A 57,671-nucleotide genomic window follows, 5' to 3' on the forward strand; every position below is an offset into this window, starting at 1 on the left:
ATTAGACCTCTTGCATAATTAATTGAGGGTATTTCTATAAACCCCTAATCATAATGTATATAGCGATTGGTCAAAATCGCTGAAACAACCAAAACTCGTATTTTTGCAAGAGGTCTATTTGAAAATATTTTCCCTGCTCAGCTTGGCTGACTTGAAAAACCTTACCAGCTTGAAGATAGGAAAAAGCTTTAACTTGATTAAAAATATCTGAGCTAATTTGAAACTTGTTTTTGTCCAGAGAGATAAATCTTAATGTTTTTAGCGTATCCAGAGCCTCTTTTTTATTATTCAAAGCTTGATACGCCTCAGTCTTTGAAGCAATCAAAAAGATTTGTTTCAGTTCTTTGTCGGCAATTAATTGTGACAAATTGACTTTTCTTTTAGCTTCATCTGACGCATCAAAATCACCTTCCTTTCTTAATTCCCTTGCCAATAAAGATAGGATACTACTCGATATAATATTGCTCGCCTCAAGAGTTTGATTTGTTCTTCCAAGAATACCCAATTCGCCCTTAACATATTTAAAAAGACTCTCAGCATTTTCTTTTTCTTCTATCGCCACCTGCGCATCTTTCTGAAGCTTGAGAGATTCTTGAAATTTCCTAGAAGCCCATACTGCTGAGATTACAGATCCTAACAAAGTTATAGTAAGAGCAATGCTTCCGATACGAATTCTACGTTGTGCTTTGCAATTCGCTTCAGCCTGGATACGTTTTGCTACTTCTGCTGCTTCTCGTGCCTGTCTCTCTCTTTTGATTTGAGCTTCTTGTTCTTTCCTGGAAATTTTTTCTTCTCTTTCTTGTGCTCGACTTGCTCCTAAAAAATCTCGATCTTCCCCACTTAAATTATTCCCTGATGCCCAAGCTTCAGCATCCTTTAGCGCTTGTCCTCGTAATAACCGAGAAGCATCTTTTTTCCCTGATCGCAGCCAGATTCGATAATTCTCTGCATAGGGACGCAGTTTCCCCAACTCCTCATCAATCCAAAATTCACCAAAAACTTTGGCATAAATGGGATTATAAACTTGCAGAACATTTGCCCGCTTAACCACCAAACCAGATAACTGTAACTCCCTTTCTTCAGAACTATTATTCAGAGGAATTTGCCCTGATGTTAAAACTTTGCGGTACAGCTCCAGTAAATATCCTGCTCTTTGTTCATTACTTAAAACTCGATTTTGAATCGTTCTCAAATGTTCTTGTTCATCCTGAGTTTCCCAATGATTGATAATTTTTCGCTGCACTAAATCAGGAATATCGGGTTGAGAATTATTTTCTTGAGCAACTAAATTACAAAGCCGTTGAGTTAAAAAGGGCTGTCCTCCCGTCCAATATAAAATATCCGACATTATCGATTCAGGCGAAACCACCTTGCCCTGTAAACCAGCAATTAAAGGTTCTACTTCTGTTAAACAAAAACCTTGAAGTGCTATTCCAGTGCCAATATTAAAAGGAGTTAGCTGCTTATTTTCAATTAAATCCGCAGGAGTTGCCACTCCCAATAAACAGAATGTCACCTGATTAAAAATCGGATTCAGACTGCGCTCGTTATAACAAGATCGAATCGAGGCAAAAAACTCGTCAGTATTGAACCCTAAACTCTTAACGAAATCTATTTCATCAATAAAAATAACCAACTTTTGCTGCGGCAACAAAGAAGGCAACAGCAATTCTTCCAATAATTGATGCAACTTCTCCATCGGCGCAAGTTCCTGCTGCTCTTGCCAATGCGATCGCCATTGTTTCTTCACTGAAGCATCAAAACTTTTAGTCAAACGATTCGCAAAAGATTTATACCATTGCTCCTTCTCTCCTTGACCAATGCCCGACAAATCGATCGCCGCACAAACAAAATCTTCTTTTTCTAATCTTTGCTTAACTCGAACCCAAAGGCTAGACTTGCCCATTTGCCGCGAGTTTAAAACATAACAAAACTCCCCCGCTTTCAGCTTTTGATATAGCTCATCATCAGCTTTCCTCTTAACATAAGAAGGTGCATCGGGAGGTAAATTGCCGCCGACTCGATAGTAAGAAGTTTTGGTCTGTTCAGGAATCATGCAATGGTTAGTAATCTTTCACGAAAATAATCACGATAAATTTGACATCTAGGTTGAACTTGGTTCCCAACTTTTGTTATTAATCCCATACTATCCAATTTATACAAATAGCTGGGAGCAAGCTCTATTGGCTCAGCAGATTCGACAATAGTTTCTAACTGTCTCGCTAGAGTAGGCTCTTGTTCTAGAGTTGACCAATGATGTTGTAAATGATCAGCATAAATTCCCGAATCAGTATCTGCTTTTTCCACAAGCTCGCTAAAGGTCAGCTTTGCGTTCATCTTTAAGCTTTTAATCCCATGATGAACTAAATAAGGATGTTCGCCAACAAGTTCTTTCAATTGTTGAGCTTCATTGATTGACCAATCCAAATTATATCTAAGAGCTAACTCCAAAACTTGTTCCTCTTCAAAATCGGGCAATTCAATTTTTGTCCCGACATTAAATGGAGATTGATTGATATTCAACCTCGGTAAATCTTCAGTCGAATAAATAACGATTAATCTAAGCTTCTCCCAGTTACTTGCTCTATTTTCATACCAAGAACGCAGCAACCCAAAAAAATCATCAGCAATTATCTTAAATTCGGGCGCAAAAAGACGATCTATATTATCGATTCCCAAGATTAAAGGAGTATCTAAACTTTCGAGAATATATTCCTCAAAATAATCAGTACAACCTGTGTTTGCCGTAAAATCGTCAAAATAATCTTCTAAACAACTTTCTAATTTAAGTTTTCTAGTTATTCTTTTACAAAGCCAGCGTAAAAACTGTGAAGAATCACTAAGAATTGAAGCTTCTAACAGTTGTAAATCAATCCGAACCTTCGCATAGTTTTTCTTTGAGCCTTCCTCGAAGATTTTCCCAAGCAGTAAGCTTTTGCCCATTTTCTCAGAAGCTTTGATTCTCAATAAAGCTCCAGCTTGCTCGATTTCCCAGAAACAATTTTTTTCAACAGGAGGACGATTAATATAGTAGCCCTGACCTTGTTCTCGATAATTACTTTTAATTCGGGGAGATGAAGACTTCAATTGGACTAGTATCGGAGTCAAATTTCCCCTAATTCCTGCCGTTGCTATGGCACTACAACCCAATTTATGGGCAAATATATAATCCCTGCCAGCTCCGAGAGCATCATAAAAGCCCACTGAAAATTCTATCGCTGCTTGATCTGCGATCGCCTTGCTCATCCCGACTACATAGGGAATATGTTCTGCGATCGCTTTTGCTTGCATTTCTGAATAACAAGCGTTCAGAACTACACATTCTAGTTGATTACTAAATAACTCAAATAAATTTGCCAAAGCTTCTGCCTCAACCAACTTTTCCTTTCCTGTTTCATCCTCAAATACTAAGCCCTCTGGTTCTGCAATATCATCGCTCAATGGACTAAGCTTTCGAGCACTATCAAGTCCTAGCTCTCGTTTCTGAGAACCCACACCATGACCTGAGAAATGGAGAATCTGTGGCTCATAATCTAAGATGGCCCGGTGAAGATCTCTATAGCGAACAGCTTCGGCCGATTCAATAACAAATTGTTCACGTCTTTTCGCCCGTCGTAACCCTTCTTTTATTTCGCGAATCTCTTCTCCCAAGCGTAATGGAGTTGTCCCTTTGGGATTGGCTGAAAGAATCAGAATTCTCTTTGGAGGTAAATCGCTCATCTATGCTGATAGAACTCAATTAGATATCCTGCACTCTAATAATAAGCCTTAATGCTGATCGCTTTCAATATTATGTTGTCAAAAAATGATTCAATCGGTGCTGATATCTTTTGTGTCTTTAACAATAATCCCGTGGAGGGAAATCTTGATCATGTAGCTATTACTGTTCCATTCCATTTATAGTTACTATTACGTTTATTCAATTGTAAAGTTTTATGACAAAACCCCTAATCATTGGAGTCAGTGGTGCATCTGGCTTGATTTATGCCGTGCGGACCCTGAAATATTTACTAGAAGCCGAATATACCATTGAACTAGTAGCGTCTCGCGCAGCGGCAATGGTTTGGCAAGCCGAAGACAACATTAATATGCCAGCCGAGCCTGATTTACAGGAAGACTTTTGGCGTGAACAAGCAGGAGTAGGCAACGCCGGGAAATTGACTTGTCACCGTTGGGGGAATGTGGGCGCAAATATTGCTAGTGGTTCATTTCGGACTTTAGGAATGTTAATTATCCCCTGTAGCATGAGCACCGTTGCCAAGATTGCTGCGGGGTTAAGTTCGGATCTGCTAGAAAGAGCCGCCGATGTCCAAATTAAAGAAAGTCGTCGCCTGGTTGTTGTCCCGAGAGAAACGCCTTTTAGTTTGATTCACTTACGTAATCTGACTGCTCTGGCCGAAACTGGAGTGAAAGTTGTCCCGGCAATTCCCGCTTGGTACCATCATCCGAAAACAGTAGAAGATTTAGTAGATTTTGTGGTGGCTCGTGCTTTAGATCAATTAGATATTGACTGTATTCCCTTAGAACGTTGGGAAGGATTTTAGGATTTTAGATTTTGGGTTTTAAGTGAATATACTAAGGGAAAATAAATTCAGCTCAAAAAGCAATTTATTACTAAAAAAAAGTTAACAGAATATTATTTCGGAATAGTTTTTATTTAAGGCCAATTTGTTTTTGTACCTTAATACCTAAAGGTTCTAAGCCCAATGTATCGTAATACTTTATGCTTGCAGCACAAAACATCGTTAAGATCAGTAAAGCGGAAAAAATTGCTGCACGTTCAAACATAATTTTATGTCCTGAGTTCAATTGGCTTTTTCTCTACTATTAATTATATTTTAAATTTCTTAGGGATCAAGCTCAGGAAAATCTTATTATTCTCCAGATATTGGTTCTTTAAAATCAGTTTCTAGTCTTTATGTTCGGGGTATTTTTACCTTCTGCCTTCTGCCCTCTGCCCTCTGCCTTCTGCCCTCTGCCCTCTGCCCTCTGCCCGTAAGGGACTTTTGACTTCCGCACAGTAACTAGTGGAGTTGAGGACAAAAGATGTTAGGTTAAAAATCGAGCCAAAACAAAGGAGTAATAGTATAGTCGTGGAGTCGAGATATAACGCAACAGAGATCGAACAAAAATGGCAGCAAGCCTGGGCAGATTCCCATCTAGATCAAACCCCCTCATCTCAAGATAAACCCAAGTTTTATGCCCTCTCAATGTTCCCCTATCCCTCGGGAAACCTTCATATGGGTCATGTTCGTAACTATGTTATTACCGATGTGATTGCTCGTCTCAAAAGAATGCAAGGCTATCGGGTATTACATCCTATGGGTTGGGATGCCTTTGGCTTGCCTGCGGAGAATGCGGCGATCGAGCGAAATATCCCTCCGGCCAACTGGACTCAGCAAAATATTGCCCAGATGCGATCGCAACTCAAGGAATTAGGCTTATCTCTCGATTGGTCAAAAGAAGTCGCCACCTGTTTTCCCGATTATTACCGTTGGACACAATGGTTGTTCTTACAGTTTTTTGAGGCGGGGCTCGCTTACCAAAAAGAGGCTTCTGTCAATTGGGACCCCATTGATCAAACAGTATTAGCGAACGAACAAGTAGATAGTGAAGGCTTTTCCTGGCGTAGTGGGGCGAAAGTCGAACGCAAATTACTCAGGCAATGGTTCCTCAAAATTACTGACTATGCCGAACAATTATTACAAGATCTAGATCAGCTTGACGGTTGGCCAGAGCGAGTCAAAACGATGCAGGCCAACTGGATTGGGAAATCGGTCGGAGCCTATTTAGAATTTCCCATTGTAGGCATGGACGAAAAGATTGCTGTGTTTACTACGCGTCCTGACACGGTTTATGGGGTAACCTATGTAGTCCTTGCCCCAGAACATCCCCTAACAACTCAAGTTACAACTCCAGAACAACAAGCAGCCGTAGAAGCATTTGTCACAGAAGTCGCTAGCGAAAGCGAAATCGATCGCACCGCAGAGGATAAACCCAAAAGAGGTATCTCTACTGGCGGCAAAGCGATTAATCCTTTTAATGGCGAAGAAATTCCCATTCTGATTGCTGATTATGTTCTCTATGAATATGGAACTGGTGCGGTTATGGGGGTTCCTGCCCATGATGTTCGCGATTTCAAGTTTGCAGGGGAAAATAATTTACCAATTAAAACGGTGATTATTCCTGAGAATAGTGATTCAGAAAATATTGAAGAATTAACTGAAGCCTATACTGCTGTTGGTGTGATGGTCAATTCCGATGAATTTGATGGCATCACCTCCACAATTGGCAAAAGCAAAATTATTGAATATGCCCAGGAAAAAGGCTATGGCAAAGCACGAATTCAATATCGTTTAAGAGATTGGCTAATTTCTCGCCAAAGATATTGGGGTTGTCCGATTCCGATTATTCATTGTCCTAGTTGCGGTTCTGTTCCTGTCCCCGATCAGGATTTACCCGTGAAACTTCCTGAACAGGTTGAATTTAGTGGCAAGGGTGCTTCTCCTCTAGCGAAATTAGAAGATTGGGTAAATGTTGCTTGTCCTAGTTGTGGGGAACCTGCAAAACGAGAAACAGATACGATGGATACTTTTATCGATTCATCCTGGTATTTCTTGCGCTACACCGATGCGAATAATCCTGAACAAGTCTTTGCGCCAGACAAAGTCAATGACTGGATGGCGGTAGACCAATATGTGGGGGGAATTGAACATGCGATTTTGCATTTGCTTTATTCTCGCTTTTTTACTAAGGTTTTGCGCGATCGCGGATTACTCAACTTCGATGAACCATTTAAGCGTCTGTTAACCCAGGGTATGGTGCAGGGTTTAACCTATCAAAACCCCACGACGAAAAAATATATTCCTGTCAGCGAAATCGATCCCAAAGATCCTAAAGACCCTGAGACAGGAGAAAAATTGGATGTTTTCATGGTCAAAATGTCTAAATCGAAATATAACGGAGTTGACCCCAAACAAGTCTTGGAAAAATATGGTGCCGATACAGCACGGATGTTTATTCTCTTTAAAGCTCCACCAGAAAAAGACTTGGAATGGGATGATGCTGATGTGGAAGGGCAATTCCGTTTTCTGAATCGAGTTTGGACACAAGTCACAGATTTTGCGGCTACTAAATCGATCAAAGCTCAATCAGAAAAACTTACCAAAGAAGAAAAAGACCTGCGTCGGGCAATTCATACGGCCATCAAGGAAATTTCCGAAGATTTGACAGGGGATTATCAATTTAATACCGCAGTTTCGGAATTAATGAAGCTTTCTAATGCGCTCAAAGAAAGTAAGTCTGTTGATTCTCCTGTATATCAAGAAGGAGTCTCAACTTTAGTTCTTTTACTAGCTCCATTTGCTCCCCATATTGCCGAAGAGTTATGGCAACAATTGGGTCATGACAGTTCTGTGCATAGTTATAGTTTTCCGCAAGTCGATCCGGGCGCTTTGGTGGTTGATGAAATCACTCTGGTAATTCAGATCATGGGTAAAACTCGCGGCAAAATCCAAGTTCCGGCTAGTGCAGATAAGGCTACTTTGGAAAAACTGGCTCAAGAATCAGAAGTCGCGCAGCGTTACTTAGAGGGTAAGCAAATTAGAAAAGTGATTGTTGTTCCCAATAAGTTGGTTAATTTCGTGATTTCAAAATAATGTCTTTCACGAAAACGAGGAAGCATAAAACTTCCTCGTCCGTATTTTTTACTCGAATTAGAAATATAGAATATAACTGCGGCGCTTATGGTGTTGGCGATCGCGATTATGAGAGTTACTTTTATAGCGATCGCGATGATGACTACGATCATTACGACGGTTGGTTTGATGTGTTCTCGAACTGCGATCGCGGTCGGAAGTTCTTTTTCCAGCTTCTGCTGGTGTAACGACACCTAGTAGTCCCATGATCAACATCGCTGTTGCAATACTAGTTTTACTGGTGAGTTTTTTCCCGTTTTTCATTGTTTGTAATTCCTAAGCTATTCTCTAGACTTCTATGTCTTAGGAAATAAGGAAATGCAGTTCCGTGAAAAATACTTGATATATTGAGTTAAACCACGTCCGATTAGAAAAACTAAGGTTTTCTAATTGTTTTTAGATAATAGGATGTTAGATTGTAGCGGACAAAATCTATAAATAATATGGTTACTCAAGATTTTTTAGCTTTTGCCAATTTAGGCACCAAAGATTTGGTGGGATTGATTCATCCTGCGATCGCAATCATTTTCGTATTTCCCATCATCGGCATTGTTACCAACTTTGCTTGGCAAACTCGTCAACGAAGACTAGAAATCAAAGACAGCAAAAAAAGTAAAATCCCTCCTGTTGTTGGTAGAGAACATGTGCAGTTGGGGCGATGGTTAACCGGCAGTGTAGTAGGAGTCAACTTGATTGGACTAGCTTATTCCATTGTCTATAAAAATTTTATTATTAATTTGAAAAGAGACAGTTTAGATCCAGTTCAGGCCATATTAATTTGTCTAATATTTATTGCGACGATCGCGTCTTTCGTGATGCTATTTCGAGCTAAACCTAAACTATGGCGTGGCATCTTCGCCACCTTATCGGGAATGGGTTTGATTATTCTGGGTGCTCAAGAAGGAGTCTGGCGATTAAGTGATCAATGGTACTGGTCTCATTACTATTATGGAATGGCGGTTTCTCTATTAATGATTTTTTCTCTAGCTATCATCGAAGATATCTATAAAGACCGCACTAATCGCTGGCGCAAAGTCCATATTGCCTTGAATTGCTTTGCACTGCTGCTTTTCATTGGTCAAGGCATCACTGGTGCAAGAGACTTATTAGAGATTTCTCCCCTTGGGAAATAAGAACAACTATTTATCAGAATCAAGCATCTAAAGCGGCTCCGCAAAAGTAATTGTGTCTTAAACCCTTTTACCCTGTTCCCCGTTTCCTGTTCCCTATTCCCTAAAGCGAGATCTTTATGTATCTCACTAATTTTATAAGGGCTAGATGCTCTAGTAATCAATCTCTGATTTCATTCTTTGCAATGTCATGTTCATCTGGTCAAACATTTGCTGAGGAGTAACCCCAAATTGACCTAGTTGGGTTTTAAGCTGCTCTACGGTCATTTGCGCCATGAAGTCCTCTGATAGCTCAAAACGCTTCATGAAAATTTTATAGCGATCCATCAAGCCTTCCATTTTTTCAATAAACAGAACTTTGCCCTCGCGATCAAACTTGCCATATTCACTTCCCAGTTGCATTAAAGATTGATAATCTTCAAATAACTGCTTGGCCTCTTGCTGTACTACTTCAGAATCAAAAAATCCCATGTCTATCCAACCCAACGAAATAAAAAATTAGTAAAGTAATAATCTTTTTTATATTGATTTATCGTATCCCATCGTAATCCATGAGGGAGTCTCGGTACAATGCGGTTTCCCGAATTGCTCCCATCGTTTTTGGTGGTGCTCACAGATCGAATTAGTTATTTTTGCCAGATCTAATAAATAAATTAAGAATTAATAGATCCGTTTTTTCCATCGGCTACCCTTGAACTTTGCAATGGCTGAAAACCTTATTATGTGGATAAAACAACTTGGTAGTCCTGAAAATGATTTGTCTCAGGGAATAGCAATAGATAGCAATGGTAATGTTTTTATCTCGGGTTCTACTCGAGGAACTCTTGGTAACACCAATTTCGGAAATAGTGATACTTGGGTAGCCAAATATGATCATCAAGGTAATTTGCTCTGGACTCAGCAATTTGGAACCTCTAACCTTGATGATTTTGAGGGATTGGCCACAGATATTAATGGCCACGTCTATATAGCAGGTTCTAGTCTCGGAACCATTGAAGGAACCTTCCAGATCGATAGTGATGCTTGGGTAAATAAGTACGATGGTCAAGGTAATTTGCTCTGGAGCCAACAACTTGGTTTTTCCGGATTTGACAGTGCGACGGGAGTAGCTACAGACCTTGGGGGAAATGTTTATATCTCCGGCTTTACCAATGGCATATCTGATGAGGCAAATGGCGGGGGTAGTGTTGCCTGGGTAACCAAATACGATGTTCAAGGTAATTTGCTCTGGAATCAGCAACTTGATGCTTCTGGCTCGGAAATTTCTGCGGGGGTGACAACCGATATTCATGGGAATTTCTATATTTCTGGTGACACAACTAGATCGAATTCAGAAAATACTAATGCCTGGGTCGCCAAATATGATGCAGAAGGGAATCTTCTCTGGAATCAGCAACTAGACTCTGCCGAAGCGGAATTTGATTATTCTCAAGCCGTCACAACAGATCTTAGTGGTAATGTTTATATCGCCGGCGGGACTAATGGCTCTATTGACCGAGGCAATGCCGGTCTTAATGATGCCTGGGTCGCCAAATATGACGGAGAGGGTAATTTACTCTGGACTGAACAACTAGGAACTGTCGGTAATGATGCTGCTGAGGGCATAACGACAGATAGTGAAGGTAATGTTTATATCTCTGGTTTTACTAATGAAACTCTTGGCGAGGCGAATGCCGGAGGGAGTGATGCTTGGGTCGCTAAATACGATAGCAATGGCAATTTACTTTGGACTGAACAATTTGGTTCGCCTGAAGATGACGATTCCCAGGGAGTGGCGATCGATAGCAATGGGAGTCTTTATCTCTCTGGTTCTACAGAAGGCAACTTGGATGGTGTAAATTTCGGTGGCGAGGATGCCTGGGTCGCGCAAATAAGTCAACCTATTATTCCTGATAATGGCGGTAATGGCGGAAATAACGGAAATGGTGGCGGCAGTGCCCCTCTTTTGACTACACCAATTAATCGTTTCCAAAATAATTCTCTCCCTGGAACCTATTTATTTGCGGGTGAAGATGAAAGTCAAGGTATTCGAGCCAATTTCCCCAATTTTGTTGAGGAAGGACAAGCATTTCGAGTAGGCGTTGAACCGGGCGATAATTTAATTCGCCTCAATAGGTTTCAAAATAGCAACGTACCTGGCACTTATCTTTATGCTGGGGAAGAAGAAAGCCAAAGTATTCGGGCAAATTTCTCCAATTTTATCGAAGAAGGTATTGCTTTCTATGTTTATGCAGGGACAGCAGATATTGGAACCGATTTCTACCGCTTTCAAAACCAAAATGTACCTGGAACTTATATTTTTGTTGGTGGCAACGAAAGACAAAATATCCTCGCTAATTTCCCCCATTTCCACGAAGAAGGTATTGCTTTTGAAGTTGGAACCTAAGATGAGGTATTAGGCATTAGGTATTAGGTATTAGGTGTTAGGGAAATCTTCTCAACCTAAAACCTACCACCTATCCTGACTAGATCATAGATCACCAAGTTGTGTCTATGTTTTCAATCTTTGCTGTAGGATAAATGTCGCGATCGCCAAGTCTACTCGCGTCGTTACTTTCAAATTAGTTTCTTCTCCCTCGACAATTTTCACTGGCAGTTGGCATTTTTCAAACAAAGCAGCATCATCGGTTACTGCCCAACCTGACTCTTTGCCGCGATGATGACAATCTTTTAGTAATTTGACGTCAAAACCTTGAGGAGTTTGTGCCGCCCAGAGATTACTACGATCTGGGGTAGATTCAATAATATTTTCGTTATTCACAACCTTAATCGTATCTTTGACGGGAACAGCAGCAATCAAGCCTGGGCAAGCCTGAAGAGCTTTTGTACAACGATCAAACAATTCTGGAGTAGCTAAACATCTGGCTCCATCATGAATTAAGACTCTAGCTGCTGAGGTGGGCAGCGCTTGTAAACCATTGTAAACAGAATCTTGCCGAGTCTCACCTCCTTCAATAAACTTAACGGGTTTCGTTAAAGCCAAGTTTTCCACGATATTTTTGAACTCAGGAAAATCTATTATTTGCCCCATAATTCCTATCCATTCAATGGTTAGAGACTTTTCGGCAGCCAATAAAGTCCAGGCAAGCAAAGGGCGACCTAATAGTTTCAATAACAATTTATTGCGATCGCTACCCATTCTTTTGCCCATTCCCGCTGCAGGAATTAATAAATGCATTTGCCTGATTTCCCAAAAAATAAATCCGTTTTCTCTATCATCCATTAAAATTGTGCACAGATGAAACTAGAGATAAGGTGTATATCTTCCCCATAAGATGCGAATATTAGCCCTAATTCCCGGCGGAATTGACGCTCAAATCAATTTTTTCCCTACTCTGGAAACTCTTCAGAGTACCTATCCCAATGCGAAAATCGATGTTTTAGTCGAACCCAGAGCCAAAAAGGCTTATCGGGTTTGCAAATACGTTAATGATGTCTTGTTATTTGACTATCAAGATCGCAATTCTATGGCAGACTATCTTAATCTCTTAGGGATTATACGAGACCGCGAATATGAAGCCGCCCTGAGTTTTGGAACTCCTTGGACAGTATCTTCTTTGCTGTGGCTCAATGGAATTCCGATCCGAATTGGCGATCGCAGCAGAAATCCTTGGCTATTTTCCAAAACAATTCCTTTGCAAAAAGACCAATATGCAGCGGAAATGTATCATAGTTCTCTTGCAGGATTAGATATTCAAGCTAATTGTCCCCAAGTCAAAATTAACGTGCCTCAAGAGGATATTGCCTGGGTAGAATCACGACAAAAAGGTTTGGGGATTCGTGATGGCTACATTCTCTTACATAGTACCGATGAGAGTTACCCGGCAAAGAACTGGAAATCAATCATTACAGATATTCAGGCCAAACAGTCAGAAATCCCGATTGTGTTGCTTCAAGATCAGCAGAACGGCGAATGGGTAACCCAGATGCTAGAATCCCATCCTCAGCTCAAGGTTTCAGCACCTTCTGATGTTGGTAAGTCAGCAGCTATTATTGCGGGAGCGAATCTATTTCTATCTACGGATTCAGTATCGATTTCCTTAGCAGTTGCGGTGGGAACCTATACTATTGCCCTGTTCAATTCAACTAGTGATAGCAAAAAAATGTTACCACCTGTGAGTGAAAAATACGTCAATATTCCTTCCTCTACGGGCAAAATTGCTGACATTGCCCCGAATACAGTTCTAGAAAAACTCTGGAGTTAATTGGCTTCGTCCTTAAGGGAACTAATGGGTGGACGCGGAGCCTCACGGCTGTTCCCCGTTCCCTATTCCCTATTCCCTATTCCCTATTCCCTATTCCCCGTTCCCTATCCTTGATTAGGAACATTTAAATGAGTAATCAGTTACAAGCTTTAATTTTTGATGTTGATGGTACGTTGGCTGAAACTGAACGGGATGGTCACCGTGTGGCTTTTAATCGTGCCTTTGCTGAAATTGGTGTGGACTGGCATTGGTCGGTCGATTTGTACGGTGAGTTACTGGCGATCGCGGGAGGCAAGGAAAGACTAAAGTTTTACTTAGAAAAATATCAACCAGATTGGCAAACTGAGGATATTGCAGAATTTATTATTCAGACCCATCAGCTAAAGAATCAATATTATCGATCGCTATTAAAACAAGGTTCGATTCCTTTGCGTCCAGGAGTCAAAAGACTGATCTTAGAAGCAAGAGATCAGAAAATTCGTTTGGCGATCGCAACAACTAGTACTTTATCCAATGCCACAGCATTACTGGAAACAACACTTGACCCTGCTTGGTTTGAAGTGATTGCCGCAGGAGATATTGTCGCCCATAAAAAACCAGCCCCAGATATTTATCTTTATGTTTTAGAACAGATGAATATTGAGCCAGAATACTGCTTGGTATTTGAAGATACGGCTCATGGTTTACAAGCTGCCACTCAAGCTAATCTGAAAACCATTGTCACAGTTAACGAATACACAAAAAATCAGGACTTTAAAGATGCGATTTTAGTTATCAACCATCTCGAAGACCCCGAATATCCTTTAAATATCAGCTACCTTCAACAGCTAAAACCTGAAACCTAAAACCTAAAACCCAAAACCTAAAGTCTCAACAAAATATTCGTCCCATGAGTATCTGTCCCACAAGAAGTATAAAGGTCATACTTAAATGCTAATTCCAAACTTTCTTTTGTCTGATTGGGGCTAGCTTTCCAGGGGTTGGTTTTGTTATAGGAATAATAAGCTTCGATGCCATCAATACCTAAATAGGCAACTAACGGAATTAATTCTCCAGCAGGACGGCGATAACGAAAAGGGTGAGCCAAAACTGCCAAGCCACCGGCTTTCTGAATACTATTTATCACTATTTCCGCATTAGCCGCATTCCCTATCGGAGCTACCGATTGAAGATAAGGTTGGATCGCAGAATGTTCTGGATCGAAAGCATAGGCCAAAATATGAACTGTGACACCTTGCAGATTGGAAGTGATCTCTGTACCTACCCAAAGAGAAAATAAATCTTTCTCAGGACTTTGCTCTTGAATCTCGTTAAGATACGCTTGAGCTTGTCGATAACCATTAATTGAATGGTGGTCTGTAATGGCTAAACCTTTAAGCCCAATTGCCAAAGCTTGATCTACTACCTCTAATGGAGTCAATCTCCCATCAGAGCAGATAGTGTGCATATGGAAATTATATACATTAGGACAACTATTACTATGGACAGTTTGCCAGACTTTTTGTAGTTTTAGCTTTTTTTGGTCTATTGATTCCGTGGTGAGGGTTGCTACAACCATAAGGCTTTGGATTTACAAGTTACTACTTAATTACTACAAACAGGGTAACAAAACCGCATGTTAAATCGCTGTGATTGAAAGACTCTTCTTATAACAGATTGTAAATTTTATTAATGATACTAAGTTTAGCACACAGCTTATGATACATTTACTCCCTGCAATATTACCTGTAGGGTTAATTATTTTAATTGGATTAATAGCCGGTCGGAGTTTATCACTACAACATCAGACTCTTTCTCAATTAATTCTTTATGTTTTATCTCCTGCCTTGGTCATTGATAGTTTATACCGTAATAATTTACCTATAGCTAGTTCTTTGGCATTACTACAAGGATTTGCAATTACTTCGGGTCTGCTTTATTTAGCAATAAGATTAATTAGTAAAATTACCGGATTTTCCCGTGCTTCAACAACAGCTTTGGTGGCCACTTCTCTGTTTCCGAATAATGGGAATATGGGTTTATCGGTTGTTAGTTTTGCTTTGGGAACAGAAGGCTTGGCTAGAGCCGTAATTTATATGTTGGGTGCGAGCATTCTGATGTTTTGCTTTGGGCCTGCTATTCTCAAGGGACAAGGTTTTGTTTCTGGCTTGAAGTTAATTATTAAACTGCCTTTAATTTGGGCGATCGCCTTGGGAATCGCTCTTCGGGTATTTGTCGGAGATATGCCATTTCAGCTGGATGAAGCGATTCAAAAAGTAGGGGCAGCGGCTATTCCGATCGCCTTGATTTTATTGGGAATGCAACTGGCAAAAACTCGATTTTCTTTAGGCATTAGGGAATTACTAGCTGCTAGTATTCGTTTATTGCTCGCCCCGACTATTGCTTATTCCGTGGGAAACATATTGCATCTTACAGGTTTAGATCTCCAGGTATTAGTTTTGCAAAGTGCCATGCCCACGGCGGTAAGTTCTTTAGTTTTGGTACATGAATTTGGTGGGGACCAAGATTTTACAGCCCGAGTTATTGTTACTTCTACTCTACTGAGTTTTATCTCGATTCCCTTTGTACTGTGGCTACTAACTATTTTTAGCTAGGGTATGTCGTAAATTAGAAAAGTGGAATCTGAATATAGCTCTTCTCAAATTAGTGATATACATCAAATTAGTGATATACATAATGCTCTGCTTTCGGGAACAGGGAACAGGGAATAGGGAATAGGGGACAGAGAATAATAAGCTGTACCTTTTGAAATTGCTCTTTCATGTTCTAGTAAAAATACGGATACAATATATTTTTAATTTTTAAGAAGATGTAAATCATAGTAAATATCGATAGATTTAAAATTGATTGAAAAAAATTCTTGTCTTAAATTAATAAGAAATACCGGGTTATTCATCCATTCTTCACCAAAATAATAATTCGACTTGGCAAAATGTAATTAATTGATTTTTCTTAGTGAATTCCGATATTTTATATGAAAAGCCAAGCCCCTAACTTTCAATTAATGTTGCTTTTTGTTCTGAAACAATTAAGCAATAAAAATATTTTTACCCTTATAGTAATTGCAATTGGTTTAATATTTTCTAATCAACCTCAAAAAACTGTATTGGCACAAACAGCACCCACAACTGTAGATGTAGAGTTAGTTTTATCTGTTGATGTTTCAGGAAGTATTAGTAACAACGAATTTAACTTGCAACACCAAGGTTATGTTGATGCATTTAAAGATCCTGGATTAATCTCCGCAATTGAAAGTTTGCCGAATGGATTAGCTGTTACCCTACAATATTGGTCCAATTCTGCTCATAGCGAAATCGGTTGGTATTTAGTGAAAGATGCAGCTAGTGCTCAAACCTTCTCTAATGCGATCGCTGCTGCGGGAAGACCGAGTTATGGGAATACCCATCTTGCAGATGCGATTAATTCTGCCACTAATTTACTATTGACTAATAACTATGAAGGTCAGGCTTTAGTTATTGATGTTTCTGGAGATGGTCTAGATAATACAGCTTCTGTTAATAGTACAGATATTGCTTCGATCAATACTTATTTTTCTAACTATGGTTTAGATTTACCTAACTATCTTGACGGCAAAACTAGATGTGCTAATGGTTCTTACAATGCTAGAGTCTCAGGATTCCGTGGTTTGGCTAGAGTTCCCATCGGACATGTCATATGTCCCTCAGTTCAAGCTGCTAGAGATGCTGCTGTAGCCCAAGGAATCACCATTAATGGCCTAGCAATTTTATCTCCTAATCAAGTTGTTGACTCTGGTCAAACCCTCAATAATTTCCATAATTTACCTTTTATTGTTGGTCGGGACCGCTTTGCGAAGAATAGAGAAGATGAAATAGACCAATATTTTGAAAACAATGTCATTGGCGGTGACAATGCTTTTGTCGAGGTAGCATATGGATTTGCTGATTTTGGCAGAGCTGCTATTGATAAGATTACACGAGAAATTGACGAGGCGGAGATTTCACAAATTCCAGCTGTTTTTGCTGATTAATTATCCATCCAGATAATTAATTAATTATTTATTTTCTTTATTAATTTATACTCGCCCAAGCTACAGGTATATTTCCATGAACAAATTAATTTTTTCTCTTGCAATCACATTAACCTTGCCTCTTTCTCAAGTCGTTGTCGCACAAGAAATTGAAATTACAGATACTTTTAGCGATGCAGAAATTGCAGAATTAAAATCAGAGGTTTGCAATAGCTCTGAGGTTAATAGCATCCTATCATCCAATGAACCCTATAAATCAGCACTCGATGATGCTTTAAGTGCTAAATCTAATGGAGACTTCACTGTGATTGGTAGTTCTAGCGGAGATGATGATGACGATGATGACGATGACGATGATGATGATGGTGGGTCGGTAAAAGTTATTGATTTTAATAAAGTTGATAAGACTATAATTCCAGATCCTGCCAATCCTTCTGCACAACAAGAACTAACAACTAATATTTGTCCTTAAAGTTGTTAACTTTAAATTGAATGCTTTAAAAAGAAGGCATAGATGATTTATTTGGTCGGAAAAGATGAGAATGTTCAGGATGATACAATCTAGAACGGGCTTCTGTAACCTCTTTGAGAGCAGGACTAATTAAATATAAAGTGGTTCTAATTAAGTTATTTTCTCTCGTAACCTGTGCCATTTCCGCTAAGGAAACCAACCAGATTTTCTCATCAGGCCATCCCACACGATAACAAACTGCCACCGGAGTATCACTCGGATAATGTTCTAAAAGTTTTTCCTGGGATTTCTCGACATGACGAGCCGCTAAATACAGACATAAACTAGACTTGTGAGCCGCCAAAGCAGCTAAATCTTCGGCTTCAGGAACATTAGAAGCTTTACCTGAGATGCGAGTTAAGATGATCGTCTGGACAAGTTCTGGGACAGTTAATTCTGTTTGTAACTTGGCAGCCGCCGCCTGAAAAGCACTTATCCCAGGGATTAATTCAAAAGGAATATCCGCTTCGGCGAGTAATCGCATTTGTTCTGCGATCGCACTGTACAAGGTAAGATCTCCCGAATGCAACCGCACGACCGACAAACCTTGTTGAACCCTAACAATCATGAGGGGCACAATTTCTTCTAAGGTCTTGTTTCCTGTTGCAACGAGTTCGGCATCAGCACGGGTATTTTGCAAAATCTGTTTCGGCACTAAGGAGTCGGCATACAAGATCACATCTGCTTGAGCAATAATCTTGTAGGCTTTCACCGTCAGTAATTCAGGATCTCCAGGACCAGCACCAATAATATAAACTTTAGAATTAATTTTATTTTTCACTTTTGACTTTTGACTTTTGACTTTTGACTTTTGACTCTCCCTGTATCGGGAAGAGGGCGTCTGAGGACATAGAGCCAGACCAAGCTCAGGATACCAATCGCGATCGCCGTTAAACTAACTACTTGAGCAATCCGCAAAAAGCCTAACATTAGGCTATCTGTTCGCAGTCCTTCAATCCAGAAGCGACCAGCACTATAGCTTATCAGATAAACAAAAGCTAAAGTTCCTGTTTTTAAACGATCTTGGTTTTTCAATCCCCAGAAAAATAGCCAGATAATGACCGCGAAAACACCCAAATTCCAAATAGATTCGTATAAGAAAGTGGGATGAAAATATTCGTAATTCAAATACCCAGACGGACGATTACTCAAGGGAATATATAGTTTCCAGGGTAGATCTGTTGGTCTACCAAAGGCTTCGGAATTAAAGAAATTGCCCCATCTGCCGATCGCCTGACCCAAAATCAAAGAAGGTGCGACAAGATCTAGTAATTGCCATAAAGATATCTTATTGAGGCGAGAAAAAATCAAAGTTGCGATCGTGCCACCAATTATGGCACCGTGAATTGCAATTCCCCCTTTCCAAATAGCAATAATATCTTCCGGTCGTTGGGCATATTGTTGCCATTCAAAGAGAACATAATATATTCTGGCACCGGGAATCGCGCCGAGAACTAACCAAATAGTTAAATCTCCTAGTAAATCCGGATTGACTCCGCGACGTTGAGCAAGGTATTGAGATAAAGTAACGCCAATCAAAATCGCCGAAGCAATTAACAAACCATACCAACGGACAATGAATGGGCCAATTTCAAAGATAATCGGGCCGGGCGATTGAAAAGCCAAGAACATAACAATTATGAATTCTGAATTATTAACATTTAGAGAACCTCTCGCTTCAAATAGGGTTGTAAAACTTCTGGGACTTCCACTGTACCATTGGGCAATTGATAATTCTCTAAAACCGCAGCCATGGTTCTGCCAATCGCTAGTCCCGAACCGTTGAGAGTATGAAGATATTGCGTCCCTTTTTTCCCAGCTTCTTTAAACCGAATATTGGCTCTTCTAGCTTGAAAATCGAAGAAATTAGAACAACTAGAAATTTCCCTGTAAGCCCCAGCAGCAGGTAGCCAGACTTCTAAGTCGTAACATTTCGCGGCGCCAAAACCTAAATCCCCTGTGCAAAGTTCGATGACTCGATAAGGTAATTTTAAAGCCTGTAAAATTGCTTCGGCATTTTGGACCAAAGATTGATGTTCCGCTTCAGATGTCTCGGGATGGACAAGTTTGACCAACTCCACTTTATTAAACTGGTGAAGTCGAATTAGTCCTCTGGTATCTTTGCCAGCACTGCCCGCTTCGCGACGGAAACAAGGAGTGTAAGCACAATGATAAATCGGTAACTCAGAATCGGTGACAACTTCACTCCGATAAAGATTAGTTAGGGGAACTTCTGCTGTAGGAGTCAACCATAGATCATCATCTCCACATTTAAAACTGTCTTCGGCGAATTTTGGTAATTGCCCTGTGCCGGTTAAAGAGTCAGTATTAACTAAGACAGGGGGCATCACTTCTATATAACCAGCCTCGATCTGACTATCTAGCATAAAGTTGATTAAAGCTCTTTCTAAAGCCGCACCTGCGCCGATTAAATTCACAAAGCGACTCTGGGCAACTTTTACAGCCCGTTTGAATTCTAAAATACCCAACTGTTCACCGATTTCCCAATGGGGCAATATTTTTTCTGATGGGGTTTTATATTCATCTCCCCAGCGACGAATCTCGACATTTTCGCTTTCGTCCTTGCCGATAGGAGTAGACTCATGGGGTAAATTAGGAAGTTGTAATAAGAGTTCGTTGATTTTAGCTTTGAGCTCTTTTTCCTGGGGTTCTAGCTCTGCGACCTGAGCTTTGATTTGATTGCCTGATTCTCTAAGAGCTAAGATCTCTTCGCCTTTGGGATCGCTACCATTTCTGATTTTCTGGCCGATTTCTTTGCCAATTTCATTACCCCGCGCACTGAGGTGACTGCGTTGGGTTTCAAGTTGTCTTTGTTGGCGGTCTAGCTCAACAATTGGTTGAATGTCATATCCGTTTTGGCTACGAAAATTCAATGATTTTTGAACCTGAGTTGGATTGTCCCTAATGAGTTTGAGATTTAGCACCTTTTAATCTTGTTACTTCCTAATTTCCCTTTGTTAGGATATCCTGTTTTCGGCATGAAATGACATTTCTAAATTGCTCTATTCTAATAACAAATTTCCAAAATTGATATAGATGCCAAAAAAGATTAGAGAATTAAAATCAATTGTTTTTATTGACCATAAAGTCACTACAAATTAGCAATTTCATGCTTTGCCTGCGATCGCGCATCGTAATGTTTTTAGGGGCGATCGCAGACGGGACTATGAAGTCCTCGGAACCATACAGACAACTCGAAACCCGATATTGTTGTCGTCGTCCTCGGGAACATTGAAGTTGCGGGCAGCTGAGCGGCAATTAATAGGAAAGTAGCTCCAAGAACCACCGCGCAATACTTTAGTGCTACTTTTATCCGATAACCAAGCATGACCATCTTGAGGCGCATTTTTGTAACTACTATGCCAGTCATCTTCACACCATTCCCAAACATTTCCATATATATCGTATAGGCCAAAAGTATTGGCGGGGAATTTTCCTACTGCGGTGGTTTTTCCTCTATATTCACCCTTTGGCCCATCAGCATAATTTCCTGGATGGACTTGACCTTGATATTCCCAATCCGTTCCTCGATAATTTGCCAAATCCGTAGTAATTGTTTCCCCAAAATGAAATGGGGTATTCGTTCCCGCGCGACAAGCATATTCCCATTCCGCCTCACTTGGCAATCTATATTCCTTTCCTGTCTGATTTGATAACTTTTGGCAAAAATCTACTGCATCATGCCAAGACACACATTCTACAGGAAGCTGAGCACCCTTGAAATTAGATGGATTACTCCCCATGACTTGCCGATATTGTGCCTGAGTGATTGGATATTTCCCCATACAGAAAGATGGAACTATCACTTGATGTTGGGGTTTTTCGGTCTCTCTACCTTCTCCTTCTGGAGAACCCATCATGAATTTTCCACCAGGAATATAAATCATATCTAGATCGATGTTATTTTCCAGATTTTCGGTAAAGTACCTAGCTCTACTAGAAGCGTGATTCAAAACTACTTTGGAACCAAATCCCAAAAATCCAGATCGCTGTACTTCTGCTTTCGCAACTCCAAATTCAAACTCAAACATCTACAAGTTTTACTCCTTAAACTATTTCTCAGCTTCCGCAATCTTTGCCAAAATCAGTATCTGTCGGTTCTCATTCCCCTAGTCTTACTAAGAAGAATTGCAATCGAGATAATTTTAAGCTTTTGCACCGTTTATTATCAACTTTTTGACGATTACTATTTTAAAAATTCTAATTTTGATATTCTCACGATTAAATGATACTGCTTCCCAAGTTTACATCACCACAATGCTATTCCTCAGCAAGTTTCTTTCTGACAATACTGCATATATTCCCCACTTTGTTGAATCAATTTAGCAACCAATCCCGTCCATCCCGTTTGATGACTAGCACCAATTCCCGCTCCATTATCCCCATGAAAATACTCATAGAAAAGGATGAGGTTTTGCCAGTGGAGATCGCTTTGGAACTGTTCCGTTGCACCATAAACTGCTCTTTTTCCCTGACTATCTTTGAGGAAAATACGAGTTAGTCGATAGGAAATCTCCTGAGATACTTCCCATAAATTCATCCAGTTTCCCGAACCTGTGGGACATTCAACTTTAAAATCATCCCCCAGATAGTGATGGAACTTTTGCAGAGATTCGATCAGTAAATAATTTACTGGCATCCAAACAGGACCACGCCAATTGGAATTTCCCCCAAATAAACCACTACTAGATTCTGCTGGTTCATAATCTACACGATGTTGAGTGCCATCTACATCAAAAGTATAGGGATTATCTTTGTGGTAGCGAGATAAAGCACGAATGCCATAGGGGCCAAAAAATTCATTTTCGTCGAGCAACTTTGTTAGAATACGGCGTAATTTATCAACCGCGACATATTCTCCGACAGTTACATAACATAAAGCCAGCATTCTTCTTGCCCCGACGCCTTTACTTTCCATGCAGGCTACATTATGTTTAAGCTTCGGACGATTATTAATAAACCATTCTAGTCTTCTTTTAAAATTAGGCAATTTATCAAGAACTTCTGGCTCCAGAGTGGTCACCGCAAATAAAGGAATTAAGCCTACCATTGAGCGGACTTTTAACTTAATCTTCTGTTCACCAGGAAGATGCAAAACATCATAGAAGAAGCCATCTTCATCATCCCAAAGTTCAGTCTTATCTCCACCGATATTATTCATGGCATCGGCAATATAAAGAAAATGCTCAAAAAACTTAGTTGCCATATCTTCATAGACAGGATTTTCTAGAGCTAATTCTAAGGCAATAGTTAGCATATTTAGACAGTACATTGCCATCCAACTTGTACCATCTGCTTGTTTAATATATCCTCCTGTTGGCAAAGCAGAACTGCGATCAAATACTCCTATATTATCGAGGCCCAAAAATCCACCTTCAAAAATATTATTGCCATCAGTATCTTTACGATTTACCCACCAAGTAAAGTTAAGCAATAGCTTCTGAAATACTCTTTCTAAAAAAACGCGATCTCCCTGACCTTTATACTTTCTTTCTATCTGATAAACTCGCCAAGTCGCCCAGGCGTGAACTGGGGGATTCACATCACTAAAATTCCATTCATAGGCAGGAATTTGCCCATTGGGATGCATATACCATTCCCGCGTCATGATATCCAATTGATTTTTGGCAAAGTCAGGATCGACAATGGCTAAAGGAACACAATGAAATGCCAAATCCCAAGCCGCAAACCAAGGATATTCCCATTTGTCGGGCATGGAGATAATATCTTGATTATCGAGATGAATCCATTCTTTATTGCGACCTTTTTGTCGAGATTCTGGAGGCAATGGTTGATTATAATCGCCCTGCAACCATTCTTCTACTACGTAATGATAATATTGCTTGCTCCAGAGTAATCCCGCAAAAGCTTGTCTTTGAATATTTTGTAAGTCTGCGGTCAAACCTGAAGTTGTAATCTGCCGATAGAATTCTGAGGTTTCTTTGATTCTACTCGTAAATATTTGCTCAAAATCAGAACCTAGAGGTTGTTTTAAATTGGCATTTTTACAGAGCCTCAGTTTAACTACTATGCTCGATTGGGCTTCAATATTTAATATATAATGTGGCGAAAATTTGGTGCCTGTTTGCTCAGGATTTACCGCGTCTTGTTCCTGATTTATAACATAGTTGTTGATACCATCCTTGACATATTTATTGCCGTTATCATACCCAAAAATTGCTTGATAGTTAGTTTCGTTATCAGTGAACAATAATTCAGGATTTTCTTGACAATAAAAATAATAATCACCCAATTCTGAATGATGAGCTTTAATTAAAGTATTAGCATCATTGTTGCTTACTAAGTTTAGTTGGGGCTTCGATGCATCTTTAACCCAGGACCAAGTATTGCGAAACCATAGGGTAGGGAGTAAATGCAATATTTGACTTTCTTGGCTACGATTGTAAATCGTAATTTTGATTAAAATATCATCGATTGTATTTTTGGCATATTCGACAAAAACATCGTAATACTTATCCTGATCAAAAACATGAGTATCTAATAATTCAAATTCTGGATCTTGTCGAGTTTTATTGCTATTTTCACTCTCCAATAAACTGTAGGGATATTCAGTTTGGGGATATTTGTATAGTCCTTTCATATAGGAATGAGTGGGACTACTATCGAGGTAAAAATAATATTCTTTGACATCTTCACCATGATTGCCCTGATTGCCCGTTAGCCCGAAAAATCTTTCTTTTAAAATCGGATCTTGGCCATTCCATAAGGCGATCGCGAAACATAAATTTTGTTGGCGATCGCTAATCCCCAGAATTCCATCTTCGCCCCAACGATAGGCCCGCGATCGCGCTTGGTCATGACTGAAATATTCCCAAGCTTCCCCATAATCACTATAATCTTCCCTGACAGTTCCCCACTGGCGATCGCTTAAGTACGGCCCCCAATCTTGCCAACTATCTTGTTGTAATCGTTCAGCTTCTTTGGTCATTGACAATTAATTAGTTCCTCATATTGAGCCAACTGAAAACCTCAGATACAGTTAAATCTAATTCAATTGAATTTAAAACAGGTAAAGTATTGCTTCCTTGTAATAATAAGGGTTGTTGCCCTGCAAGAAAAACTAAAATACTACTATCGTTAGGGTCAATAAACCACCCCAATTGACTTCCAGAAGATAAGCAGTGAAGAATATTACCGATGACTTTGTTGGGCTTTTGTTCTGGAGAAAGGATTTCGATTGTCCAGTCGGGATGTAGGTAAAAATTGTCCTCTATTTCTCCGTTCTTATTAAAAGCAATATTCTGCCAGAGAAATACAGAGATATCGGGAATTAGCGATCTCCCACCAAAAGTACATCTTAATTCAGGAAAAGCATAGGCAATTTTTTGTGTTTCAGTAACTTCATTAATTACAGTACAAAGTTTGCCTTGTAAACGACTATGTCTTCCTTTTGGCATTGGTTTCTGAATGATTTCGCCGTTTATGTATTCTGTGGCTGGTTTGGTTTCAGGTAGCCGAAGAAATTCTTGTAAAGATATTGGTTGGGAAAGGGTACTCGTCATCTTCCATCTCAAATTTGCCAGAAGCCCTATTATATTAAAGATTTTACCGGAGTAATTGCTGAATTACCCCAGATTTTCCACATCTATCAAAGAAGTAAGCAAAAATCACTACACGGCATCAGCGACTAATCTCTTACTAGTGAGCAACTCGATCGCTTTTTGATATTGCAAATCTACTTTAGTCCCCACTTGACTAAAGGCGATCGGTTCTTGTTCTACTACAAAATCGGGTTCAATCCCTAACTTATTAATATCTGTATGATTCGGAGTCTCATATTTGGCAACGGTAACAGCAATTCCTGAATCATCAGGTAATTCAAATAAAGATTGAATCAATCCTTTGCCATAGGTAGTTTCTCCTACTAGAACTGCTCTTCCATTATCTTGCAGAGCCCCTGATAAAATTTCACTGGCACTAGCTGTCCCCTGATTCACCAAAATAACTAGGGGTGCATCGGTCAGTGAGCGCGTGTTTGCTTCAAAACTACCTAAAGTTCCCTGCCGATTGACTGTGTAAACTATAGTGCCGTCATCGAGCCATAATCTAGCTGTTTCAATTCCTGCTTGTAATAACCCACCAGGATTATTTCTTAAATCGAGAATATAGGCTGGAGCATTCAAATCCATGATGGCATGGGCTACTTCTTGAGTGGCTTGGGCACTGAATTCACTGAGACGGATATAACCGATCGCCTTTTCGTTGCGCTCGTCCAAATTGGCATAAACAGGATTGAGAGTTATGCGATCGCGAACAATTGCCAGAGTCTGAATACTATCAGCATCGCGATCGTGGTTTTCTACAGTTAAAAATACTGTAGTGCCAACAGGCCCCCTCATCTTTTCTGCGGCAGCATCGAGAGTGAGAGTACTCGTCGCAACACCATCAATTTCTAAAATATAATCTCTAGGGTGAATTCCTGCTGATTCTGCTGGAGAACCGACGATAGGTGTAATCACTTCAACCAAGTTGTTTTGAGGATCAAGGCTGATTTGTAAACCAACACCAAATAATTCTCCTGAAGTATTCACCTGTAGACTCTTATAGGCTTTTGGTCTCAGTAGTCTGGTAAAAGGATCGTCTAGCAGAGCTAACATTTCCTCAATGACATCATAGGTTTCCTGGCGATCGCGCATCGGCTTTTTAATAAATTCTTCCCGAGTAAACCACCAATTCTCCCCATTGAACGACTCGTCTACATAGGAGCGATTTACAATTCGCCAAGATTGTAGGAATAATTTCTGTTCTTTGGTAAATGCTTCTGCACGGGGAGCAAAGAACCAGAGAGAGGAAATTAAACACACAAAGACCAATAAAGAGACCCAAAAAGCTTTTTTAATCATAAGTACAAAACAATAAAATTAAGAGACCTTACCTTATCTTATTAGTTTATTTTAAAAAAAACTTAATCAACTGTTACAAAAATCTGCCAAAAAACTCATCTAAGATTCCCCAGACCCAATTACTTGGTCGTTGAGTATGAGAGAATATTCTGCAATAGATTCTGCGATCGATGCGCAGAGAGTCACCGTCTTAGAACAATGGTGCTTCCTCTGACTTCGCCATCATTGTAGCTTAAAGCTATGTTACATTTTTTAAAGGTCTAAATATTCATAGCTAGCCTTTAGTCAATTAATTCAGTTAATTTAGTTCATGTTTTCGAAACAAGTAACAGATTCCAAAGTTTATCAATGGTTTGATGAACGTCTAGAAGTTGGAGCAATTTCTGACGATATTTCTAGTAAATATGTACCACCCCATGTCAATATATTTTATTGTCTTGGTGGTATCACTCTAGTTTGCTTCCTAATTCAGTTTGCCACTGGATTTTGCATGACTTTCTACTACAAGCCTACTGTGGCCGATGCTTTTGCTTCAGTAGAATACATCATGAATGAAGTTAACTTTGGTTGGCTCATTCGTTCCGTTCATCGTTGGTCTGCCAGCATGATGGTTCTCATGATGATCCTACATGTTTTCCGCGTTTACTTAACTGGTGGATTTAAGAAACCTCGTGAGTTGACTTGGATTGCTGGAGTAGTAATGGCTGTGATCACAGTTAGCTTCGGTGTCACTGGATATTCTCTTCCTTGGGACCAAGTTGGTTACTGGGCGGTTAAGATTGTATCTGGAGTTCCCGCAGCAATTCCCGTTGTAGGCGACCAAATGGTTGAACTATTGCGTGGTGGTGTTAGCGTTGGTCAGTCCACTCTAACTCGCTTCTACAGTCTACATACTTTTGTCTTACCCTGGTTAATGGCAGTATTTATGTTGGCTCATTTCTTGATGATTCGGAAACAAGGTATTTCTGGTCCTTTGTAAAGTGATCTTTTAGTTATTGCCTGTTTAATAACTTCATCATTTACCATGGGTTTTAGAATCCCCAGTCCAAATCTCAATCTACAAATCAGTGTAATTCAACCCAGAGATCGCATCTGCTGATTCTGAGTCGATTAAGGAGAAACCAATGTCCACTTTAAAAAAACCCGATCTTAGTGATCCCGCATTACGCGCCAAGCTAGCTCAAGGGATGGGTCATAACTATTATGGCGAACCTGCTTGGCCAAACGACCTATTATATATTTTCCCTGTTGTGATTTTGGGAACTATCGGTTTGGTAGTCGGTTTAGCAGTCTTAGATCCTGCTCTAATCGGTGAGCCGGCTGATCCTTTTGCAACACCTTTGGAAATTTTGCCTGAATGGTATTTATATCCTGTCTTCCAAATCTTGCGCATTCTGCCTAACAAGCTACTCGGAATTGCTTGTCAAGGTGCAGTTCCCTTAGGTTTGATGCTAATTCCTTTCATTGAAAGTGTTAATAAGTTTCAAAACCCTTTCCGTCGTCCTATAGCAACCACTGTATTTATTTTTGGTACTTTGGTAACTATCTGGCTAGGAATTGGTGCTGCGATGCCTATTGATGAATCTTTGACTTTAGGTTTATTCTAAAAATCCTCTGGCAATAATTTTTGCTTAAGGTATTAAGGCGCTTGTGATTAAATTTTGTTTGGTGAATTTTCATCGGCAAATGCGATCGCAAGCGTTATTTGTTTATTGGGCTTTGCTCATTTGACTGTAACGGGACGTAGTTTTTTCTGAGTTTCAGAAATTATTGCTTCTATCGCTATTTATCAGATTTATCCAGAAGATAAGAATGAATAATGCAGATATCACATCAAGAAGCTTAAATAAAACTATAGTTAGTGTCAATCATTATTTAGCTAATGCAATTGAATTAATTGGTAAAGCTTCTGACTCCAAACGAGTTAGATCAACGACCTTACTAGCATGATCTATATCTATACCAACTAAATTACCCTTGTCATCAAAATCAAGTACGATACCAGAAGATATTTCCTGGGAATTAGTACTAGGTTTTTCTATAAGGCTAATATATAGTGAGTCTGTTTCGGGATAATAATTGAATTTCATAGTTACTGGATCTTAAAATTTCGGTCTGGAAAAGCATTATGAATTGTTTCTCCATCTTCTAGCGTAACAACCCTGAGATATTTACCAAGTTCAGCAATGTATGTCCAATGACGAATTCGCCCATTAGGTTGGATTGCTTTTTTTACAGGCTCTAGAATAGCTTTTTGACACCATTCTCTCTTAAGATAAGGTCTTTTTAATAATACTTGTTCCTCAAAATAACGAGTTGTTTTCAAGATAACTGTCCTTGTTCACAAAGGCGAATGATTTTACCTTTCATTGTTTCATGATTGAATTATCTAAACTGATTCTCTCTTGCTGTTGAGGAGGAGAGGGTTTGAATCGCAATTTTACCCAGGAGATAGCGCTTAATAATACAGGTGCCACAAAGGCCAAGACAATAATGACTGCCGCTACTTGAAATATCAGCGGTCTTTTTCTGCCTTGAGTTGGATGTTCACAACTAAGGCAAATCTCTGCCTGATCGCTATTTAGTGAGCCACATACTTTACACGGAACTAATGCCATTTATCTAAACTAAATTATGCTAGCAAAATATATTTTACCTTTTACATCTGCCCTCTGCCTTCAAACTAAAATCTTGTAGTTTCCTTAATTCCCCAAGTTAACCCAGATCCTAGCGCTAGAATCAGTAACAGCAAAATGATACCTCCAGGAAGGAAGGATAATATGCCGACTCCTCGAAGAAAGTAAACCACCAGGAAGCTGATTAAAGAAAGCAGAAATAGTTTTAAGAGCACCGATCGCGTTTTAAATTATCTTTATAAATACAAGCACTATCATCATAATCGATAGTAATTGAGATGTATTGAATATAGTAACCGTGTTGGATATTAATTTCCCTTCATTGAAAAAACAAGCTAGTAAATGTCTTAAATTGATATGTATCTTGATATTGTGTAGCAGCTTATTCCTCAGTGGTTGTCAACCTCAGGATATGACAGATAGTCAAGTTACCAAAATTACTTTGTGGCATGGAATCAATCCGCCAGAAAATCGTGATATTTTCAATGAGTTGGTAGCAAAGTTTAACCAGGAACATGCTGATATTGAAGTCGAAGCTTTGTATATCGGGCAACCAGATGCCCAGTTACCGAAAATTTTTGCGGCCAGTGTCAGTGGAGAAGCCCCTGATATGCTTTGGTTTGTGGCTCAGTTGACAGGCGAGTTGGCCAAACTTGGGGCTTTATTACCATTAGAAAATTGGTTAGATAGTTCACCAATTAAAGCTGAAATAGATCCAACCATGTTTTCGAGCATGGAATTGAACGGACATATTTATTCGATTCCCTTTGCGACCAATAATGCAGCGATTTTTTATCGTCCTAGTCTCTTTGCCGAGGCTGGGATTGCAGAAATTCCCCAAACTTGGCAAGAGTTTAAACTTGCAGCACAAAAGCTAACTAAAGATACAAACAATGACGGCCGAATTGATCAGCATGGAATCTTTTTGTCTCTAGGTAAAGGAGAATGGACAGTATTTGTTTGGTTACCGTTTATTTATAGTGCGGGGGGAAATTTATTAGTTGATCGCCAACCCAATTTAGTAAACGAAGGTGCGATCGCAGCTTTGCAATTAGGCGCAGATCTGGTGGCGGAAAAATGGGCGATTTTATCTGCTCCCGAAAGAGGTTATGAAATGGATGATTTTCTCTCAGGAAAAGCAGCAATGCAGGTGACAGGGCCTTGGACTTTGGGTCAATTATCGCAGCTAGATATCGACTATGGCGTTTTCCCAATTCCCGAGTTAGAAACTCCCGCAGCAGTCTTGGGCGGAGAAAATCTATTTGTTTTTAAATCTAATCCCCAAAGAGAACAAGCTAGTTTAAAGTTCCTAGAATATGTCTTGAGTGAGGATTTTCAGACAATTTGGGCTTTAAAAACTGGATATTTACCGATTAACATCAAATCTCAAGAAAGCGAGCTTTATCAAAAGTTTGTTCAGGAAAATCCCGTACTGGAGGTCTTTTTAGACCAGATGAAGTATACGCGATCGCGTCCCATTATCCCGAAATATACTCGTTTGTCGGAAAATTTAGGAAGAGCAATTGAAGCTGCTCTACTTGGTGCCCAAACTCCTGAAGAAGCTTTAACGCGATCGCAAAAACGACTAGAGCTAATTTTTGATTAGTGGTAAAGCTTGTGTGCAAACAATTATCAATTATTGCCGATTCTTCTTAATTGTAAAAAAAACTAACCTTGTAAGAACTACCCTCTGCCCTCGTTACATTTCTTAAACTTCAGCTCCTAACGGTTTCGCTATAGTTTAAGTGTGCGTAATTTTACGGTTACAAAATAAATTCAAATTTTACGAATAAGCAAACTTTATCAGGACTGCCTATTCCCTGTTCCCTGTTCCCTATCTAAAAATAAGCCCTCTGAGTCCTCATGAAAAAACTAAATATTTTATTAATCTCCTTAGCCAGTATTGGTTTTATCGGGTCTTTGCTTCCCAATCTTGTCAACCCAGAAAAAGCTGTTGCACAGTCCGACTGCTATATGGTTGGAGTAAATGGGGAATACACTGATTTATCTTCAATCTGCGACGCTCCCAGACCAGTTCGTTCCAGTCGCTCTAGAAGAGCCAGTGAAGGAGGAAATATATCCAACGCTAATGTAATTGACAATCTGCCACCAATTCAAATCATTAATAATAATTCTCCTCGTAGATATGTAACTCTGACGAGGAAAAATACCACAATCATCCGCCATCGGGGAACCATCAGACATAACTTTCTCGATTCGATAAGCGGTCGCTACAATAACACTGGAAACCGAATCCTAACTATTAGCGATCCCTATTTCAGTGGCAGCGAACCTATTATTTATCGCTATCGAAGATAACTGATTACTGTTGACTAATAACTGTTTACTGAAAATGACGTTCTTCGTGAGCAAAGCTAGAATAGCGGAATCTTCTCCTAGACTGGATTTTAGCCCTATGAAAAATACTATAGTCGGAACTCTAGCTCTGCTTAGCGCGATCGCGATCGCTAATCCTATTCAAGCGGAAAATCTCAACCATCTCAACCAACTATTAGGCAGCAAAAAATGTAGTCAATGCGACCTCAGCAGTGCAGGCTTGGTGCTCGCTAATTTGGCTGGTGCGGATTTGACTGGTGCGAACTTGGTTAATGCTAATCTCTCGCAAGCTAATCTGACGGGCGCAAATCTGACTGGAGCTAATCTTACAGGAGCTTCTTTATTCGGAGCCAACCTCAGTGGAGCAATTTTGACAGATGCTACCTTGACCGGAACTGATTTAAGGAATGCTTATTTGTTAAATGCTCAGATAGAAGGAGTAGATCTTAATAGTGCCAATCTCAATGGGGTTAAAGGGATTTCTCTCGAAGCAGGAACCGCAGAACAGTTCCATCGTTGGGGAGTTAGGGAGAATGAGCGTGGGAACTACCGAGCTGCGATCGCCCATTACCATCGGGCAATTAATCTCGACCCCGAATTTGCTCCTGCTTATTTGGGGTTAGGAGTCATCTACTACAAACATGATGAGCATTCCAAGGCGATCGCAAATACCGAACTTGCAGTACAACTCTTTGAAGAACAGGAAAATCAACTAGGGCATCAAAGCTCGTCCCAATTCCTTGAAAATATGGAATTAGCTCTTCAAATAGAAGCAGATATTGAGAAAAGAGAACGCGGTGCTGCGAATGTTGGTAAGTTTATGGGGGGAGTTGGCTCTTTATTATTACAATTATTGTTGTAGATCAAGCCTTGCTAGATAACGAGACTAAGGAAAAATTTGCTCACTCCCAAACGTATCACTTTTTATCTCTGCTTATTTGTCGTCACTTTGGTTGGGGTTTTATCTTTTCATCCCCTAGCTAGAGCCCAAACTATTAACTCCCTCGAAGCTGATTATATTAATCTTGTCTGGCTGATTATTGCTGGTGCATTAGTGTTTTTTATGAATGCTGGTTTTGCGATGCTCGAAGCTGGTATTTGTCAGACCAGAAATGCCGTCAATGTTCTAGCCAAAAATCTCATTGTCTTTTGTGTTTCCATCCTAGCCTTTTGGTGGTTGGGTTTTGGACTTATGTTTGGTGATGGCAATGGGATTTTGGGGCAGGAAGGCTTCTTTTTTCAAACATTTGCTACTCCTCTAAATAATTATTTCCCTGCTGGATTTGAACAGATAGCCCAATTGAATCCGGGCAGATCTTTTCTGGGCATCTTCTTTTTCCAACTGGTCTTTGCTGGAACTTCTGCAACTATCGTTTCTGGTGCTGTTGCTGAGCGCATTAAGTTTTGGGCTTTTTTTTGGTTTAGTTTTTGTTTGGTAGGCATTGCCTATCCCATCGCTGGTCGTTGGGTTTGGGGCCCTGATGGTTGGTTAGCTAGTAATCTTAATTTTCTCGATTTTGCTGGTTCAACGGTAGTTCATTCAGTTGGCGGGACAGCCGGTTTGTTAGGCACAATGCTTTTGGGGCCAAGAATAGGCTGGCAAGGATACGAATCAAATCAGAAGGATAAAGAGCAATTTTCTGGTGCAACTAAGGAGTTTGCGCCCTACAACCTGACTTTTTCCACTTTGGGTTGTTTGATTCTCTGGCTCGGTTGGTTAGGCTTCAATGGCGGTTCTGTTAAATCGATAGCTCATATTCCCCATGTAATTGTCACAACTATGATTGCGGCGGCTTCTGGTGGGGTTTTTATTTTACTGTTGCGAGGTCTGCGCCGCGATAAACCACCATTACCTTTAGTGATTAACGGTATTCTGGGTGGTTTGGTAGGGATTACGGCATCTTCAGCCTATGTAACTCTTGGCGTGGCAATGTTTATCGGTGCGGTAAGTGGTTTATGTGTGATTTTGGCCGACGCTTTATTAGAATATTATCGGATTGATGATCCTGTAGGAGTTGTTCCTGTCCATCTTGGTTGTGGAGTTTGGGGTACTTTTGCTGTCGGTTTATTTGTCAATCAATTACCACCTTATATTGAGCAAGAAGTAAATCGAGCTGAACAGATTTTGGGTCAATTGGTTGGCATACTTTCGGTTCAAGCTTTAACCATTGTCTTGTGTTTACTTTTTTGGCTGGGTATTGGGATGATTCTCTATCTTGTTGAATTGTTCAATGAAAAACTTAAGCGATCTCAGAATAATCAAGTTCCCCCCAGCAGAAATAAATATCAATCGGAAAGTTTAATTCCCGAGTCTCCTTTGCAAAGGGTAATCAAATATTTCAATATTGCCAGAGAAGCTTTGAGAGTTTCCGCCGCAGAAGAAAAAACTGGTAGTGATGGGACTTTCCAAGCATGAGGAGTAATCTGAACTTATTACGGTTGTAATAACTGATATTTTACTAGATTGAGATCAGTCAATAAACTCAATACAAAAATTCACAAAAATTGCTGATAATTACCAATTCCCTGTAGACTCTAGCCTTAAGTAAAAAACTAGGGTTTTTTGTATGTCAAATTCAGGACAAGAGTCTTCTAACGAAGAAAATCTCTCCCCAGAAACCAAAGAAGAAAGAGCAAGAGAGCAAAGATACTGGAATGCTAATGTGCGATTAATTCGCAATTTATTAATTATTTGGGTGTTTGTTTCCCTCGGTTGTGGCATTCTCTTGGTGCCGCTATTAAATAATCTCGCCATCGGAAATCTGCCTTTCGGTTTTTGGATGGCACAACAAGGTTCAATTTTTATCTTTGTGATTCTCATTTTTGTCTATGCCATCAGAATGGACAAACTCGATCGCCGATATCGCAGAAAATAGCAATTAAATCGAAGGCAGAAGAATGAAGGCAGAAGGTAACTGGCATAGTGGCTGAGTCTAATTCTCCCACTATGCCCTGTTCCACTTAAAGAAGTGGAGGAATTCAACCTAAAGGGATAAGTTAGAAGTAGTTTTATCCTTCTGCCCTCTGCCCTCTGCCTTCAAGGGCGAAGCCCCGTTAAAAACTAATTTAAAAATATATTATGACAGTCGAAACTTGGACTACAATTTTTGTCATTATCTCTTTTATCGTTTATCTCTATATTGGTTGGAAATCGCGAGTTCGAGATAGCAAAGGCTTTTTTGTTGCTGATCGTGGAGTTCCCGCGATCGCCAATGGTGCCGCAACTGCTGCTGATTGGATGTCTGCTGCTTCTTTTATTTCGATGGCCGGGCTCATTTCCTTTTTGGGGTACGATGGCTCGATGTATTTAATGGGTTGGACAGGCGGCTTTGTCTTGCTTGCTTTGTTACTTGCTCCCTATTTACGGAAATTTGGCAAATATACCGTTCCTGATTTTGTCGGCGATCGCTATTATTCAGTTTGGGCTAGGTTAGTTGCCGTGGTCGCGGCGATTTTCGTGTCTCTAACCTATGTAGCAGGCCAAATGCGTGGGGTGGGGATTGTTTTCAGTCGTTTTCTCCAGGTAGATATCAATACTGGGGTGATTATTGGGATGATAATCGTCGCTTTTTTTGCCGTACTAGGAGGCATGAAAGGGATTACCTGGACGCAAGTAGCACAATATGGAGTGTTGATTGTTGCCTATTTGATACCGGCGATCGCGATCGCCTTTATTCTCACAGGAAATCCCATCCCCCAATTAGCTTTTGGCTTTAGTGATATTGTCGAGAAATTAAATCAGGTTCAAGTCGATTTAGGATTTGCCGAATATACGCAACCCTTTGTCAATAAATCCATGTTGGATGTGCTGTTTATCACAATCGCTCTCATGGTGGGCACAGCAGGTTTACCCCATGTAATCGTGCGTTTTTACACTGTCCCCTCAGCCCGTGCCGCCCGCTATTCGGCAGGTTGGGCCTTGCTTTTTATTGCCATTCTCTACACAACTGCCCCTGCGGTATCGGCCTTTGCGCGATATAACCTGATTGATAGTCTACACGATAAAACCATTGCCCAAGTTCAGGAGTTGGATTGGGCAACTAAATGGTCTAATACAGGTTTACTTGGTTTTGAAGATAAAAATAATAACGGCAAAATTGAATTGACCCCAGACAAAGCGACCAGTGAGATTACCATCGATCGCGATATTATTGTGCTCTCGACTCCAGAAGTGGCCAAACTTGCTCCTTGGGTGATTGCCCTAGTGGCCGCAGGTGGGCTGGCTGCTGCTCTATCTACCGCTTCAGGTTTATTATTGGTGATTTCTAGTTCGATCGCCCATGATGTTTACTATCGCATTATTAATCCCCAAGCTACAGAAAATCAGCGGGTGATGGTGGGTCGGATTATGGTGATCTTTGCGATCGCGATCGCCGGCTATGTGGGCATCAATCCTCCCGGTTTTGTCGCTCAGGTTGTGGCCTTTGCCTTTGGTTTAGCTGCTGCTAGTTTTTTCCCTGTAATTCTCCTGGGCATTTTTGATCGTCGCACCAATCGAGAAGGGGCAATTTCCGGGATGATTATTGGCTTGCTATTTACGATTTTCTACATCATTGGCGTGAAATTCTATGGCATGTCAACTTGGTTTTTCGGAATCTCTCCCGAAGGCATTGGCACAGTGGGGATGCTTCTCAACTTTGTCGTGACCTATACTGTTTCTCGCTTAACGCCTCCACCACCATTAGAAGTTCAAGCAATGGTTGCGAGGTTACGTTCTCCTGAAGGAAATGGAGTAGGTCTTAGTGATCTAGGGGAAGAACAGTTAGATTGAGGTAACGTAGGTTAAGAGTCAAGAGCCCCTGACGGGGTGAAGGCAGAGGGCAGAGGGCAGAGGGCAGAAGGAAAAAATACCTCGAAAATAAAGGGCTAGAAACCAATGATAGCAAGACTTTTAGTGAATTTTGTTGATTTTTTAGCTTCTGAAGAGTCAAGAGTCAAGAGTCAAAAGTCTTTTAGAATAGAGATCTCAATATTTTTGAATAGGTGTTGTATTTACGCCCACATTCACTAGTGTAGATTAGACAATTTACGAAATATATGGTTAAAATCGTTAGTCGCAAATCTTTAGGAACTCAAACTGTATATGATCTTGGAGTTGCCAGAGATCATAATTTTTTATTGGCTAATGGTACTGTTGCTTCTAATTGTTTTAATAAATCTCACTCCACTGCCTATGCCTATGTTACCTATCAGACTGCCTATCTGAAAGCTAATTATCCGACGGAATATATGACAGCACTACTGACTGCTAGTAGTGGCAATCAGGACAAAATTGATAAATATCGGGAAAACTGCCAAAGAATGGGCATTGATGTCCTGGCACCGGATATTAATCGCTCTCAAAACGATTTTGTCCCCTTCTCGGAAGAACAGCAAATACTTTTTGGTCTATCGGCAGTAAAAAATTTGGGACAGGCTGCAATTGAAAATATCCTCGAAGCCAGAGAAGAAGCCGGCGGAACCTTCGAGTCCTTAGCGGATTTTTGCGATCGCGTAGATCTGCGGGTTGTCAATAGTCGGGCCCTCGAAACCCTAATTTATTCTGCTGCTTTTGATGGGATTAATACTAATCGCAGACAGTTAGTCAATGATCTCGAATTACTTGTTCCCTGGGCACAAAAAAAGACCAAAGAACGAGCTAGTGGTCAACTGAATATATTTGACATGATGAGTGGCACAGAAACTGAGCAATCTGATGATAGTTTTCAAGAAGCCCCCAGCGCGCCCCCAGTAGAAGATTATCCTCTGCAAGAAAAGCTCAAATTAGAGAAGGAATATTTAGGATTTTATATTACGGATCATCCTCTCAAAGCGGCAACTCAAGCAGCCCAAATTCTTTCTCCGATTAACCTTAGTCAACTTGCTGAGCAGAATTCTCGTCAAAAAGTCAGTGCAGTGGTGATGTTAACGGCCGTTAAAAGAATTATCACCAAAAAAGGCACTCCCATGGCATTCCTTTCCCTAGAAGATATCACCACAGGAGATGTTGAAGGAACAGTCTTTCCTAGCACCTATGAAAAAATCGACCCTTTATTACAGGAAAATGCGCGCCTGATTATTTGGGGTAAGGTTCAAAAAAGAGATGACAAATATCAGTTAATTATTGACGATGCTGAGCCGATTGAAAAAGTCAAAATGCTCATGCTCGAAATTGAACCCGAACATATCTTAGATCCCTCTCGGCAATATCATCTCAAAACGATTTTGCAGGAACAAGCGGGGGAGAAAAAACAAGGAAGAATTCCGGTCGTAGCGATCATCCAACAAGGACAATACCGCCAATTTATTCGTCTAGGCCCGCAATATTGGGTGCAAGATGAAACTATTGCAATTAACAGATTAACGCGATCGGGTTTTGCGGTACGCACCGAGCCCCTAGTTTCCCTGTGATTTTAGGTGGGTCACTAAAGCTTGTAAGCCTAAAAGATAGCTATTGGCACCAAAACCACTAATTTGGCCAATCGCGATCGCAGCAATATAAGAATGGTGGCGAAACTCTTCTCGACGATATATATTACTGAGATGAACTTCTACAGTTGGAATAGCCACCCCAGCAAGAGCATCACGAATTGCTACACTTGTATGAGTATAAGCCCCTGCGTTAATGATGATTCCCTGGTGCTTCCCTTGAGCTTGGTGAATGGCATCTACCAAGGCACCCTCATGATTCGACTGCAAGCAAGACAAACCTACCTGCAATCTTTGAGCTTCTTGTTGCAGACTCTCGTTTACTTGAGCCAGGGTCGTCGAGCCATAGGTTTGAGGTTCTCTAATGCCCAAAAGATTGAGATTCGGCCCATGAATGGCTAAAATGCTTATTTGATCCAAAATTAATAGCTATATACAATCAGCGATAGTTACGAGATCTGCGATCGTTAACAGGAATTGGAATCAGCTCTGGTTCTGTTTCTACTTCAGGACCGGCAAGCACATCCATAACTTTTCGTGCTAATTCTCGTAATTTTCCTAGTAGTTCTTCTAAATAGTCCATCAATCAGACGGCTCCTGTAAAATTTTTTTACTATTTAATAAACATGCAACCAAGGGTAAAGATAATCCCAAACTCACTTAAACCTTAGTTATTTAAGTTAGGTTTTCGTTCTAGTCTCGATTGCACAACTAATGATTACGGCTATTGCCCCAAGCTTAGTTTATCAGACTAATATCAATTAGGTTAACACATGTTAAGTATAGATATCTAGTATCTGCTTCCTTGGGTAAACATTGCTGATCAGTGAAAACCTCGATTTTTCGAGATTTTAGAGCAAAGCCGGGAACAAAGCTTTATTTAGAATTAAGATTTGCCGCTATCCTTATGGGATTCCTGATTGAGCAAATTAAAGATATCGGAGAAAAATGCTAGATTAATAAAAGTTAATATTTTGTAGATAAATTTTATAATTCTTGTCTTTGAGCTTTTATCTTGCACTAAAGAATCGGGATTGAATCACAAGACGAGATCATCTAGCCAACCTATGAATCAAACATTAAGCACCAACAAAAAATCCTATTATCTGGACGAGTGGAAACGAGGCTATGATTCCCAACCCAACGAATATGACTATGAAATAGATAATGTAGTAGGGAAGATCCCCCTAGAACTTGAGGGGACATTATTCCGCAATGGCCCTGGTTTGCTAGATATCGCAGGAACCCCAATTCATCATCCTTTTGATGGCGACGGCATGATTAGCGCTTTTTATTTCCAGCATGGCAAAGCCTATTTTCGGAATCGGTTTGTTGGCACAAAAGCTTATTTGCAAGAAAAAGCAGCGGGCAAGATATTATACCGAGGGGTCTTTGGTACGCAGAAGCCTGGAGGCTTACTAAACAATATTTTTGATCTTAAATTAAAAAACATTGCCAATACTAACGTTATCTACTGGGGCGGTAAATTACTTGCATTATGGGAAGCAGCCGAACCTTATCAGTTGAACCCCCAAACATTGGCAACGCTTGGCATCGATTATTTAGATGGGGTCTTGCAACCGGGAGAATCTTGGGCGGCTCATCCTTGGGTAGATCCTCATTCTGTAATGGATAATGGTCAACCTTGCCTGGTGAATTTTTCCATTAAACCGGGACTTTCCAGCAAAATCACTTTATTTGAATTTGCCCCCGATGGAAAAATATTACGTCGTCATTCCCATGTGATTCCCGGATTTTCGTTTATCCATGATTTCGCGATTACGCCTCATTACTGCATCTTCTTTCAAAATTCGGTGAACTTTAATCCTTTGCCATTTCTGTTTGGTTTAAAAGGAGCAGGAGAATGTGTGGAGTTTCAACCGAAAAACCCGACTCGTGTGGTTTTGATTCCTCGTGATCCTGAGAATAAACAGGTTAAGACTTTTATGGTTGATTCTGGCTTTGTTTTTCACCATGCCAATGCGTTTGAAACAGGAAATCAAGTTTGTATCGACTCCATTGCCTATGCCACATTGCCCCAAGTACAACCCAATTCAGATTATAAAGAAGTTAACTTTGATGATTTAGATCCAGGAAAGTTATGGCGATTCTCTCTGAATCTAGAAGATGGAATTGTCGATCGCCAATTAATAGAGAATAGTTGTTGTGAATTCCCCACAATCAATCCTGAAAAAGTGGGGAGAGATTACCGTTATTTGTTTATCGGTGCTGCCCATGAAGATACTGGCCGAAATTCTCCTTTGCAAGCCATTCTAAAATTAGACATGGAAACAGGAGAACGTCAGTTATATTCTTTTGCCCCCCATGGTTATGTTGGAGAACCGATTTTTGTTTCTAAACCCAATGCCGTAGCAGAAGATGAGGGTTGGATTTTGACTCTTGTCTATGATGGTGAGCATCATCGCTCTAGTCTGGCAATTTTAGATGGGCAAAATATCGAAGGGGAGCCTGTGGCTTTATTGCATTTGAAACATCATATTCCCTATGGGTTGCATGGCAGTTGGACTAATGAAGTGTTTTAATCTGAATTTCATCTTTCATTTTGCTGAGGACACGACATCGTTTAACTAACAATTCTTCTTATCCAAGAACCAATGAAAGCTTACACTGGTAATAATTAGAATTAGCCTTCGGTTGCGAGTAGAATTTGCTTGTGGAGGGAACGGGTAGCGCGATCGCCTACACTCTCGGTTTGAGAAGTTTGATGACAATTCAAAATGCTATTATCTTCAGCGGTAAAACAATTTGGAGAGATTTGACTTTTGGTAAACAGCCATCGAAAAGTTTCCTGCATTAAAATTATCTCCTAAATCGGTTGAGAGACATTAGTGTCTCTTAATGCGATGAAAATGATTTAAGAGACAGTGTCTCAAGGACGTTTTGGAGTGTCTCCAAATTTATAAATTAAGATACACCTTGTAACCGACATTTCGCAGGTTACTCAACAAAGTAAATAATATTTTTGACAAGCATTGCCGAGAAAGCGCAAAATCAACAAACGCTCATCAGTAAGATTAGAAACTTGCTTCTGATAATTGACAGTAACAATGTGGACAGCCTGAAAACATTGAAAAACCCAACGCAAAGTAGGAGATGCTGTCGGTTTACCAAGTTGATTAGGAATAGTTGATTGCTCTTGAGCCAAAGCTTGACGGAGCTGCCGTTGACCCAAAGTATAAACTAGTAAGCATAAACCCATAACCATTGCTAAAGCAGCAACTCGTTGAGGAGTGTTTAAAAAGACACTAGAAGTAAAAAACAAAGGATCTTTGAGGAAACGAAAGCCTCTCTCCGAACTTTGCTGACCTTTGTATTCTTTGAGAACCTTCTCGTTAGAGAGAATTTCCACATCAAGAACATTGGTCGCTAAAATAAATTTGCCAGCTCGTCGTCGGTCAATCTTAACTGCTTCCGAGTCCTCAATAATAGATGCCGTAACACGATAGGTAATCTGCTCAGGTTGCTGGTTTTTTGCTCGGTCTTCCTGCCTGAGAATAATGAAGATTAGTCTCAATTTCCAAGGATTCTAAACAGTGATATTTCCATTCTTGACTCAATTTTTGAGCAGCAATTTCCGCATCCATAGCACAAGCAAAATCTTGTTTCATTAAGCGATTCAGTTTTCCTTGAGCTAAGATTAGTTTCTTTTGGATTCTCTTGTCTAATTGTTCCAGCTGACGAGCACGACGTGATTCACTTTCAATCACTAACCAACGCTGGTGAACTCCTCCATAATCACTACAACAGGATGCAATTCGATAACCAGAAACTTCACTCGCTTCAAATGTTTCCTCTCCTAGCGATTCTACTAGTATCTTCACTGCTTTGATACTTGCGGGAACTAGAGTAATCCAACGCAATTGTCCCATTTTTTGGAGATTATTGGCACTATAGAGAGCGCTGTCAGCAACATAAATACTATCAAGATCCCATTCTTCACGAAATTCTCTCATTAATCTAGCAAATACAGCTTTATCCGCTTCATTGCCATCTGCAATTCTCAGAAACAAGGGAATATCTCCATCTCCCGTACAAATTACATCCATCATAAATTGTTTTAAATCTGGTCTATGGTCTTTGGAGTATCCATAAGTAATCCGAACGCCTTCTATTGATTCACTGTTTTCTCTTTCATATTTACCCTCTACACTGAAACTGCTGGAATCGAGATGTAGACTCTCAACCCCAATCTTCACTTGACGCTGCGCTAGCATTGCAATGTTAGTGAACATTGGAGTTAATCCATAATCCCATAAACTATCCAATGCCCTTCCGATTCGGTCATCGTTGAGATGTTCTGGAAGGATGCCTTCTCCTAGGAGATGTTCTGTTGCCTTGCCTACGAAAAACTCTTTAAACAAGTATAGTGGTGCACTTACAAAGCCCAATCCATTGAGAATCATTGCCTTGAGCACTTGACCTGTACTTATTATTTGTTGTGGATGCTTCTTTATGTGCCGATCTATTTCTTCTACTATTCCAATTTGGTCAACTATTCCTGCTACTATTCCTAAGTGATCTATATTTTTAACTTGGATATCCAAAATATATTATTCTGAACTCTTCATAAAATACCTTACCTCTATTCCTTCACCTGCGAAATCCAGGTTGTAATCATAATGGTGATGATAAATTAAGATTAGTGATTGCAGAAAGGAGTAGTCGATCTGGATTGATAATTCAATTAATGTTAAGTATCAATAATCTGATTTCCTACTTTTTAGGAATACTATTTCTCTTTCTACATCGACAGGAATTTTCAAAATACTAATTAGTCTTTGTCGTACTTTAAAGTTAATATCGTGCATATAACAATGCTTAATAACAATCTGCTTTAGCATACGTATGAAAATATAATTTTTTATATATTTACGATACAATTTTGAAATATTATCTACATCCAAATCTTTCTTGAATTGAAGATCTATTATTAGCTTGATTAAGTAAGCTGCAGGAGTATTAATATTTTTAGTGACTTTACTATAAATATCTTCTCCTTTATTAGAACCTAAAGCATGAGCAATCTTAGTAAGTATTGACAAAATCAAATCGTAATTTATATCCCAAAAAAAAGTTTCTACAACTTTGACTATCTTAGAATTAGAATACTCAGGATTATTTTCTATAAAATATTCAATTTTTCTAATAGTTTGCTCTCTAGCATAATCATTGATTTGCATAAAAATGCTTAACAAGCGCAATGATGACATCAAAGATTCTTCATAGATTAATTCTAAAGAATCTCTATCCAAAGACCCCATTCTATTTCTGAATATTTGTCCGCATACTTCTGTTGCGCCAAAAACTTGCCGAATGTCATTAAACAACTTAAATTCAGGAGTCGCTTCAATATTTAGTTGTGGCTCTTCGTCGCTTGAATTATTTTTTTCAATTTCGTCTTTTAGCTCGTCTTCTCTACGACGCTCTTGGCGAGTATCTCGATTCTCTAAGACTAAATCAGGAATTTGACTGGCAAAACTCTGCAAAAAAGGAAGCGAATTTTTTTCTAGAGTTATTGCTATATTATTTGAGAATAACTCCATGACAGAGTAAAGAATTTCATCTAGAATTCGAGGATCTTTAGTATGATGAGTGAGGAATAGAATGATATTTCGTATACCTTCTAAATGTATTTTGCTTATAAGGTACTTGATTTTTTCTTCTGATTTTATATTTTGGTAAAGATTATCAGCTAAGTTTTTAGCTGCAAAAAAATAAAATGAATATTGATAGCGAAATCGAATTCCTCCTTCCAAGTTGTTTAATATGTTTGCTTCTGTAAGCTTATTGATTACTATACTCCGATCTACAGATAAATATTTTTGCGAATAATTATCAAAAAAATCATCTAATTCAAGCTCGCTTAGTGTATATTGTTTACCATCAAGTAAAGTACCAGCAAGCTCGGATAATACATTAAAATATTTTTCTATTTCATCTGGCTTAACTCTGCCTCTTTCAAGCTGTTGATAAATTAGATATTGATAACAATGACCGTATGAAGTCAACTCAATTTTCTTAGTATTGACAACTTCAAAAGAAGATATAAACATCAAGACATATAAAGGTTTAGCAGGTACTATAGTTGTGCTAACTAAACTATTGACATGACGTTTTAGAGTATCGATACGCTGCCAATAATGATTGTTTTGGTAATCCTCTTCGGATTCGAGTCCAACCCATTTTTCAATCAATTGCGTTCTTTTAACATTATTTAAAGGTAATAACTTTAATACTTGGTATTCATCTAATTCCTTATAATGGGGAATATCATAACGGAATATATCCTCAGCCAGAATAATTATTCTATCAAAATTTTTATCTAGCTTTTTCAAAAGCTCTTTTCTAGCTCTTTCACTTATATTTGTGCTTGAAAAGTTATCAACAAAGCAAATTCTCTGAGAATAATTAATAAAATATTTATAAGAAATGTTTTCATAGGTATTAGATACTATTTTGTCCAAGCACTTATCAAATTCAAAAAATTTAAAACAATTAGCATCAATAATTATTGGTAAATAGTTGTGTCTTAGTGAAAATACAAATAATTGTTTGATTAATGCCGTTTTTCCTGATTCTGGTTCGCCTAAAATAACAATTTTTGATTCTAATTCTAGAAATCGTTCGCTATTAATTATTGAATTTACATCCTCTGAGTAGTTGGATTTCACTTCTAAATCTGGGTATATAAACAGATTATTGAGCTTTAGTTTTTCTACGCGAGGATGGCTAAATTGAATATCTATTTCTTGGATATATTCATAATATTTAGCGTGACATCTTGGCTTGATTTCTGAATTTATCTCGCTCATTGAAATAATATTGTTATCAATTTTATTTTGCTGCTGATTTTCAGTTAACTCTTTTTTTTTAAGTCAGTCGCCTCTAAATGATGCTGGGAATTCAAAAAATGACTTTCTAAAGTTGGTAATAATATTCCTCGCTCTGTATTGTTGTTAATCTCGAAATTCTTTTGAATAAATTTTCTTACTGATAAGTAGGGCCGATCTTCTCTTGCAGTTGGTTTTGCAATATCAATATGATCTTTATTTAATGGTATAGGAGTAACGCCAGAAATTCCTGGGTTTGCACTATCTTTATCAACTACAATTAGTTCTAATGGTATCTGCTTTACTTTTCTGGTTGGTAGTGATTCACAAAAAGCTTTAATTGGAATTTGCGATAATTGCTCTTGATTACGATATACTTCGTTTAGCTCTCTCAAACGAGAATTATGTGCTTCTAACTCCTTTACATTAATGCTACTTCCCAAAATGCATTTAATGTACTTAGACCACGTTGCTAAATTTGAACCCATATGAGGAGTAGATAAATAGATTATTCCTCTAGTAGACTTTAAAATTCTTTTCCAAGATTCATTTCCAAAGTCATTGCTATGCCTTAAAATTTGCTTAACGACTAATCCTCCCATACTATGAGCAATGAAAATAATCGGTCGGTCGCCAATTTCATGATCTTCTAATAAAGCAACAATATTAGTAGCTAAATCTACTAAGGGCATTCCATTTTCACGACCAAAAGGCTTGGCGAGATACGATACTGTCCAAATTCCAACTGATTTAATATCTTGACCTAGCCATTGCAACCAAGAATTTTGAGATTCCTCTTTACCTTGAGGATGCCAAGTAGAAAAAGCATTACCACCTAAACCATGAATAAAAACTACATCTCCATAGCGAAATTCATTATTAGTTCCCTCAAGTGGATGTAATTTATTCGTAATATTCATTTAATAAAGCATATTTACTATACTATTTCTAACCAGAGTCCGGAATAAGCTAAAACCCTTATTATCTCGTTGTCTGAAAGTACTGGTACTTTGTCCAATAATGGATAAGAATGTTTGACTCAAGCTAATGTTTTCCTAAGATAGCATAGATATTTAAAAACATCAGTTTTTTTGGAAATTTGACTATTATTCACATAATAGGGAATGAGTCTTTTAAGTTCCAATAATTTTGTCTGTTGGAAAAATTGATTTCCGAAATAACTTTTCTTTGGCCTTTGTATAGCAGCGGAGAAATTTTGGTCGCTAAGCAATTTTCTGGTCAAAACTGTCCCACTTACGATTATTGAGTATTGAATTTATTATTGTTTGTAATCACCATTTAGCAATAGTTTCAGAAAATAACTGTCCCAGTAAAAAACATAAGCGGGACAGTAGCCTAATATACTGACTTGCCTCCATAAATAGTTTCAATGCATTTTGATTTTAAAAATTAAAGCCCTTGATTCATAAGGATTTCAGCCATTAAATTTTCCTTAGCGACCAAAATTTCTCCGTTGCTATCAAAAGGCCTATTAGCAACTCTTGCTATTACTATTATTGCAACAACTAGCTTAATCGGTTTTACAGCAGGCACTAGCACAGCAGAACCTGACTGGAATCCTCCTTGCTCTGGATGTCATCGATAACCTTGGTAATAGTTAATTATCGGTAAATTTTATGCTTAAAGGAAGCTATCTTAGGATTAAGGATTACTATTAATTAAATTTTGGGTAGTCATGTAGAAGTAATGATATAAAATAATCGTTGAAATTAAGAAACTTCTACTGATGCCAACTTGTCCCAATTGTTCTTCTGGAAAAACTGTCAAAAATGGGCATATTCACAACGGCAAACAAAGATTTAAATGTCATGATTGTGGACGTCAATTTATTGAAAATCCCACCAAGATCTTGATTGACCAAGAGAAACGAGAACTGATTGACAGATTACTTTTAGAGCGGATTTCATTGGCAGGAATTTCCCGTGCGGTACAGGTTTCTCAAAGATGGTTGCAAACCTACGTTAACGAAAAATATGCTCTAGTACCGCGAGAAATCTCAGTAGCGGCAAAAAAAAGGAAAGTTAACGATTTAATGTGATGAATTATGGTCATTTGTTGATAACAAAGGTAATAAACAGTGGGTTTGGCTGGCATTAGACGCTGATCCCAGAGAAATTGTCGGGGTTCATATTGGCGATCGCGACGAGTCAGCAGCTAGAAAATTATGGAATTGTTTACCCCCAATCTATCGTCAATGTGCTGTTGCCTACACAGACTTTTGGGCAGCTTATGGAGCAGTATTTCCGAGCAAACGACATCGCGCAGTTGGCAAAGAAACAGGCAAGACTAGCTATATAGAAAGATTTAATAACACTCTTAGACAAAGAGTCTCCCGTTTAGCAAGGAAAACTTTGTCTTTCTCCAAATCCTTAAAGAACCATATCGGCGCTATTTGATATTTCGTTCACCACTACAATGGATCATTACTTATTTAGCACTACCAAATTTTGCTGACAATTACTTAACTCTTTCCGAGTAGATTGTAATTCTGCTCGGAATTTCTCAATTTCATCCTTACTCAGGGAAGGTGAAATTGATTCTGAAGTGCCGATAATTCCGTTTTTAGGAAATTGAGACATTGTATAAAGTCCGATCACAAGCTACTCTGAGATCGCAAGTTTTTAAATACTAAAACTTGAAACCTCTTTACTTTTTCAGCTAATTAAGCAGCGATCGCATCAAAATAGTAAGAAAAAGTTAAAACTGAGACAAAATTAGACTTTGCAGATGAAAAGTCGAGGCACAATGTTGATAGATAGCTTATTTACGTCCACTTCTGCTAGCAATAAACAGCATTAGCAAGAATCAAGCTTACCAAGGCAAAATTTCCCCATTAGCATGCCAAAACGTTCCTGTATTTTCAAGATTTAGTTCCTCAATACGGGCGAGTAATCCTTTAACAGATTGTTCTGGGGTAATGCCTGAATCAGTAAAACCAGTCATCCGAGTTTTGACCAATCCTGGATGAAGAATCGCAACCGAGATGCCTTGGGGTTTGAGGTCCACAGATAGGGATTTCCCAGCCATGGATAAAGCCACCTTAGACATACGATAGCCATAGGAACCACCTGAAGTATTATCATCGATTGATCCCATACGACTAGTCATCATAATGACTTTTGAGCCTTGTTTGAGATTGGGAAGCAAAGCTTTAGTTAGTCGTAGAGCTCCAATGGCATTAACTTCAAATTGTCGGCGAATACTGTCGAAATCGAGACTATTAAGACTAATGCGCTCTACAATAGCAGCATTGTTAATCAAAACATCAATTGATTGGTTCTTAAGTCTTCTGGCCAAATCACCAACCTGCTCCTCGTCCGTAATATCGACACCAGTTTCGATGGTAATGCCCAAATTCTCTAACTTTGATGATGCAGAACGACAGACCGCAATAACGCGATCGCCTCGCTGCTGAAGTTGACGGCAATATTCTAAACCAATGCCGCGATTTGCTCCTGTTACTAAATAAGTACTCATTAATTCAATTATTAATAGGTGTTGCTTTTTCTACAGAACCATTATTAATGCCCATCGTTAACTGCAAAGGAATGTTCTTGGGGTAAGCCTTCACGACTTGTCGATATACAGCATGGTTAGTTGGCAAAGTAATATTTTGGCCATCTTGCTGATAGGTAATATGATACTTAACTTGTCTCAAAAGTTCCGGCTTGCCTGGTTTTTCGTAGGCTCTTTTTTGTCGGGCTTCAATTTCATCTAAACTGGGCTTGGGCGGTATTTTTGCCCACCATAACCCCTGATCATCGGGGCCAAAAGCTGCATTTTCTGGCCTTTCCCCATTGATATTCAGCAAAGAAACCGAGGCGAACTCTTCAAACCGTCCTAGTTTCCCTTCCGTGGAGGTATTAGCGTAATTTGCCTGCCAAGTCAAAATAGTTAAAGCCGCAGCTTCGTATTGAGTGGCGTTTTGAGTTCCACAACCAGCAAACATTACGACTAAGCTGCAACTCAAAATCGCTAATAGAAATTGACGAAATTTTTTCCAAGATTTGTGAAAAGCGTTTCTCATATTCATAAGATACAGTTTGCTGTTCCCTATTCCCTATTCCCTATTCCCTATTGATGATAACGGTTAACTGAATATAGCTCTTTTCTTCTAGAAGATAATATGTAAAGATACGTTAAGTTTTAAAGATTAAGATTTCTATATTTTAAGTTGCTGTAATATTTTTCGGGAGAATTTGTTAGTGAAGAATTTGCTTTTGAGTGTATTTGTACTAGTCGGAGCCATTGGCAGTAACCAGGTTTTAGCAACAGTAAAAATACCAGAAGTAGATTTGATGACCAGAATTCTCCAGGATAATATTCTGTCAAATGAGGTTACTAGGCGATCACCACAGCAGACCAGCAAGATACCAAATTCACTGATCCCTAACGATTCTGCATCTTACCCAGACAATCTTGTCACAGCTCAAACGGTGGGTCAAATAAAATTAAAATTTCACTTATTAGAAAAGATCAATAGTTTATTGCTGGTCGAATTTCCCATGGCGACAACAGAAATTGCGACGACTAATATTGAACAGGCAAAACCACCATTAGAATCAACCAGCTCCTTAACAAAAAATAATAATTCACCTCGTTATCCGAAGATTGCGCGCAGTAGTTTAATTGTTAATCTTCCAGAGAATAAAGCATTTTCGACGCAATTAAGTTTGGTCAATCCAGCACCGGAAATGAAGAATATTACTAGTGGTTTTGGTTGGCGAATTAGACCCTATAGTGGTCAAAGACAATTTCATAAAGGTATTGATTATGGAGCTCCGTTGGGTTCTCCTGTGGTGGCAGCGGGCAATGGCATTGTGACCAAAGTGGTATCGGGATGTGCCGATTTTCGCAATCTTTCCTGTGGTCAACAGTTTGGCAATAGAATTGAAATCGATCATGGCAATGGCGCGATCGCAACCTATGGTCATCTATTGCATAATTCGATCAAGATTACCGAAGGGACCAAGGTTTGGCAAAACCAAGAAATTGCCCAAGTTGGCAGTTCGGGCTGGTCTTCGGGAGCCCATCTTGATTTTAGGATCGAGGTTAATGGAGAATTTCAAGATCCGAATAAATATGTGAAATAATTGCAGACCCCAACAGTTGCGGAGATTGACGTTTTTCGGCAATATGAAAGCGGAATCCCCACCCTATAAGGTAAATAATTGTGTCTTCATTGTCTTATCTTTTGAATGTTGAGCAATTTCTCAGCCATTGCAGCCAATCTAGCGGACATACCTTTAATGCTTTTACCGAACTGTTAGCCAATTTGCGATCGCCTGAGACGAGAATCAGTACTCGAAAATTCTTGTCATCATTGCACCAAGCTTGGTTGAAAAGGGAGCATCAAGAGCAATTTTATTTTTCCTTTGTTACTCAAGCGGTCAAAACGGCTAATGGCGATCGCCAAGAATTATTATTACTATTATTTCCGAGTATCTTTGCCCCAGAAGAATGGTCATTTACCTTTTATGAAGGGTTACTCCGTTATCCTGCGGAAGAATTTTATGATCGCCTGGTTGTGGAACTCGGTTGTGGCTGTGGTTGGATTACCCTCGCGATCGCCTTACATTCTTTGCCGAAGAAAATTTACGGCGTCGATATAAATCCCCGAGCGATTATTTGTTCCCAGTTAAATCTTTATCTCAATGCCCTGGACAAAGAAGGCGAACCAATTCTAGACCAAGAAGAGTTCACTTTATTAGAGCGAGTTGAATTTGCCGAATCCAATCTACTAGAATATTTTTTCGTCCATCCCAAACCCTTGGATCGCATCATTGGTTGTATTCCCCAAGTGCTAAACCCTGAACTGGAAGTAATGCGAAATTTAGTGAAACAGGAAGCTAATGACGAATTTCTCCATTCTTTGAGTAATTATTGTGAAAAACAAGGCTATGTGGAGGATCAATTTGGGTTAGGGTTATTAGCCAAAGCCGTAGAGCAAACCATCAAACTGCTACGACCGACAGGCAAGATTATCCTCAATTTTGGCGGACGACCGGGAGCAACGGTTCTCGAACGTTTGTTGACAAGAAGAGGCTTGGAAATTCGCCGGATTTGGGAAACTAGAGTGCGACAAGATCCTGATACCGATATCTCGGGGCTAGTGGCTATTGAAAAAGCGACCGGGCATCGCTTTGAATTTTTTATGACACCACGGGGCAATCAACCAATTTCTGCGGCGACAGCTCAGGTTTATAGCGAACATGGTGGCGAAATTTTTCATTCTGTTGCAGTTTATGAAGGGATTCTAGCCTATCCGAACTGGCTCAAACAGATTTTTGCTGTCCTAGAAAAACCTCAGTTTCAGCAGGTTAAAAATGCCTTGGATCTGACGGAAAATGATTCTAAGGTAGCAGAAGAGAGATTTTACTGGCTGGCATCTTTGTTTACCTATCTCGATAATTGTTCCCATTTCCCCTATGGGCTGATCGAAGGTGATTTTGGATTAAGAGAGAGAATTGTAGCCTATTTCCGTAATTATCATTCCATTCCCTGGAATAATAACAATTTAGTAATCACACCATCACGGATCGAGATTATTAATAATTTATTGGCTATTTATGAACCCCAGTTGGTGACGGTGGATAAGAGTTTGCGATCGCTAATTCCCCACCATTGGCAGGCTAATCACGAATCACAACTGATTGAAACTCCCAGAACAACCAAGCTATTGCGTCAATTAATGGGCCAACTGAAACCATCTCTGGTAATTACTGGTTTGACTCCATTTGAGATGCTTACCGAAGAGCCTTTGGCGTCTTTGGTTGAAATGGCAGAAAAGATCGGAGCTTTGCTAGTAGTAGATATTTCCGATAATTTAAACCTTTCGAGTCATCCAGCTAATAATGGGCTGTTTGAATATTTAGCAAGTAGAACATTACCAAGCAATGTAATTTTACTGGCAGATTTGATCAAGAACCGCTTGTACCCTGACATTTCGCTCTGTATCGGGGTTACCAGCCATGGTGAGCTGAGGCAAGATTTGATGAGAGCAGCGGAACTAACCTATAGTCGCTGTTCCTGGATTGCCCAATTTTTCTATCAACAACTTCTCGAACAATTACTATATTTTCAGACTCCCAGATTTGGACAAACTACTATTGAGGTGACTGAACCAGCTAATGCGGCTGATTTTTGCCGATTATCGCGATCGCCTGCGGTGACTCAAGCCTTTAAGCATCCTGCAATTCAAGAAAGTGAATTACCTTTTACCGCCGCAACAATTCGGCTTGATAATGCCGATAACTGTCTAGCAAGTCCTGTAGTATTGAAAGAGGCGATCGCAGAAGCCTTTGCTCGCCAAGAAATTACCAAAGAGGACACAGCAATTGACATTCCTTTGGCTTCTGTGTTTGCCCAAAGATATCAAATCAAATTTTTGGATCAAAATCATTTGCTCTGTGGTGCAGGGGTCTCATCCCTTTTTACGGCGATCATAGAGAAATGTCGTCAAACTCAAGGTACTTTTATCTTTCCCCAAGGAGCCTATGGTGTTTTTCGCGCTGCATTAGATTTCCAGGGAGTCCCGGTTAAAACCATAACAGGTCGAGAATCAGAAAATTTCAAAATTAATCTAGAGATTTTAGAAAAAACTTTGCAAAGCACCAAGCAACCTTGGTTGTATCTCAATGCGCCTTTGGCTAATCCTACAGGCACTTACTATTCTTCAGCAGAATTACAGGCAATTATTGAGTTGGCTGATCAATATGATACTTGGGTCGTGTTGGATCTTATTTTCTCTGGTTTAGAATTTGCGGCGGCGAAAACGGCGATCGACTTATCTTGGTTACAAGAAAGACGCCAAAGAAGCTCAGGTCCAATTCTTATGGGCGGAATTTCCAAAGAATTTGCGGCGGCAGGACTACGTTTTGGTTATTTATATTCTCCTGATATGGCGATCGTTAAGCAAATTAAGGAATTAATGCGCACTAAACTTCCGCAAAGCACTATGTATGCAATGGTAAGATTTTATGAAAAACTGGCCAGTAGAGATGCGGGCTTACAGTTGCATCTAGAAAACCAGCGCAGATATTTGCAACAACGGGCCCAATTATTAACTACTACTCTCCAGGAATCTGGTTGGACAGTGATTTTTCCTGAAGGGGGATTGTTTCTAGTCGCCAAACCCTCAGCTTTTCTTGGCAAAACTTTATCTTATGAGGAGGATGGCAAGCAATACAAAACTGTAATTGATGGAGATACCATTACCAGGGTTTTATTTTCTAAAGTTGGATTAAATATTAATAGTGCAACCTGGACCAATCTGCCCAACTATTGTCGCTTCGTTTTATCTGGCTCGGAAACCGAATTTCAAGGGGCATTGCCAAGAATCAGAGAATTTTATCAAAAATTTGCTCACTAAACCTAACAGGAAAGCAACAATGAACATTGACAACAATTTAAAAAAAAACAACGAAGATTTACAGAAAAAGACACCCTCAATCTTGGCACTCTGGGCGGTGCCTCGCTCTGTCTCCACAGCTTTTGTCCGCATGATGATAGAAAGAGATGATTTTCATGTTTTTAATTCATCCTTCTCGGTTTATTATTATTTCAGTCACGACCGTGTTTTTGACCGTTATGGGGTAGAAGCAGATGATTCTTATGATTATCAAGCAGTACTCTCTTCCTTGGAAAATACTTCTACCAAAAAACCTCTTTTTTTAAAAGATATAGCTTATTACGTCAAGGAATGTATGAGCAAGGAATTTCTTAGTCATTTTCGTAATACCTTTATCATTCGAGATCCTAAATATGCACTGCCTTCGCTTTACAAAATAATGCCTGATTTTACTTTAGAAGAAACAGGATATGAACAGCAATATAGAATGTTGCAAATGGTACGAGAAAGCACGGGAAAAGTTCCTGTTGTTATTGATGGCAGCGAATTGAGGGCAAATCCAGAGGCGGTGGTGAAAGCTTATTGCCAGGCTGTCGATATTCCCTTTATCCCTCAGGCACTCAAATGGCAGCCCGGAAAAAAGTTTGCTCAAATGGAATTGTGGAAAGATTGGTACGACAATGTGATGAACAGTTCGAGGTTCTTGCCGTCCCAAGAGAATAAAGATGATGAGATTATCTTAAATAATAAAGTTGTTCAAGATGCCTATAAACATTGTTTACCTTTTTATCAGGAAATGTCTAAATATCGGATTCAGGTAAAATAATCTAGTGGACGCGGGCGTAAATAAGACAACCATCAACGAAGAGCAAAAAGCTGATATATCAAGACTCATTACTCATTACTTCCGCGCAGCGGCACTAGTCCCGCTATGGGTAAATACGCCAAAAGAACATACTTGATAATTTTGAGCTAAATGCTTATGTGAGCAATCTCCAAGCTTTAACAAAATTTCCTCGCATGATTGCTGCCACGCCACTTAAAGTTTTAACTTCGGGAATGTCAGGATTAATTTTCAATGCAATATTCAATTCCTTAGTTGCCAATCTTGGCTTCCAATCATAAAGATAAACAAAAGCAAGATAAGCATAATTATAGGGATTATTACTATCGAGTTCAGTAAGACTTTTAAAAGATGCGATCGCACCTCCCACATCCTGTTGCAATACTTGAGCTAAACCCACCGCATAAGTCCAATCCAATCTCTGTTGCAGAGTAATATCATCTTGTGCCAGGCGATAAGACAAAGCCAATTCTGTTTGTGCTAAATAATCTTGTTTACCATCATATTGATTAATGCGAGCAGTTTGAGCAAATATTGGGTCTAATCCTGTTATGTCTTGTCCCATATTCGGGGCAATAGTTCGTAATTGAGTAACTAAATCCAACTCTGGTGCGGGGATGTTTGCTGCATTAGGGTCAACAGTAATCTTGGTGTCGGGAATAGCTATGGGATACGTTTCTTTGGTTTGGCGATCGAGATAAGTCGCAGTTAATTTATAGTCCCCTGTAATTATATTTTCAGGAGCTAACATTGCTGTGGTTTCTGTTACTTGAAATAATGATTGTTGATCATGTTTACTATCAGCTAACATTCCCATGCCAATTCCATGATCGTGTAACCAGGAAGAATCTTTAACTTTATCTGTTTGATTTAGATTAGAAACTAGATTTTGATCTAACTGCCAAGTTAGCAAAACAATCCCTTGTTGCAACTGCTTCCAAGTTCCTTGCCATTGGTAAGTAACAGGAATAGGAATACCTGGGGCAGCAGTGTCAGGAAAAATAATTTCACTTAGTTTGATTGTTTCATTAATCTTATTTTCTTCGGAATTATTAACAAAAGCTTCTAGTTTTTCTACTGTAACTAATGGTTGACTACGATGATATAACTTTAACGTACTATTATCCGGAAGTGTCCAATCTTTCTGTAGTTTGAAATCGCCACCTGTTTCTATCAACTTAGTAATTGCTTGTTGCGCTTCGGGAATCGAGCCTTGGTCACCAGTTTTAGTTAGAAACCAGTCTAGAGAATTAGCATCTTGGTTAATTTCCTCAAGTCTAATTCCGACCTGTCTCCCAACCACTTGAAAGTTATTTTGTCCGCCATAAAAAGAGAAATTATGTTGATTAATCGCAGGAGTAGAAGGCAAAACTCCCAAAGTCGATCGCAAATAGGGAGATGTTCTCATAATTTCTTGGACAACCTCGGCGTTAGGATATTTAGTTCCCGAATAGGGATAATGCTCCACGCGAGGACTTAGACTATGAGCAATAAAGTTTAAGCCTAAGGGAAACATATTCAATAACATCAAGCCAATCGATAAACCAATAGTTACCCAAAGGATTCTCTGTTGCCATCTGATTCGCCAAGACAATAAAGCGATCGCAATCATCAAAGATAGAACAGGCAATAAAGGTAAAATATATCGAGCATCTTTATTAATATTGACAGAAGATAATAAATAGCCTCCTATCAAATAAATTACTAGCCATTTTAGATTATTTTTATTATGGGGAAATCGAGAAATGGAGGCATGGGGAAGAAAACGATAAATTAGATATAGGAAAAATACGACAAGGGGAATAATCAGAATATGCCAGGATAATAGATAAGGTAGTATTTTAATGTAGTATGTCCAGGCATCAAGACTATTAAGTGCGGGATCTCCCTCCGCGATCGCAGAATCTAAGGTAGCTCTTTTGCCTGAAGTTAAAATCAATAGCCAGTTGGTACGGTACCAAGGATAAAAGACAACCAAGCTAGCAAAAAATGCTGTGATTAACTGGGAAACTCTTAACCATTGCCGATCTTTAATGCAAGCAGATAATACCCAAACAATTGGCACAAACAAAAAGAATAATGCTGTTTGTTTGAGCAGCAGAGCAAAGCCAAAACTCAGTCCAAAGGCGATCGCGAGTAGCCAGGATTTTTTCTTGCCAATTTTCCAGAGAGTTAATAAATAGAAACTAAAAGCAACAATCGCAGTTAAAGGATAATCCAATAAAAATTCGAGACGATAATAATATAATCCTGGTAAAACTTGGCATAATCCGGCTGCCCATAAGCCGATATTGGCATTAAACAAAGCTGTCCCCAGACCATAGATAGAGATTAGCAATAAAGCATTATAAAAAATCATCACCAAACTAGCAGCATCGGCACTAGTTCCCCAAAGATTAATCAAAGGTGTCGTGAGAATATAATGCAATGGCGGAATTTTACTCGAAATTAGCCAAAAACTACGCCACCAATCGCCATCAAACAATTGAGGATTTTGTAGAGCATGCCAATAGTTTAGAGCCCCATTAAGATAGTCAGCCTGATCCCAAGCAGGAACAGAATGATCGAGAAAAAACCAAAGGCGATCGCAGGCTGTGACTATTAACCAAATTACTACCAAAATAATTAGGCTTTGTTTCCTATTAATTTGTTTTTGTCTCACTTGTTTCTTAATTATCACTTCCCACTAATAACAGATTAAAGTTGCTTCGTTATCATTTATAAGCTATGAGCGACAATTCTTTCGTTTCCTTAACCTGTCACCAATAAAATCACAATCATCGAAACATATTAGTCCTACTATGACCTAACTACTGTTTAATCAGGCAAAACCCTACTCAATTATTCCTGAGCAGTAGTATCGAAATATACTGGCCTGAAAATTTCCTGAGAAAATCCTGAGAAATATACAGTTTACTACATTGATTAACATTGTTATACTTAAATCGAACTGGCAGTTTGAAAAAAAACTCAAAATTTGATAACCCAAAAAAAACTGGGGATTGGTTGCAAATATAAAGTAATATCGATAAGAATCAATCAGAAAATCTGAAAATAAAAATAGTAGTTAAATGATTAGGATTGAATGCTTACCTTAAACCTTTTTTGGAGAAAGTTGTTTAGTACTTCGGAATCGCTAGCCACCTCAGAAACTGAGGAGTTTCCTGGTGAAATATTTAGTACGGGTAGGGAATCAATTACTCAGTCCCAAATCATGTTTAGCACAGAACGAGATATTGATATCTATGAGCTTGAGGAGTTATGCGATCGCGTTGGTTGGGCGCGTCGTCCTCTAAGAAAAGTTCGCAAGGCCATACAGAATAGTTTCCTTGTCGTTTCAATGTGGGAAATCAAAGGAAAAAGACGACGTCTAATTGGTTTTGCTAGAGCCACTTCCGATTGTGCATTTAATGCCACTATTTGGGATGTGGTAGTCGATCCTGGGTTCCAAAATCAAGGTTTGGGAAAGGCAATGATGAAATATACCATCAAAAAATTGCGAACGGCCGACATAAGCAATATTACTCTGTTTGCCGATCCTCAAGTAGTCAACTTCTATCGGAGACTAGGCTTTTTAGTAGATCCAGAAGGCATTAAAGGAATGTTTTGGTATCCCAATTAGAATCACTAATTACGAAGTTTAGATTTAACATCTCAAGGATTAGCACTTAAATGAACGTATACTTGATGTGCTTCGCAAAGAATTAGGTTGTTTTTTATTGATTTAGATCACTACGTTCCTGAAAATATTCGGCGAAAATAAATAGTGAAGTCTGCATCATCTGCT

Annotated in this window: 49 protein-coding genes and 2 pseudogenes; 24 read left to right on the top strand and 27 right to left on the bottom strand. The window is 39.3% G+C overall.

Annotated features, from left to right (window positions below; all coding sequences use genetic code 11):
• Positions 1-70 precede the first annotated feature (70 nt).
• Together XEN7305_RS19355 and XEN7305_RS19360 are read right to left on the bottom strand one after the other, a co-directional pair.
• Complete coding sequence (locus tag XEN7305_RS19355) at positions 71-2,056, bottom strand: AAA-like domain-containing protein (RefSeq protein WP_006511194.1); 1,986 nt, start codon at positions 2,054-2,056, stop codon at positions 71-73.
• Positions 2,053-3,720 carry an AAA-like domain-containing protein gene (locus XEN7305_RS19360; protein ID WP_006511195.1) on the bottom strand — a complete coding sequence of 556 codons (1,668 nt, stop codon included), beginning with the start codon at positions 3,718-3,720 and terminating at the stop codon, positions 2,053-2,055. Before XEN7305_RS19360 ends, XEN7305_RS19355 begins: the two co-directional genes overlap by 4 nt.
• 215 nt (positions 3,721-3,935) lie before the next feature.
• Here XEN7305_RS19360 and XEN7305_RS19365 point away from each other — a divergent pair, with 215 nt between their 5' ends.
• The gene (locus tag XEN7305_RS19365; RefSeq protein ID WP_006511197.1) at positions 3,936-4,544 is read left to right on the top strand and encodes a flavin prenyltransferase UbiX; all 609 of its coding nucleotides are present in this window, start codon (positions 3,936-3,938) and stop codon (positions 4,542-4,544) included.
• A gap of 109 nt (positions 4,545-4,653) precedes the next feature.
• Here XEN7305_RS19365 and XEN7305_RS30055 read toward each other — a convergent pair whose 3' ends face one another.
• Positions 4,654-4,788, bottom strand: a complete 135-nt coding sequence (locus XEN7305_RS30055; protein WP_006511198.1) for a hypothetical protein — start codon at positions 4,786-4,788, stop codon at positions 4,654-4,656.
• 305 nt (positions 4,789-5,093) lie between these two features.
• On the opposite strand from XEN7305_RS30055, the gene leuS reads away from it, so the two are divergent.
• A complete protein-coding gene (leuS, locus tag XEN7305_RS19370) occupies positions 5,094-7,658 on the top strand; it encodes a leucine--tRNA ligase (protein ID WP_006511199.1) in 2,565 nt (854 codons plus the stop codon).
• Between the two features lie 57 nt (positions 7,659-7,715).
• Here the strand turns inward: leuS and XEN7305_RS19375 are convergent, their stop codons facing one another.
• On the bottom strand, positions 7,716-7,961 hold the full coding sequence (locus tag XEN7305_RS19375; RefSeq protein WP_006511200.1) for a hypothetical protein: 246 nt from the start codon (positions 7,959-7,961) through the stop codon (positions 7,716-7,718).
• A gap of 179 nt (positions 7,962-8,140) precedes the next feature.
• Here XEN7305_RS19375 and XEN7305_RS19380 point away from each other — a divergent pair, with 179 nt between their 5' ends.
• On the top strand, positions 8,141-8,830 hold the full coding sequence (locus XEN7305_RS19380; RefSeq protein WP_006511201.1) for a DUF4079 domain-containing protein: 690 nt from the start codon (positions 8,141-8,143) through the stop codon (positions 8,828-8,830).
• A gap of 150 nt (positions 8,831-8,980) precedes the next feature.
• On the opposite strand, the gene XEN7305_RS19385 is transcribed toward XEN7305_RS19380, so the two are convergent.
• The gene (locus XEN7305_RS19385) at positions 8,981-9,298 is read right to left on the bottom strand and encodes a DUF1825 family protein (RefSeq protein ID WP_006511202.1); all 318 of its coding nucleotides are present in this window, start codon (positions 9,296-9,298) and stop codon (positions 8,981-8,983) included.
• A 232-nt stretch (positions 9,299-9,530) separates the two neighbouring features.
• On the opposite strand from XEN7305_RS19385, the gene XEN7305_RS19390 reads away from it, so the two are divergent.
• On the top strand, positions 9,531-11,213 hold the full coding sequence (locus tag XEN7305_RS19390) for an SBBP repeat-containing protein (RefSeq protein ID WP_006511203.1): 1,683 nt from the start codon (positions 9,531-9,533) through the stop codon (positions 11,211-11,213).
• A 105-nt stretch (positions 11,214-11,318) separates the two neighbouring features.
• On the opposite strand, the gene ispD is transcribed toward XEN7305_RS19390, so the two are convergent.
• Positions 11,319-12,005, bottom strand: coding sequence for a 2-C-methyl-D-erythritol 4-phosphate cytidylyltransferase (ispD, locus tag XEN7305_RS19395; protein ID WP_040898721.1), 687 nt, complete (start codon positions 12,003-12,005; stop codon positions 11,319-11,321).
• Positions 12,006-12,102: 97 nt separating this feature from the next.
• On the opposite strand from ispD, the gene XEN7305_RS19400 reads away from it, so the two are divergent.
• Positions 12,103-13,032: a glycosyltransferase family 9 protein gene (locus tag XEN7305_RS19400; RefSeq protein ID WP_006511205.1), complete on the top strand. Its 930-nt coding sequence runs from the start codon at positions 12,103-12,105 to the stop codon at positions 13,030-13,032.
• Between the two features lie 128 nt (positions 13,033-13,160).
• A complete protein-coding gene (locus tag XEN7305_RS19405; RefSeq protein ID WP_006511206.1) occupies positions 13,161-13,877 on the top strand; it encodes an HAD family hydrolase in 717 nt (238 codons plus the stop codon).
• Positions 13,878-13,894: 17 nt separating this feature from the next.
• On the opposite strand, the gene XEN7305_RS19410 is transcribed toward XEN7305_RS19405, so the two are convergent.
• Entirely contained in the window at positions 13,895-14,590 is a 696-nt protein-coding gene (locus XEN7305_RS19410) for a PHP domain-containing protein (RefSeq protein ID WP_006511207.1), read from the bottom strand.
• A 139-nt stretch (positions 14,591-14,729) separates the two neighbouring features.
• On the opposite strand from XEN7305_RS19410, the gene XEN7305_RS19415 reads away from it, so the two are divergent.
• The 3 genes from XEN7305_RS19415 (at position 14,730) to XEN7305_RS19425 (ending at position 17,513) form a co-directional block, all read left to right on the top strand.
• Positions 14,730-15,626, top strand: a complete 897-nt coding sequence (locus tag XEN7305_RS19415) for an AEC family transporter (RefSeq protein ID WP_006511208.1) — start codon at positions 14,730-14,732, stop codon at positions 15,624-15,626.
• A 380-nt stretch (positions 15,627-16,006) separates the two neighbouring features.
• Positions 16,007-17,041, top strand: coding sequence for a DUF1194 domain-containing protein (locus tag XEN7305_RS26920; RefSeq protein ID WP_006511209.1), 1,035 nt, complete (start codon positions 16,007-16,009; stop codon positions 17,039-17,041).
• Between the two features lie 76 nt (positions 17,042-17,117).
• Complete coding sequence (locus tag XEN7305_RS19425; RefSeq protein ID WP_006511210.1) at positions 17,118-17,513, top strand: hypothetical protein; 396 nt, start codon at positions 17,118-17,120, stop codon at positions 17,511-17,513.
• A gap of 25 nt (positions 17,514-17,538) precedes the next feature.
• On the opposite strand, the gene cobM is transcribed toward XEN7305_RS19425, so the two are convergent.
• The 7 genes from cobM to ctpA all read right to left on the bottom strand — a co-directional run bounded on the left by cobM (position 17,539) and on the right by ctpA (position 26,437).
• Entirely contained in the window at positions 17,539-18,333 is a 795-nt protein-coding gene (gene cobM, locus XEN7305_RS19430) for a precorrin-4 C(11)-methyltransferase (RefSeq protein ID WP_006511211.1), read from the bottom strand.
• Positions 18,330-19,184, bottom strand: a complete 855-nt coding sequence (gene lgt, locus XEN7305_RS19435; RefSeq protein ID WP_006511212.1) for a prolipoprotein diacylglyceryl transferase — start codon at positions 19,182-19,184, stop codon at positions 18,330-18,332. The genes cobM and lgt overlap by 4 nt, the downstream gene beginning before the upstream one ends.
• A 29-nt stretch (positions 19,185-19,213) precedes the next feature.
• Positions 19,214-20,497 carry a serine--tRNA ligase gene (gene serS / locus XEN7305_RS19440; protein WP_006511213.1) on the bottom strand — a complete coding sequence of 428 codons (1,284 nt, stop codon included), beginning with the start codon at positions 20,495-20,497 and terminating at the stop codon, positions 19,214-19,216.
• A gap of 240 nt (positions 20,498-20,737) precedes the next feature.
• Entirely contained in the window at positions 20,738-21,604 is an 867-nt protein-coding gene (locus XEN7305_RS19445) for a formylglycine-generating enzyme family protein (protein ID WP_006511214.1), read from the bottom strand.
• A 236-nt stretch (positions 21,605-21,840) separates the two neighbouring features.
• The gene (locus XEN7305_RS19450; RefSeq protein ID WP_006511215.1) at positions 21,841-24,522 is read right to left on the bottom strand and encodes a mannosyl-oligosaccharide glucosidase; all 2,682 of its coding nucleotides are present in this window, start codon (positions 24,520-24,522) and stop codon (positions 21,841-21,843) included.
• 10 nt (positions 24,523-24,532) lie between these two features.
• Entirely contained in the window at positions 24,533-25,096 is a 564-nt protein-coding gene (locus XEN7305_RS19455) for a Uma2 family endonuclease (RefSeq protein WP_006511216.1), read from the bottom strand.
• A gap of 108 nt (positions 25,097-25,204) precedes the next feature.
• Positions 25,205-26,437 carry a carboxyl-terminal processing protease CtpA gene (gene ctpA, locus XEN7305_RS19460; protein ID WP_006511217.1) on the bottom strand — a complete coding sequence of 411 codons (1,233 nt, stop codon included), beginning with the start codon at positions 26,435-26,437 and terminating at the stop codon, positions 25,205-25,207.
• A 310-nt stretch (positions 26,438-26,747) separates the two neighbouring features.
• Here ctpA and petB point away from each other — a divergent pair, with 310 nt between their 5' ends.
• Both petB and petD read left to right on the top strand, forming a co-directional pair.
• Positions 26,748-27,416: a cytochrome b6 gene (petB, locus tag XEN7305_RS19465; RefSeq protein ID WP_006511218.1), complete on the top strand. Its 669-nt coding sequence runs from the start codon at positions 26,748-26,750 to the stop codon at positions 27,414-27,416.
• Positions 27,417-27,561: 145 nt separating this feature from the next.
• Positions 27,562-28,044, top strand: coding sequence for a cytochrome b6-f complex subunit IV (gene petD, locus XEN7305_RS19470; protein ID WP_006511219.1), 483 nt, complete (start codon positions 27,562-27,564; stop codon positions 28,042-28,044).
• A gap of 264 nt (positions 28,045-28,308) precedes the next feature.
• Here petD and XEN7305_RS19475 read toward each other — a convergent pair whose 3' ends face one another.
• Genes XEN7305_RS19475 through XEN7305_RS19485 form a run of 3 tightly spaced genes read right to left on the bottom strand, consistent with a single transcriptional unit; the run spans position 28,309 to position 29,055 of the window.
• Positions 28,309-28,527, bottom strand: coding sequence for a DUF2283 domain-containing protein (locus XEN7305_RS19475; protein ID WP_006511220.1), 219 nt, complete (start codon positions 28,525-28,527; stop codon positions 28,309-28,311).
• A gap of 2 nt (positions 28,528-28,529) precedes the next feature.
• Positions 28,530-28,763 carry a hypothetical protein gene (locus tag XEN7305_RS19480; protein WP_006511221.1) on the bottom strand — a complete coding sequence of 78 codons (234 nt, stop codon included), beginning with the start codon at positions 28,761-28,763 and terminating at the stop codon, positions 28,530-28,532.
• Positions 28,764-28,803: 40 nt separating this feature from the next.
• On the bottom strand, positions 28,804-29,055 hold the full coding sequence (locus XEN7305_RS19485; protein WP_006511222.1) for a hypothetical protein: 252 nt from the start codon (positions 29,053-29,055) through the stop codon (positions 28,804-28,806).
• Positions 29,056-29,485: 430 nt separating this feature from the next.
• Here XEN7305_RS19485 and XEN7305_RS19490 point away from each other — a divergent pair, with 430 nt between their 5' ends.
• The 7 genes from XEN7305_RS19490 (at position 29,486) to XEN7305_RS19520 (ending at position 37,800) form a co-directional block, all read left to right on the top strand.
• The gene (locus XEN7305_RS19490) at positions 29,486-30,679 is read left to right on the top strand and encodes an ABC transporter substrate-binding protein (protein ID WP_006511223.1); all 1,194 of its coding nucleotides are present in this window, start codon (positions 29,486-29,488) and stop codon (positions 30,677-30,679) included.
• A gap of 257 nt (positions 30,680-30,936) precedes the next feature.
• On the top strand, positions 30,937-31,392 hold the full coding sequence (locus XEN7305_RS19495; protein ID WP_006511224.1) for a hypothetical protein: 456 nt from the start codon (positions 30,937-30,939) through the stop codon (positions 31,390-31,392).
• A gap of 97 nt (positions 31,393-31,489) precedes the next feature.
• Complete coding sequence (locus tag XEN7305_RS19500; protein ID WP_040898708.1) at positions 31,490-32,272, top strand: pentapeptide repeat-containing protein; 783 nt, start codon at positions 31,490-31,492, stop codon at positions 32,270-32,272.
• A 36-nt stretch (positions 32,273-32,308) separates the two neighbouring features.
• Entirely contained in the window at positions 32,309-33,826 is a 1,518-nt protein-coding gene (locus XEN7305_RS19505) for an ammonium transporter (RefSeq protein WP_006511226.1), read from the top strand.
• A gap of 151 nt (positions 33,827-33,977) precedes the next feature.
• The gene (locus XEN7305_RS19510; protein WP_006511227.1) at positions 33,978-34,286 is read left to right on the top strand and encodes a DUF4212 domain-containing protein; all 309 of its coding nucleotides are present in this window, start codon (positions 33,978-33,980) and stop codon (positions 34,284-34,286) included.
• A 203-nt stretch (positions 34,287-34,489) separates the two neighbouring features.
• On the top strand, positions 34,490-36,181 hold the full coding sequence (locus tag XEN7305_RS19515; RefSeq protein ID WP_006511228.1) for a sodium:solute symporter family protein: 1,692 nt from the start codon (positions 34,490-34,492) through the stop codon (positions 36,179-36,181).
• Positions 36,182-36,447: 266 nt separating this feature from the next.
• Entirely contained in the window at positions 36,448-37,800 is a 1,353-nt protein-coding gene (locus tag XEN7305_RS19520; protein WP_006511229.1) for an OB-fold nucleic acid binding domain-containing protein, read from the top strand.
• On the opposite strand, the gene aroQ is transcribed toward XEN7305_RS19520, so the two are convergent.
• Positions 37,786-38,238 carry a type II 3-dehydroquinate dehydratase gene (gene aroQ / locus XEN7305_RS19525; protein WP_006511230.1) on the bottom strand — a complete coding sequence of 151 codons (453 nt, stop codon included), beginning with the start codon at positions 38,236-38,238 and terminating at the stop codon, positions 37,786-37,788. The two genes, XEN7305_RS19520 and aroQ, sit on opposite strands and share 15 nt — an antisense overlap.
• Positions 38,239-38,257: 19 nt before the next feature.
• A complete protein-coding gene (locus tag XEN7305_RS29360) occupies positions 38,258-38,401 on the bottom strand; it encodes a hypothetical protein (protein ID WP_006511231.1) in 144 nt (47 codons plus the stop codon).
• Positions 38,402-38,885: 484 nt separating this feature from the next.
• Between XEN7305_RS29360 and XEN7305_RS19535 the strand changes: the two genes are divergently transcribed.
• Positions 38,886-40,361 (top strand): carotenoid oxygenase family protein, encoded by a 1,476-nt coding sequence (locus XEN7305_RS19535; protein WP_006511232.1) that lies wholly within the window; start codon positions 38,886-38,888, stop codon positions 40,359-40,361.
• A gap of 101 nt (positions 40,362-40,462) precedes the next feature.
• On the opposite strand, the gene XEN7305_RS29145 is transcribed toward XEN7305_RS19535, so the two are convergent.
• The 4 genes and pseudogenes from XEN7305_RS29145 to XEN7305_RS28745 all read right to left on the bottom strand — a co-directional run bounded on the left by XEN7305_RS29145 (position 40,463) and on the right by XEN7305_RS28745 (position 45,589).
• On the bottom strand, positions 40,463-40,633 hold the full coding sequence (locus XEN7305_RS29145) for a hypothetical protein (protein WP_006511233.1): 171 nt from the start codon (positions 40,631-40,633) through the stop codon (positions 40,463-40,465).
• Positions 40,634-40,780: 147 nt separating this feature from the next.
• Positions 40,781-42,386: pseudogene (locus XEN7305_RS19540) on the bottom strand (IS1634 family transposase).
• A gap of 150 nt (positions 42,387-42,536) precedes the next feature.
• The gene (locus tag XEN7305_RS19545; protein WP_006511236.1) at positions 42,537-44,651 is read right to left on the bottom strand and encodes an NACHT domain-containing NTPase; all 2,115 of its coding nucleotides are present in this window, start codon (positions 44,649-44,651) and stop codon (positions 42,537-42,539) included.
• A gap of 44 nt (positions 44,652-44,695) precedes the next feature.
• Complete coding sequence (locus XEN7305_RS28745; protein ID WP_006511237.1) at positions 44,696-45,589, bottom strand: triacylglycerol lipase; 894 nt, start codon at positions 45,587-45,589, stop codon at positions 44,696-44,698.
• Positions 45,590-46,416: 827 nt separating this feature from the next.
• Between XEN7305_RS28745 and XEN7305_RS27850 the strand changes: the two are divergent.
• A pseudogene (locus tag XEN7305_RS27850) lies at positions 46,417-47,086 on the top strand (IS1 family transposase).
• A gap of 27 nt (positions 47,087-47,113) precedes the next feature.
• Here the strand turns inward: XEN7305_RS27850 and XEN7305_RS29150 are convergent.
• The 3 genes from XEN7305_RS29150 to XEN7305_RS19565 all read right to left on the bottom strand — a co-directional run bounded on the left by XEN7305_RS29150 (position 47,114) and on the right by XEN7305_RS19565 (position 48,723).
• Positions 47,114-47,269: a hypothetical protein gene (locus tag XEN7305_RS29150; protein ID WP_158500425.1), complete on the bottom strand. Its 156-nt coding sequence runs from the start codon at positions 47,267-47,269 to the stop codon at positions 47,114-47,116.
• 232 nt (positions 47,270-47,501) lie between these two features.
• On the bottom strand, positions 47,502-48,167 hold the full coding sequence (locus tag XEN7305_RS19560; protein WP_006511239.1) for an SDR family oxidoreductase: 666 nt from the start codon (positions 48,165-48,167) through the stop codon (positions 47,502-47,504).
• 4 nt (positions 48,168-48,171) lie between these two features.
• A complete protein-coding gene (locus tag XEN7305_RS19565; RefSeq protein WP_006511240.1) occupies positions 48,172-48,723 on the bottom strand; it encodes a hypothetical protein in 552 nt (183 codons plus the stop codon).
• A gap of 187 nt (positions 48,724-48,910) precedes the next feature.
• Between XEN7305_RS19565 and XEN7305_RS26925 the strand changes: the two genes are divergently transcribed.
• The 3 genes from XEN7305_RS26925 to XEN7305_RS19580 all read left to right on the top strand — a co-directional run bounded on the left by XEN7305_RS26925 (position 48,911) and on the right by XEN7305_RS19580 (position 53,866).
• Positions 48,911-49,783, top strand: coding sequence for a M23 family metallopeptidase (locus XEN7305_RS26925; RefSeq protein WP_144053323.1), 873 nt, complete (start codon positions 48,911-48,913; stop codon positions 49,781-49,783).
• An 80-nt stretch (positions 49,784-49,863) separates the two neighbouring features.
• Positions 49,864-53,061, top strand: coding sequence for an aminotransferase class I/II-fold pyridoxal phosphate-dependent enzyme (locus XEN7305_RS19575; RefSeq protein ID WP_006511242.1), 3,198 nt, complete (start codon positions 49,864-49,866; stop codon positions 53,059-53,061).
• A gap of 19 nt (positions 53,062-53,080) precedes the next feature.
• On the top strand, positions 53,081-53,866 hold the full coding sequence (locus tag XEN7305_RS19580; RefSeq protein ID WP_006511243.1) for a hypothetical protein: 786 nt from the start codon (positions 53,081-53,083) through the stop codon (positions 53,864-53,866).
• 154 nt (positions 53,867-54,020) lie between these two features.
• Here the strand turns inward: XEN7305_RS19580 and XEN7305_RS19585 are convergent, their stop codons facing one another.
• Positions 54,021-56,546 carry a glycosyltransferase family 39 protein gene (locus XEN7305_RS19585; protein ID WP_040898742.1) on the bottom strand — a complete coding sequence of 842 codons (2,526 nt, stop codon included), beginning with the start codon at positions 56,544-56,546 and terminating at the stop codon, positions 54,021-54,023.
• A 423-nt stretch (positions 56,547-56,969) separates the two neighbouring features.
• Between XEN7305_RS19585 and XEN7305_RS19590 the strand changes: the two genes are divergently transcribed.
• Positions 56,970-57,506 (top strand): GNAT family N-acetyltransferase, encoded by a 537-nt coding sequence (locus tag XEN7305_RS19590; protein ID WP_006511245.1) that lies wholly within the window; start codon positions 56,970-56,972, stop codon positions 57,504-57,506.
• Positions 57,507-57,671: the final 165 nt, after the last annotated feature.

Source organism: Xenococcus sp. PCC 7305 (assembly GCF_000332055.1).
Classification (GTDB): Bacteria; Cyanobacteriota; Cyanobacteriia; order Cyanobacteriales; family Xenococcaceae; genus Xenococcus.

What these genes read in the sequence shown, in the direction of transcription:
- XEN7305_RS19355 (WP_006511194.1), bottom strand. Translation starts at nt 2,056, where the DNA reads ATGATTCCTGAACAGACCAAAACTTCTTACTATCGAGTCGGCGGCAAT.
- XEN7305_RS19360 (WP_006511195.1), bottom strand. Translation starts at nt 3,720, where the DNA reads ATGAGCGATTTACCTCCAAAGAGAATTCTGATTCTTTCAGCCAATCCC.
- XEN7305_RS19365 (WP_006511197.1), top strand. Translation starts at nt 3,936, where the DNA reads ATGACAAAACCCCTAATCATTGGAGTCAGTGGTGCATCTGGCTTGATT.
- XEN7305_RS30055 (WP_006511198.1), bottom strand. Translation starts at nt 4,788, where the DNA reads ATGTTTGAACGTGCAGCAATTTTTTCCGCTTTACTGATCTTAACGATG.
- XEN7305_RS19375 (WP_006511200.1), bottom strand. Translation starts at nt 7,961, where the DNA reads ATGAAAAACGGGAAAAAACTCACCAGTAAAACTAGTATTGCAACAGCG.
- XEN7305_RS19380 (WP_006511201.1), top strand. Translation starts at nt 8,141, where the DNA reads ATGGTTACTCAAGATTTTTTAGCTTTTGCCAATTTAGGCACCAAAGAT.
- XEN7305_RS19385 (WP_006511202.1), bottom strand. Translation starts at nt 9,298, where the DNA reads ATGGGATTTTTTGATTCTGAAGTAGTACAGCAAGAGGCCAAGCAGTTA.
- XEN7305_RS19390 (WP_006511203.1), top strand. Translation starts at nt 9,531, where the DNA reads ATGGCTGAAAACCTTATTATGTGGATAAAACAACTTGGTAGTCCTGAA.
- ispD (WP_040898721.1), bottom strand. Translation starts at nt 12,005, where the DNA reads ATGCATTTATTAATTCCTGCAGCGGGAATGGGCAAAAGAATGGGTAGC.
- XEN7305_RS19400 (WP_006511205.1), top strand. Translation starts at nt 12,103, where the DNA reads ATGCGAATATTAGCCCTAATTCCCGGCGGAATTGACGCTCAAATCAAT.
- XEN7305_RS19405 (WP_006511206.1), top strand. Translation starts at nt 13,161, where the DNA reads ATGAGTAATCAGTTACAAGCTTTAATTTTTGATGTTGATGGTACGTTG.
- XEN7305_RS19410 (WP_006511207.1), bottom strand. Translation starts at nt 14,590, where the DNA reads ATGGTTGTAGCAACCCTCACCACGGAATCAATAGACCAAAAAAAGCTA.
- XEN7305_RS19415 (WP_006511208.1), top strand. Translation starts at nt 14,730, where the DNA reads ATGATACATTTACTCCCTGCAATATTACCTGTAGGGTTAATTATTTTA.
- XEN7305_RS26920 (WP_006511209.1), top strand. Translation starts at nt 16,007, where the DNA reads ATGAAAAGCCAAGCCCCTAACTTTCAATTAATGTTGCTTTTTGTTCTG.
- XEN7305_RS19425 (WP_006511210.1), top strand. Translation starts at nt 17,118, where the DNA reads ATGAACAAATTAATTTTTTCTCTTGCAATCACATTAACCTTGCCTCTT.
- lgt (WP_006511212.1), bottom strand. Translation starts at nt 19,184, where the DNA reads ATGTTCTTGGCTTTTCAATCGCCCGGCCCGATTATCTTTGAAATTGGC.
- XEN7305_RS19445 (WP_006511214.1), bottom strand. Translation starts at nt 21,604, where the DNA reads ATGTTTGAGTTTGAATTTGGAGTTGCGAAAGCAGAAGTACAGCGATCT.
- XEN7305_RS19450 (WP_006511215.1), bottom strand. Translation starts at nt 24,522, where the DNA reads ATGACCAAAGAAGCTGAACGATTACAACAAGATAGTTGGCAAGATTGG.
- XEN7305_RS19455 (WP_006511216.1), bottom strand. Translation starts at nt 25,096, where the DNA reads ATGACGAGTACCCTTTCCCAACCAATATCTTTACAAGAATTTCTTCGG.
- ctpA (WP_006511217.1), bottom strand. Translation starts at nt 26,437, where the DNA reads ATGATTAAAAAAGCTTTTTGGGTCTCTTTATTGGTCTTTGTGTGTTTA.
- petB (WP_006511218.1), top strand. Translation starts at nt 26,748, where the DNA reads ATGTTTTCGAAACAAGTAACAGATTCCAAAGTTTATCAATGGTTTGAT.
- petD (WP_006511219.1), top strand. Translation starts at nt 27,562, where the DNA reads ATGTCCACTTTAAAAAAACCCGATCTTAGTGATCCCGCATTACGCGCC.
- XEN7305_RS19475 (WP_006511220.1), bottom strand. Translation starts at nt 28,527, where the DNA reads ATGAAATTCAATTATTATCCCGAAACAGACTCACTATATATTAGCCTT.
- XEN7305_RS19485 (WP_006511222.1), bottom strand. Translation starts at nt 29,055, where the DNA reads ATGGCATTAGTTCCGTGTAAAGTATGTGGCTCACTAAATAGCGATCAG.
- XEN7305_RS19490 (WP_006511223.1), top strand. Translation starts at nt 29,486, where the DNA reads ATGACAGATAGTCAAGTTACCAAAATTACTTTGTGGCATGGAATCAAT.
- XEN7305_RS19495 (WP_006511224.1), top strand. Translation starts at nt 30,937, where the DNA reads ATGAAAAAACTAAATATTTTATTAATCTCCTTAGCCAGTATTGGTTTT.
- XEN7305_RS19500 (WP_040898708.1), top strand. Translation starts at nt 31,490, where the DNA reads ATGAAAAATACTATAGTCGGAACTCTAGCTCTGCTTAGCGCGATCGCG.
- XEN7305_RS19510 (WP_006511227.1), top strand. Translation starts at nt 33,978, where the DNA reads ATGTCAAATTCAGGACAAGAGTCTTCTAACGAAGAAAATCTCTCCCCA.
- XEN7305_RS19515 (WP_006511228.1), top strand. Translation starts at nt 34,490, where the DNA reads ATGACAGTCGAAACTTGGACTACAATTTTTGTCATTATCTCTTTTATC.
- XEN7305_RS19520 (WP_006511229.1), top strand. Translation starts at nt 36,448, where the DNA reads ATGGTTAAAATCGTTAGTCGCAAATCTTTAGGAACTCAAACTGTATAT.
- XEN7305_RS29360 (WP_006511231.1), bottom strand. Translation starts at nt 38,401, where the DNA reads ATGGACTATTTAGAAGAACTACTAGGAAAATTACGAGAATTAGCACGA.
- XEN7305_RS19535 (WP_006511232.1), top strand. Translation starts at nt 38,886, where the DNA reads ATGAATCAAACATTAAGCACCAACAAAAAATCCTATTATCTGGACGAG.
- XEN7305_RS29145 (WP_006511233.1), bottom strand. Translation starts at nt 40,633, where the DNA reads ATGCAGGAAACTTTTCGATGGCTGTTTACCAAAAGTCAAATCTCTCCA.
- XEN7305_RS19545 (WP_006511236.1), bottom strand. Translation starts at nt 44,651, where the DNA reads ATGAGCGAGATAAATTCAGAAATCAAGCCAAGATGTCACGCTAAATAT.
- XEN7305_RS28745 (WP_006511237.1), bottom strand. Translation starts at nt 45,589, where the DNA reads ATGAATATTACGAATAAATTACATCCACTTGAGGGAACTAATAATGAA.
- XEN7305_RS29150 (WP_158500425.1), bottom strand. Translation starts at nt 47,269, where the DNA reads ATGTCTCAATTTCCTAAAAACGGAATTATCGGCACTTCAGAATCAATT.
- XEN7305_RS19560 (WP_006511239.1), bottom strand. Translation starts at nt 48,167, where the DNA reads ATGAGTACTTATTTAGTAACAGGAGCAAATCGCGGCATTGGTTTAGAA.
- XEN7305_RS19565 (WP_006511240.1), bottom strand. Translation starts at nt 48,723, where the DNA reads ATGAATATGAGAAACGCTTTTCACAAATCTTGGAAAAAATTTCGTCAA.
- XEN7305_RS19580 (WP_006511243.1), top strand. Translation starts at nt 53,081, where the DNA reads ATGAACATTGACAACAATTTAAAAAAAAACAACGAAGATTTACAGAAA.
- XEN7305_RS19590 (WP_006511245.1), top strand. Translation starts at nt 56,970, where the DNA reads ATGCTTACCTTAAACCTTTTTTGGAGAAAGTTGTTTAGTACTTCGGAA.